The organism is Bordetella sp. H567 (genome assembly GCF_001704295.1).
Classification (GTDB): Bacteria; Pseudomonadota; Gammaproteobacteria; order Burkholderiales; family Burkholderiaceae_B; genus Bordetella_C.
Window position 1 is genome coordinate 2,844,313 of sequence record NZ_CP012334.1, and the last position, 57,671, is coordinate 2,901,983.

Genomic DNA, 57,671 nt, shown 5'->3' on the forward strand with positions numbered 1-57,671 from the left:
TTTGCAGCTATCATATGCCACCGGCGCAACGCCCTTGCCTTCTTCGTCCATGGCAGAGAAAAAAACCGCTCCGAAAAAACGCGGCCGGCCGGCCGTGCACCGTACACCGCGCAAGGAAGAAATCCTGGAAACGGCAGCGCGGCTTTTCGCAGACGAAGGCTACAACTCGGTTTCCTTGCAAGACATCGCGGACGCGGTCGGTTTGTCCAAGACGGCGCTGTATCACTACTTCGATCGCAAGGAAACGATACTCGGCACCATCGTCGTGTCGACGGTAAGGGAGCTGAGCGAGTCCGTCGAGCAGGCCGTGGCCGCGCACCAGTCGCCGCAAGACCGGCTGATGGCCTTCCTGGAGGCGCAGGCGCAGTTCTTCGAGCAGCACCAGGCCTCATTCCAGGTATTGCTGACCCGCTTCGCCAACCTGCGTGAGCCCAGCATGCGCGACATCGCCATCGAATGGCGGGTCAATTACGAGAACACCATCCGTAATATCGTGCACGAGGGCGTGGCTGCCGGTGTCTTTCATGCCGACAGCCCCAACGCGGTGGTCCGAGTGGTGATTTCCTCGGTGTACTGGCTGGCCCGCTGGTATCGTCCTTCGGGCAAACAGACCGCGAGCGAAATCGCGCGCGAATACGCGCACATCATCCTGCACGGTATCGTCAGGTAGCTCGTTGGCGTCGTGAGTCCTCCACGCGGCAATACAGCCAGGTGCATGGCACGCTTCATGTCAGCCCACTCGGGCGCGACCTCGTACAGTGGCACCCCACCGAAGAGACCGAACACGCAGCGTGACAGCCGCTAACGATCGCCACCAAGGAACAGCTTGTCGCAGTAGCCGCCTTGCAGGTAGGAAGACACGATGGTCTTTTGGGCGTCGGTGATGAAGGTCATGATGCACGTTTCGCCTTGTTGGGTGTAATAACCCGTTGGCGCGGTATTTTCCTGGTAGATCGGGGTCTGGCCTTGGCCGCCACCGGCAGGAAGCATCCCGACCAGCGTGCTGCCTGTCGACGCCGTTCCGGTCTGGACGAAGCGCTGGCGCTGGGTAGAGCCGTATCGGCTCCAGGCGTGCGCGTAGCGGGGGTTTTGTGGGGTGCCGATGTTGGGATAGGTGGCCGAACCGCCCTGGTGATCTTCGGGGCCGAACCGCGAGGTGACCTCGTTCAGGTTATGACCGACCATACTTTTCGCGTAGCGGTCCATCTGGTTGGCGGGCGGGTGGTAGACGCAACCGCCTAGCAGGACAAAACCCAGGGTGGCGGAACAGGCGAACGGGGTACGGCGGATCATGGAGTTGTTTCGCGAAGCTCGAAAGTGTGAATTCTATTTCCCGGGCTGCCGGACAGAAACCCTCATCAGCGAAGAAAATGTAACTACGGCTGCTCTCAAGTTAGGTGAGGTTTTAGCAGCAAGATCTCAACTTAGGTGACCAGTCGATCCCGATGCCAAAGAACGAACGCCCCTAACCCGTCGAACTCGCTGTCGTGCGAGTTTTCAGCTTCGGCGCAGTTCGACAGCCGCGATACGGGCGCGGTTTTCCCAGAAGTGGGTAGGTAGGGACAGGAACAAAATTACGCACAAAGCGGGAACAAATTTACGCAAACCGTCGGCAGCACGACGGGTTCAAAATCATTCACCGGGTCGTACGGCAGGGTTTTGTACAGCCATTTGTTGACGGCGTGGGTGCTGACGGACCCCATCAGCAGCATATAGCCGTCCGCCGGCGCCCTGGCGCACGGCCGCCACGATGCCGAGGGCACGCGACGTACGGCGTCTTGCTACGGGTAAGCCAGATATGAGCCCCATCACAGCCGATATATAGTCACATGTAGCGGCAGTACTCGGCTCTCCCTCCAATCTTGTCGGCGCATTGGGCCCCGGGGGCGCGACGGGCGCCTGCCGGCGCGGCGCGGGCCTGATACGTGAACGGCCTACGGCGCCGCGCGACACGGATCTTCTGGGGAGCCCATCATGAACGATCCAAAGAAGGCGTCTAAGGCAGACCGGGCGCCCGCGCCCAAAGGGCTGTCGGGCAAGCAATACGACCAGGAGTTGGCGCAGCTGCACGTGGAACTGGTCAAGCTTCAGGAATGGGTCGTACAGACAGGCGCCAAGATCTGCATCCTGTTTGAAGGGCGTGACGGCGCCGGCAAGGGCGGAACGATCAAGGCGATCACCGAGCGCGTCAGCCCCCGGGTATTCCGCGTCGTCGCCCTGCCCGCACCCAATGATCGCGAAAAAACGCAGATGTACGTGCAACGCTACCTGCCGCATCTACCCGCGGCCGGCGAAGTCGTGATTTTTGATCGCAGCTGGTACAACCGTGCGGGTGTCGAGCGCGTCATGGGGTTCTGTACGCCGGAACAGGTGGAGTCTTTCCTGAAGGTCGTGCCGCTGGTCGAGCGGGCGATCATCAGTTCCGGCGTCATCCTGCTCAAATACTGGCTGGAAGTCAGTGCCGACGAGCAGACGCGCAGGCTGGAGGCGCGTATCAATGACGAGCGGAAAGTCTGGAAGCTTACGAAGATGGACCTGAAGTCGTATAGCCGCTGGTATGACTACTCGCGGGCACGGGACGCCATGTTCCGGGCCGCCGACACCGAGTTGTCGCCATGGTTCGTGGCGCAATCCGACGACAAGAAGCGTGTGCGCCTGAACATCATCAGCCACCTTCTATCGAGCATCCCGTACAAGGCCATGCCCAGGCACAAGGTCAAGCTGCCCAAGCGACAAAAGCCCGGCGACTACCGTGAACCGGACTATGCGTTCAGGTTCATCCCCCAGAAGTTCTGAAAACAGACGTGCCGACGTGGGGTCGATTCCATGGTCCGCGATACATCAAGTCGCTCTGCCGATGGCCCGCGTATTCCGCTGCCGGAATGGATACGCCATTACCGGAAAGCCTGGGCCAAGCCCGACCTGGTCGCCGGGCTGACGGCGGCGACCGTCGTCATTCCCAAGGCGCTCGCCTACGCCACCGTGGCGGGATTGCCCGTGCAGGTGGGCCTGTACACGGCGTTCCTGCCGATGGCGATCTACGCGCTGTTCGGCACATCCAGGACGCTCAGTGTCAGCACGACCACGACGCTTGCCATCCTGACGGCGACCGCGATCGATCGCGCCGCGCCCGGCGGCGATGCCGCGGCCCTCGTGGCCGCCACGGCCACGCTGACGATGTTGGTCGGGATCGCGCTGGTACTGGCTTCGTTCCTGCGGCTGGGGTTCCTGGCCAACTTCATTTCCGAGCCCGTGCTGATCGGGTTCAAGGCTGGTATCGCGATCGTCATCGTCGTCGATCAGATACCAAAGCTGCTGGGTATCCACATTCCGAAAAGCGCATTTCTGTCCAATGTGATGGCGATCGGCCAGGGCATTCCGCAGGCCTCCGTGCCGACTTTCCTCGTGGGCGTGATCACGTTTGGCGCCCTCCTCGCTGTGACGCGATTCCTGCCGCGCGTCCCCGCCGCGCTCTTGATCGTGGCAGGCGCAATCGCCGGCTCCGCCCTGCTGCACCTTCCGGATCACGGCGTCGAAACCGTGGGCTACGTCCCGATCGGTTTGCCGTCCTTGACCTTGCCCGAGCTGGCGCTTGTCGGGCAGCTCTGGCCGATAGCCCTGGGCATCGCGCTGATGAGTTTCACCGAGACCATCGCGGCCGGCCGCGCGTTCCTGCGAGACCGCGCGCCATCGCCCGATGCCAATCGGGAATTGCTGGCCACGGGCTTCGCGAATGCGGGCGGCGCGCTGTTCGGCGCCATGCCCGCCGGCGGCGGAACCAGCCAGACCGCCGTGAACTTCCACGCCGGCGTATGCACCCAGGCGGCGGAATTGGTCACTGCCACGGTCTCGCTTGGCGTGATGATGCTCTTGGCGCCGCTGATTGGCCTGATGCCGCACGCGACATTGGCGGCGGTGGTCATCGTGTATTCGGTCGGCCTGTTCAGCCCGGCGGACTTCCGCGCCATCGTCAGCGTGCGACGGATGGAGTTGGTATGGGCACTGGTGGCGCTGGGCGGCGTTGTGCTGCTAGGCACGCTGCAAGGAATATTCGTCGCCATCATCGTTTCACTTGCATCCCTTGCCTATCAGGTCTCGAACCCTCCCGTACACGTGCTGCGGCGCAAGCCGAATACGCAGATATTCCGCCCCGAATCCGCGGCGCATGCCGGCGACGAGGCTTTCCCGGGCATGTTGTTGCTGCGGCCGGAAGGACGGATCTTCTTTGCCAATGCGGACAACATCGGGCAGAAAATGCGTCAGTTGATCGACGCGGCCAATCCCAGGGTTGTGGTGCTCGACCTTGGCGGCGTATTCGATATCGAGTACACGGCGCTGAGGATGATGAACGATGCGGAGAAAAAATTGCATGACGCCGGCGTAACGCTGTGGATGGTGGGCCTTAACCCCGGCGTGCTGGAAATGGTAAGGAGGTCGCCATTGGGTAGAACGCTGGGCCGCGAGCGCTTGCTTTACACCCTTGACGAGGCGGTAGCCAAGTACCAGGCATCGGTTCATGTGTAAGCGTTCAGGGTAGCGTGTTTCCACCGAACACCCGCGCGAGCGTTGCCGCGACGATACGGTCGCAGTTGTCGCCATCGAACTCGAACAAGTCCTGCGCGGTCAGGTCCATGTCGCGGGACAGCAGTTCACGCAACAAAGCGTTGGCGCGGAAATGCCGGCTGCGAACCGTCGCTTCCGGTATGCAGAGGCAGGCCGCCGTTTCCTCCACGGTCATTTCCTCCACGGAGCGCAACATGAATACCGTGCGATAGGCCTCCGGCAGCTGATCCAGCCGGGCCTCCAGCAAGGCGCGCAGCTCGGTGCGCGCGGCGGCGTGGTACGGTGGATTCGAATCGGCACTGGCCATCGCATCCGCCTCCCTTTCGATATCAGCGGCAATGGGAACCAGCCTGTCGCGGCGTTCGTACTTGCGCAGCCGGCCAAAGCACTCGTTTAACAGCAGCCGCGACAACCATGTGAAAAGCGACGATTCCCCACGGAACTTGTCCATGGATCGATAAGCCTGAAAATACGCTTCCTGCAGCGCGTCTTCGGCTTCCATATCACTGCGCAGTGTCCCGCGCGCGAGCCGGTAAAGCCGGCGGTTATGGCGGCGCATCATCAGCTCGAAGGCCGCGGCATCGCCGCCCGCGATGCGACGGGCCAGCGCCAGGTCGTCCCCCGCGGCAAGCGGATCGGCGCCTGCGGTTGCAATGGTCATGGCATGGCCCCCCTGCTCCGTTACCGTACGACCACTGTCCCCAGCATCCCAGGATGGAACTGGCATGTATAGGGATAGCTGCCGGGCTTGTCGGCAGTGTACGTCCACGATGCACCAGGCGCGATGCTGTGGGAATCGAAGGCGCCGAAGGTGGAGGTGACCGTGTGGGGAACCAGGTCCTTGTTCACCCATTCGATACGCTCGCCGGGCTTGGCCTCCAGCGTGGCGGGGACGAATTGCATGCCCTCCAGGGTGACGACATGCGTGGTCGCCGTCGCGTGGCCATCATCATGGGCAAGGGCGCTGCGCGGCAAGAGGGTCCACACAAGGGCCAGCAGGCTCGCAAGCAGCCACGCCCGGGCTGGCGTTCGCCTTGCGGGGATACGAGGTTCAGCCATTGCCCAGCTGCGCCTGGAGGTGTTTGGCATGCTCCAGATGGGCCATGAACGCGGGGCGCACCTTGATCAGCAGGGCCTTGAGCTCGGCGTTCTGCGCATTCGGGATCAAGGTCGTATCGAGCGCCTGGATGACGGCTTCGTGGTAGGCCACTTCATGCGTAACATAGGCCTTGTCGAAGGCCGACCCGCTCAGGGTTTTCAACTGCGCCATATTCTTGTCGCCACCCTGCTGCAGCCCCTGGCTGGTCGGGTTCGCTTCGGGCTTGACGCCCAATTTCTGGACGAGCTCTCCGGCCGCTTTGTTGACCGCGCCGTGGTCGGTCACCATCTGCTGTGCGAAGTCCTTCACGGCCTTGGATTTGGTCTTGGACTGCGCCAGCTTCCCGGCATCGATGTCCACCTGGTTGGCCGCCACGACGATCGCCGCTATCTGCGGGTCCGTCGGTGCCGCCGATTGCGCCAGCGCGGCGCCGGCCGCCAGGGCGAGGGACAGAGACAAACAGGCATGTATCGCTTTCATTCGAATCTCCGAGCATGAGGGGGGCGCGGCGTTGCCCGCGCGCAGGCGGAATTCCGCCTGGCACGTACTTAGATGTCACATGCGGAGTTCGCGTTTCAGGAAAATCCGCCTACGAAATTGGACGCTTGGTCGCGGACAACCTACAATGGCCGCCATGACTTCCAGGCATGCCGTGCACGTTCTCATCGCTGGCGCCGGCCCGCTACAGCGGACCAGGCTGGCGTGCGCCTGCCCGCCCCAACCCCATAAGACCGGACCGGCCGCGGCTTTTGCCGCACATGCTTGAGCCCGGCGACCCGCAGCACCCTTCCCCAAGCGCATTCCTCCAGGTCGTCGGGCCCCGCCCGCGCAAAGCCGTGCCGCACCGCCGTGCGGCGCACGACCTTACGGAGCGATCCATGCACGCCCCCCTCCATGAACGCATACTCACCGAACTCGACCATGCCCGTCTCGCGGGCCTGTTGACGCGGCTGACCGCTCGCGGCTACGTCGAAGCCAGCCATGACGCGCACGATTTGCTCGACACGACACCCATCCTGCCCGGCCGGGCAGTTCCGCCGGATATCGTCACGATGCGTACGCGCATCCGTTTGCGTGACGATGCGGGCCAGGAACGTGCGCTCAGGCTGGTCTATCCCGCCGAGGCCGATGCGGGTCACGGCGATATCTCCGTGCTGTCCCCACTGGGCCTGAGCCTGATCGGTTGCCGTATGGGCCAGACGATCCAATGGCAAGGGCCGGACCGCGTGGTGCACCGCGGCACCGTCGCGGAGATCCTGTACCAGCCCGAAGCCGCCGGCGACTACGGCACGTAAACCGTCGGCCCCGTGGCGAGAGCCACGGCCCCCTATCTTCCGCGCCCGCCTGTCTCGCGCGACTTCGCCAGGGTTTTCTGCGCATGGACGGTCAGCACGTCGAGCGCGCGATCCAATACCGCGCGCTCTTCCTCGCTGAGCACCGACAGCAGTTCCTCGTTGCGCTTGACCGCGCGGGGAAATACTTTGCGGTAGAGCGCCTTTCCCTGCGGCGTCAGGCTCAGCTGCACGCCGCGGCCGTCGCTCTCGTCCGAATCCCGCTGCAGCAGGCCGCGTTCGATCATGTCGGACACCGTGCGGCTGGCCTGGCTCTTGTCCAGATTGACTTCCCGTGCCAGGCCCTGCAAGGACATCGGCGCGTAGGCCCCCAACATGCCGACGATGCGCCATTCGCGCGGATCCAGGCCGAACTCGCGCTGGTTGGTTTCGGCGGCGAGACGGCTCCAGGTACTGGCAAGGATATTCAGGCGAAAGGAAACCAGTTCCTTGAAATTACGCGCGCGCGCGTTCGCCGCCTGGGACGACGGGGCTTCAGCTGACATTTTCGTTCGAGTAGCGGGTTCGATGCTCATGGTTGGCCGAGTCTAATATCTGTGGCGGTACGCAAGGGATTGAGGCCGCTGCGGGCCACCCTTCCCTGCAGCGTTCTGCCCAGGGCCTCTTCACAGGCCTGTACGGTGGACAGCAGCCTGTCCAGGTCGATGCCTGTGTTAACCCCCATGTTCTCGAAGAGATCCACCAGGTCCTCCGTGCAGACGTTGCCGGTATGGCCGCCGCCGTAGCGGACCTTGGCCGGATGGCCGCCCACGCCGCCGAAGGCGCAGTCGAAATGCCGCACGCCCGCCTCCAGGGCGGCGACGTAATTGGCCAGGCCGGTGCCGCGCGTATCGTGAAAATGCGCGACGGGCACGACGTCCGGGTACTCCGCCATCATGCGGCGAAACAGCGCGCGCGTGCTCACCGGCGTCGCGGTCCCCGTCGTGTCGCCTAACGTCACGTGGCGTACGCCGGCCTCGCGCATGCGGCCCACGTCCTCGATCACCGCCGCCGGGTCCACCTTGCCTTCGAAGGGGCACCCGAAGGCCATGGAGATCGTGCCGATCAGCCGGAAGCGGCCCGCGGCCGCCACGGCCATCTGCCCGATGTTGACCCACTGATCCGCCCGGCCGCGGGCCAGGTTCTTCATGGAGTGAGATTCCGTGGCGGAGACCAGCAGGCTGATTTCGTTGGCGCCGAAGCCGGCCTGGGCATCGGCCAGGGCGCGTTCGACCGCGCGCACGTTGGCGCAGGTGGCCTTGTAGAAGACGCCGGGACGGCGCGGCAGCGTGCGCAGCATGTCGGTCGCGTCAGCGAACTGCGGCACCACCTTGGGGTTGCTGTACGAGGTGGCTTCCACCCGGGCGAAGCCGATATCCGCGAAGCGCTGCACCAGCGCCACCTTGGTGGCGGTCGGCAGGAAATCCGGTTCATGCTGCAAGCCGTCGCGGGCGAAGCATTCGCACAGCACGACGGCGCGGCCGTCCTGTTCCAGCGCAGACGTCCGGGAGTCCCCTTCGCGGGCGGCATCCGCGTTGCCACTATTGCCTTCATTCATGAGGCCACCGTATCACGTTCGATTTTCCAGAGCTTGACCGCGTATTCCCGCAGTTTGTTCTTTTGCACCTTGCTGCTGCCCGTCATGCCGATGTTCTCGAAGGTGTCCACCAGGGCCATATAGCGCGGCACCTTGAAGTTGGCGCAGCGCGCCCGGCACCAGGCGATGAGTTCCTCGCAGTTGCTCTGCTGTCCCGGCTTCAGCAGGATGAAGGCGCCCGCCACCTCGCCCAGGCGCGCGTCCGGTACGCCGATCACCTGCGCCATCTGCACCGCAGGATGGCCATGCAGGACTTCCTCCACTTCGGCCGGGGCGACGTTCTCTCCCCCGACGCGGAACATGTCCTTGAGCCGTCCCACCATGCGCGTGCGGCCGTCCGCGCGCTGCTCGCCCATGTCGCCGGTACGCAGCCAGCCATCCGCGGTAAAGGCGCGAGCCGTCGCTTCCGGCAGGTTGTAGTAGCCACGCATGACGTTCCAGCCGCGCACCTGGATTTCACCCTGGCCCGTGCCCGGCGCGATGGCGGCGCCGGTATCCGGATCCGCCAGGCGCACCTGGACGCCCGGATGAGGCAGCATGAAGCCGTCGCGACGCAGTTCGAAGGGGTCGTCCCGGTCGCTGACCAGCACGTTGGGCGAAGCCTCGGATTGGCCATAGGCATTGCAGATATGCGGCACGCGCATGACATCGCGGATCTTCTGCATGACTTCCGGCCCGGCCGCCGCCCATCCGCCTTTCAGGTGGATGCGTTCGGGATCGAAGTCGGCGTGCCCCATCATCATCAGGAAAATCGTGTCGTTGCCCGAGGTCAGCGTGCAGCGCTCCGTTTCCAGGACGTCCAGCGTCTGCTTGACGTCGAACCTGGGCAGGCTCAGCAGGCAGCAACCCGTCACCAAGGTGACCAGCACGGACAAGGTGCTGCCCGCGACATGATAGAAAGGCCGGATGCTGAAGTAGCGGTCTTCGGGCGTCACGCCCAGGCGCCGCGCCACGGCGGCCGCGTCGCCGAGCATGTTGTGATGGCTGAGCATCACGCCCTTGGGGAAGGAGGTCGTGCCCGAGGTGTACTGGATCAACAGGACATCCCGCGGCGTAACAGCGTCGGCGAGGCTGTCCAGCTCCTGGTCCGAAACGCCCTTGCCGGCTGACAGGAATTCCTCCAAGGTCTGCAATCCCTGCGGGGCTCTGCCCTCGCCCACCATGACGGCGGCACGCAAGCGGGCAAGCGCATCGCCGGGCAAGCCGCGATCGATGGCGGGTTCCGCCTGTCGCAGCAGCCCGGTAAAGTCTATGCCCAGGAAATTATCGGCATACAGCAGCAGTTTGACATCGGCCTGCTTCAGGCAGAACTGCAATTCTTCGATCTTGAAGCGAGTGTTCACGGGAACGGTGACGGCGCCGATGGAGGCGCAGGCAAAGAAAGCCGCGATCCACAGGCCCGAATTACCCAGCATCAGCCCTACGTGGTCGCCCTTGCCGATGCCTGCCCTGTGCAGCGCGGCCGCCAGGCGCCGGCTCTCCTGGCGCAGGGCAGTCCAGCTGAGGCGTTCGCCTGGTCCGACATAGGCCTCCTGATTCGATCGCTCGCGTTCAGTCGCTTTCAGGACCTGCGCCAGCGTCGCCGGGACGGGTACGCCATCATCGTCAAGAAGCCGCATCGCCCTTCTCCTTCTTGCCGAAGGCCGAGATCGCCTTCTGCCAGTCGCTGTGCCGCAGGTTGCGCTGGATGGCCAGCAGCTCGATCGCCATGGCGCCTTCGCGCGTGGTATCCAGCCCGTCGTCGATGCTTTGCTTGGTCAACCGGACCGTAAGCGGATTGGCTGCCGCGATGCGCTGGGCCAGGTCCATGACGGCGGCCTCGAATTCAGGCGGCGCGTACACATGGTTCACCAGCCCTAGCTGGAGCGCCTCCTGCGCGTCCACCGTCCTGCCGGTAAAAAGCAATTCCTTGGCCATGCGGCGGCCGACGATGCGCGGCAAGCGCTGGGTCGCGCCGACCGTCCCCCACCCGACCTCCGGATACTTGAAGGCCGCCTGCGCGGTGGCCAGGACGAAGTCGCAGGCGGCCGCGATTTCGCAACCGGAGCCAAAAGCCGCGCCGTGCACGGCGGCAATCAGGGGCTTGGACAAGGCCTCGAGCGCGGCGTAGGCGGTAAAGCCGTCCACGCGCCGCGCCACCATGTCGGCCGCACTCATGCCCTGCCGCTCCTTCAAGTCCGCGCCGGCGCAAAACGCCACGCCGCGGGCGCGCAGGACGACCACCCGCACGGCTTCGTTTTCTTCCAGGGCCTCGCAGGCCGCGGTGATCTCGTGGCACATGCGCAGGTTCAGCGCATTGCGGCTGTCGGGACGATTCAGCCAGAGGGTGGCGATCCCGCCTTCCAGTTCCAGCTGCAGTGTGTCGAATACGGGTAGCGTGCTCATTCCTGTCCTTCAGTCTTGTAGTTTCATGCCGGTCGCCTTCACCAGCGCGGCAAGCTGCTCGCCGTCGGCGCGGATATAGTCGGTGGCCTGCTGCTTTTGCTGCGGCATCGCGATGGCGTTCTGGGCCGCCAGGATCTTCTTGAATTCCGGCCGTTCCTGCACCGTCTTCAAGGCCTGCGCCAGCTTGTCGACGACGGCGGCGGGCGTGCCCGCGGGCACGGCCAGGCTGTACCAGCTGCCCGACACCATGTCGGAAAGGCCGGCTTCCGCGAAGGTCGGCACGTCAGGCAAGTCCGGCGAGCGCTCCTTGTTGGCGTACGCCAGCGCGCGCAGCTTCCCGGCTTTGATAAACGGCAAAACAGCCGAGATGTTCAGCAGCCCGACGGCCACGGTACCCGCCACCATGTCGTTCACCGCGGGCGCCGCGCCTTTGTAGGGCACATGGACCAGGTCCACCTTGGCGTAGTACTTGAACATTTCCGCCGCGATATGCGGAGAGCTTCCCATGCCGGCCGACGCGTAGTTCAGTTTCCCGGGCTGCGACCTGGCCAGGGCGATGAATTCCTTCAGGTTGTGCGCCGGGACGGACGGGTGGACGGTGAGGATGTTCGGCACGTTCGCCACCATGCCGACGAACTCGAAGTCCTCGATGCCTTTATAGGGCACCTTGGTGGCCGCCGGCGTGACGGTGTGCGCGGCGGCCGTTCCCAGCAGCAAGGTGTAGCCGTCCGGCGCGGCCTTGGCCACATAGGCCGTGCCTATGCTGGCCCCGCCGCCGGGTTTGTTTTCGACGATGACGGATTGCCCCAGAACTTCGCCCAGCTCCTTGGCGAGCGCACGGCCCAGCAGATCGGCCGGGCCGCCAACCGCATAGGGATTGATCAACACCAGGGGATGCGAAGGATAGGCGTCGGCAGCCATGGCCCTGGGCAGCATCATGCAAAGCGCCAGGGCGAGCAGGATGCGGCGTAGCGTGTTCATGTCGTGTCTCCTCTATGGTTATCGGCTCGCGATGTAGCGCGCGACGCGAGCTAGACCGCGCCCGCGCCGCGCAGTCGCGCGATGGCGGCATCGTCCAGGCCCAGTTTTTCGCGCAGCACTTCATCGGTATGCTCGCCCAGCAGCGGTGGACGGCCCACTTGCGGATCGTCCATGCCGTCAAAGCGCAAAGGCACGCGCAGTCCCGGGAAACGCCCGATCAGCGGATGCTCGAAGTCCACCACCATGCCCCGCGCGGCGACGTGTTCGTTGGCGAGCACTTCGTCCACCTGCAGGATGGGGCCGGCCGGCACGCCCGCCGCATCGCAGCGGCGGCATAGTTCGTCGCGGTCCAGGCGGCGTATCGCCTGCTGCAGGCCGGCCATGATCTCTTCGCGCCGCGCCAGGCGGTCGGCATTGCGCGCCAGGGATGGATCCGCGCCCCAGGCTTCCAGGCCAAGCAGGTTGCACAAGGGCGCCCAGTGCTGGTCGCTGCCGGTGATCTGCACCCACTTGCCGTCCGCGCAGATGAACGCGGCCGACGGGATGCGGCCGGGATGCTCCGTACCCAGGCGTTCGGGCACTTCGCGCAAGGTAAACCACCGGGCGGCCGCGAGCGACAACAAGCCAACCTGCCCGTCGTACATCGAAAAGTCGACATGGCAGCCGTGGCCGGTCTTCTCGCGTCCCGCCAAGGCGGACAGGATGGCGATGCAAACCCAGAGACCGGAACTGAGATCCGCCACCGGCAGACCCGGCTTGACCGGGCCGCCGCCCCGTTCTCCCGTCAAGCTCATGATGCCGCCCATGGCCTGGAATACCGTGTCGTAGCCCTTGCGCCTGGCGTACGGGCCCGTCATGCCGAAGCCGGTACAGCTGACATGGACGATACGGCTGTTCAGGCCGGACATCGCCGCATAGTCCAGTCCGTACTTCTTCATCGTCCCGACCGGAAAGTTCTCCAGCAGGACGTCGGCCTTCGCGGCCAGCCGGCGAACGACATCCTGGCCTTCCGGCGAACGCAGGTTCACCGTAATGGACCGCTTGCTGCGGTTGAAGGCCATGTAGTAGGCCGATACCTTGCCGGCATCGCCCTGTACCACGGGTTCGAAATCCCGCGTTTCATCGCCGGTGCCCGGCTGCTCGACCTTGATGACCTCGGCCCCCAGCTCGGCCAGGATCATGGACGCGAAGGGGCAAGCGAGCACGCGCGACAAATCCAGGATGCTGATGCCTTCCAAGGGTCTCATGGCTGCGCCCCCTTATCGTCGCGCGCGGACTCGCCCAGGGATGGAATCATGCCCGCTCCTTGCGAAAGCCGCGCATCATGACGTTGGCGTCGCGGCCGACTTCGAGCGCCTGGCCCAAGCCCAGGTCCGCCGCGCGATGGAATGCGCGCTTGGTCGTGGCCATGGCGATGGGGCTCCAGCCCGCCACCTTGGCGGCCAGTTCCAAGGCCGTATCCAATACCTGGTCATCGGGCACGACACGGTTGCACAGCCCCCATGCCTTGGCGGCATGGCCATCCAGGGGCTCGGCCAGGGCGACCAGCTCGAAGGCTTGCTTGCGGCCCAGCTGGCGAACCAGGTTGGCCATGACCACCGCGGCCACGATCCCGTGCTTCAGCTCGGGATACCCGTAGCGCACGGTTTCCGACATCACGCACATATCGCAGGCGATGGCCAGGCCGGCGCCGCCGCCCAGCGCGTTGCCCCGCACGGCCGAAATCACCGGCTTGTTCATTTGCGAGAACACCAGGTGCAGGCTGGTGGTCAAGTCCGCCCGGGCGCTGACTGCTTGCGGGTCCTGCGGGGTCAGCGCGGAAAACTCGGTGGTATCGGCGCCCGCGCAAAAGGACTTGCCGGCGCCGGTCAGGACGACCGCGTTGATACCGGCCGCCCGGTCCGCATCGCGCAGGCCGTCCAGCAGCTCCTGGGTCAGGCGCGTATTCAGCGCATTGTGCTTTTCGGGCCGGTTCAGGGTCAGGATACGGACCGCGCCGCGGTCTTCAATGAGCAGGTGTTCCATATGGGTTCGTCGATTCGTCTCGGGTGTCTTGAAAATCAGCCAGCCATCGTGTGCAGCCGGCCGGTCGCCTCGGCCAGCTCGCGCACCAGCCGGTCCATGACGGCGGCGGCGGGCTCGATGCGCGAGATCAGCCCGGCCGACTGGCCCAGCTCCACCCTGCCCCACTCGACGTCGCCGTCCAGCGCCGCCTGCTTCAGCGTGCTTTTCTTGAACAGGGCCAGGTATTCCTCCTGCCCCAATTGATCGCGTTCGGCGTCGAAGATCGCGCGGGCGAAGGCGTTGCGCAAACCGCGTATGGGCAGGTCGCGGCGGCCGACCAGGGCGGTGTCGTGGACGTCCGCGGCCAGGACGGCGGCCTTGTAGTTGGCATGCACGGTGGCTTCCTCCGTCAGCAGGAAGCGGGTGCCCAGCTGCACGGCGTCGGCGCCCAACGCCAGCAAGGCGGCGATTCCCCAGCCGTCCGCCACGCCGCCGCTGGCGATGACGGGAATGGACACTTCCTGCAGGACACGCCGTACCGTGACCAAGGTGGTGACTTCGCTGGCCGGCGGGTGCCCGCCGGCCTCCGTGCCCACGACCACCAGTGCGTCGACACCCGCTGCGGCGGCTTTCCTGGCGTGTTCCAGCGTGGCCACGACCTGTATCCACGTCGCGCCGATATCGCGGAACCGCGCCAGATGCGCCTTGGGACTTCCCTGCGAGGCGATCACCACCGGCACGCGGCGGCTATGCATGGCGTCCAGGATCTCGGCCGCGCCCGGGCGGTATAGCGGAATATTCACGGCGTAGGGCTTGCGGGTGGCGTCGGCCAGTTCGCCCAGCACGCGTCCGAAATCCTCGGGCCGCAGCGGCCCCGCGGCCAGCACGCCCAGCCCGCCCGCGTTGGAGACCGCCGCCGGCAGCGCCGCGCAGGACGAAGCCCAGCTCATCCCCGCCTGCACGATGGGATGGTCGATGCCCAGCATAGTGGTGATTCGTGTGCGCATGGTTAAGGATATGGTTCAAAGTAGTTGATAAACTAAACTATCTAGTGGACGAAATCAACTATCCATGACTGACACGCAGACAGCGGCCACATCGGCCGACATGGCGATGCCCTTGGCCGGCATCCGGGTGGTGGACCTGACCTCGGCCGTGGTGGGCCCTTATTGCACCCAGGTGCTGGCGGACTACGGCGCCGAGGTCATCAAGGTGGAGGAGAAGTCGGGCGATGTCATCCGCTGGATCTCCGGGCGGTCCAGAACCCCCGGCATGTCCGGCAAGTTCATGCATATGAACCGCAACAAGCGCAGCATTTCCCTGGACCTGAAGCAGCCGGGCGGCCGCGAGGCGCTGCTGACACTGGTGGACACCGCGGACGTGTTCCTGCACAACATGCGCAACGCGGCGGTAAGCCGTCTGGGCGTGGACGCGGATACGCTCATGGCCCGCCGCCCCAACCTGCTTTACTGCGGCATTGCGGGCTTCGGCAGCGACGGCCGATATGCCGGCCGGCCCGCATACGATTCCATCCTCCAGGGCGGCACCGCCTTGGCCAGCCTGTTGTCGGGGGCGGACGGCGAGCCGCGCTACGTGCCCTATGTCGTCATCGACCGGACCGCGGCCCTGATGGTGGCGCACGCCATCCTTGCCGCGCTTTTCGCCCGCGAGCGTGACGGGCGCGGCCGCGTGATCGAAGTGCCGATGTTCGAGAGCTATGCCGGACTGCTGCTGAGCGAACACCTGTACGGCCACAGTTTCGAGCCGCCCACGGACCGCCTGGGCGATCGTCGCCTGCTGGACGCCAACGCCCGGCCCGTGCGCACCCGCGATGGCCATGTGTGCATCACGACCAACACCGATGCCCAGGTGAACAAATTCTTTACCGCGCTGGGGCGCCCCGATCTGGCGGCCGATGCGCGCTTCGCCACGTCGCTATCGCGGATCGACCATATCGCCGAATTCTTCGCCATCCGCGCCGAGCTGCTGGCGCAACGCGACACGGATGACGTGGTGGAGCTGCTCTTGGCGCACGACATCCCCTGCATGCCCTGCCACACGCTGGAGTCGCTATTGGCCGATCCGCATCTGGCCGACGTTGGCCTGGTGTACCGGGGACAGCATCCGACACAGGGCGAGATACGGGAGATCCGGCCGGCCATCCGCATGACGGGCTTCGAGCCGGCCGTGCGCCTGCCGGCCCCCCACATCGGCGAGCACACCCGTGCCGTCCTGGCCGAACTCGGCTACGCGCCCGAGCGGATAGTCGAATTGTTCGGCTGCGGAGCCGCCTACACCGCCCCCGACGCGCCATCGCACCCATAAATACACATACACCCATACGGAGACACCCCCATGATCGACCTTCAGCGCCGCCGGCTCCTGGCCACTGCCGCCCTGGCGACCGTCATCCCCGTTGCGCGCGCCCAGGCCGGCTTTCCGGATCATCCACCGCGCCTGATCGTCGGTTTCGCGCCTGGCGGCGGCAGCGATTTCATCGCCCGCGCCCTGGCCTCGGAAATCGCCGGCCCCTTGGGCCAGCCGCTGATCGTCGAGAACCGCCCTGGCGCGGGCGGCGCCATCGCGGCGCGCGCGGCGGCCTCCAGCCCGCCCAACGGCTACACGCTGTTCCTGGGCAGCGCGGCGACGTTCGTCATCAACCCCGTGCTGATGACCGGCCTGCCCTACGATGCCGAAAAGGACTTCGTGCCGGTGGGATCGGTGGCGCGCTTCGACTATGTACTGATGACGCGTCCCAACCTGCCTTACAAAACGGTGGCCGACCTGATCGCGCACGCGAAACAGAAGCCGGGCGAGCTGACCATAGGCTCGGCCGGCAATGGTTCCAACACCCACCTGGCCGTCGCGGCCTTCCAGCAGGCCGCGGGCATACAGCTTCGCCACATCCCCTACAAGGGCACCACGCCCGCCCTGACGGACCTGGCGGGCGGCAACATCGATTTGCTGTTCGACTCCGTGCCCACGGTGCTCAGCCTGGTCAAATCCGGCAAGGTCAGAGGACTGGCCACGACCGGCAACACCAGGGAAACCCTGCTGCCGGACCTGCCTACGGTGAGCGAAGCCGGCGTGCCGGACTTCACCGCGAGCAACTGGTTCGCCGTCTTCGCCCCGGCCCATACACCGCCTGACGTCGTCATGCGCATCAACGCCGCCATGCACAGGGCGCTGACCGGCGAGGCGCTGCGCGCGCAATTGACGTCCACGGGCAATGTCCCCCTACCCGGCAGCCCACAGGATCTGCAGACCCTGGTGAACGAGGAGCGTGCCTCCTATACAAAACTCATCAAATCGTCAGGCATCAAGATTGACTGAGCGCCTAGTCTTCCATGCGCCGCCGCAAGCCCTCATGGACCGGCACGGGCATTGCTGTAGCACAGGCGGGTGCCCTGGCGCCGCGCCATTCCCGCGCGGCCCGGGCTTTCTGCCGAATCGGCTGGACTAGGAGAACCGCGATGCTGGAAAAGACTGAAGGAACCGCACAGAAATGGGCTGGCAAGGCGCAAGACGCCATTGGCGAAATGGCCGGCGATGCCGGCACCCAGCTCAAGGGCAAGGCCCGCGAGTTGGCCGGCCGCACCCAGGAGTCCTATGGGGACGCATTGAATATGGTGCGTGAATGCGCCTCGAATAACCCGCTGGCTACCGTCGCAGTGGCCGTCGGCGCCGGGGTTCTGCTGGGCGCCCTGCTTTCGTCGCGGCGCTGACGCGTTGCAACTTGAATCAGTGCTTACCCGCGAGCGCATTGCTGATGCGTCTCGCGGATTGCAGCAGCAATGGCACAAGCTCCTTCTTCGCGCGCGCGACGCTCCAGCGCGGCGACGGAACGGCGATGTTGATGGCGGCGACGATCTCGCCGTCCCGATTGAACACCGGCGCGGCCAGCGAGATGTCGCCAATGAACGCTTCCTGGTCGTTCACGGTGTATCCGTCTCGTTTGACCCGCGCCAGGATGGCGCGCAACGCATCCGGGTCGGTGACGGTATGCGGCGTCATGGGTTTGCGCGGTCCGGCCAACAGGCGATCGGCATGCTCCGCAGGCAGCCATGTAAGAAAGGCGCGGCCTGCCGCCGTGCAAAACACGGGTAGTCTCGACCCCACATGCAAATCGACGCTTACCGCGTGGCTGCTGGGGAAGCGCAGCACATAAACTATCTCGCTTCCGTCCAGCTCCATCAGGTTGACGGTTTCCTGCGTGGCCTGGTTCAAGGCGCGAAGATGCGGTTCGGCGGCCTCTCGAACCAGATGCGTCGCCAGCGCGCTATGGCCAAACTCCAACAGGCGCGAGGACAGCACGTAGGCCCGTGTCCGCGGATCCTGACGCAGGTATCCCAGCACCCGCAGGGTGTGCGTGAGGCGTTGCGCCGCGCTTTTCTCCAGGCCGGATAGCCGGGTCAGCTCCTTCAGGCTCAACGGCCGCTGCGCCCCGTTGAAGGCTTCGAGGACAAGGAAGCATTTCGCGACCGAGTTGACGAACAGGTGATCCACGGGCTCGCCGTCGGTTTGCTCCGCGATTACTTTCCCGTAACTGCGCGCCATGGTTGGACTATCCCCCGCTCTGCCTGCACAGGCCGGTGCTGTCCATGTCTGCCTGAGTGGCGGGACCGAGGCCGGCATAGAGAGGTCGTCCACGCAGGCCTGGAAACCCCGTATTGGATTGCAATATGCGCTATTGTGATTCGATATTCTAAGGATATAGGCTTGCGGCAGGCAAGGTCGGGCACCGTGCCGCGCTCCAAAGCCTACAAGGGGAACATCGTGTTTGAAAACTTATTCAAGCTGGTGCTGATGGCGGGTCTGTCCGTGGTCACGAGCGCGGCGACGGCCGCGGAAACGTATCCGGCGCGGCCCGTACGCATGGTGGTGGCCTATCCCGCGGGCGGCACTACCGATATCGCCGCCCGCATACTGGCCAAGGCGCTGAGCGAGCGCATGAAGGGCAGTTTTGTCGTGGAAAACCGCGCCGGCGGCGGCGGCGTGATCGGCGCGGGGATGGTGGTTAACTCGCCGCCCGATGGCTACACCCTGCTTTTCGCTGCTTCGCCCGAGCTGTCGATCGCCAAGGCGACAAAGAAGGACGTGCCGTACGACGCCGAGAAGGATTTCGCACCGGTCGCCATGATCGGGCAAGTGCCGTTCGTGCTGGTCGTGAGCAAGGATTTCCCGCCCAACACTGTGCGGGAATTGATCGCCTACGCCAAGGCGCATCCCGGGGCGGTCAATTTCTCGTCTTACGGCAGCGGCACATCCAACCATCTTGCGGCGGAGCGGCTGAATCTGCAGGCGGGCATCAAGATGACACATGTGCCTTATCGCGGCAGCGCACCTTCGCTGACGGACCTGATGGGGGGCCAGATCCAGGTTACGCTGGACGCCGTTCCGGCGGTTCTCCCGCTGATCCAGTCGGGCAAGGTCAAGGCGCTGGCGATAGCGACACCCCAACGTTCGGCGCTGCTGCCCGATGTCCCGACCATGACGGAAAGCGGTCTGCCCGGATTCGTCGGCGGCACCTGGTTCGCCCTGGTGGCGCCCAAGGGCACGCCCGCCGCGGTGGTACAGGTCTTGTCGCAAGCGACCATTGCGTCATTGAACGATCCGGCCCTGAAGAAGGACCTCGAAATGCGCGGCCTGGTCCTTGACCCTCAGCCGCCGGAATACCTGGCCAGATTCCTGGCCGCCGAATCGGCGAAGTCGCAGCAGGTCGTCACCAGGATCGGCTTGCAGCCGCAATAAGCGCTCATGCATCGGTGACCTGGTCGCCGGTGCGCTTGTCGCTGATGATCTTGCCATTTTTTATGACGAGCTCCAGCGTGCGCACATTGTTGATATCTTTCAGCGGATCGTCTTTCACCACGATCATGTCGGCCGTCTTGCCGACCTCGATAGTGCCCAGTTCGTCACCGACGCCGCAGATGGCGGCGCCATGCCTGGTTGCCGCCTGCAGCGTTTGCCACGGCGACGCGCCGTTTCTGGTCCACAAGCCCATTTCCAGAAGCGCCGCATCCTTCAATGGCCGGATATCGGAGCCCAAGGCCATTTTCACCCCCGCCTTGAGCGCCTTCTGGAACCACTCGGCGTGCACGGGCGCGGCCGCCTCCGCGCGGCAGCATAGCGCATGGGACCAGCCACGGCCGGTGGCGAACATCGACTCCCATCTATTCGTGGCCTGACTCGGTGTCAATTGGCTGATGGCCAGCGTCGGCACCAGCCAGACATCGTGCTTGAGCAGCAGTTCGATACATTCGTCGTCCATGATGTATCCATGCTCGATACTGTGCGCGCCCAGTCGTATCGCCTCCTTGACGACGCCCGGATGCGTTGCGTGCGCCATGATCTTGAAGCCGCGGGTTTTGCAGATATCAAAGGCCGCCCGAAGCTCTTCGTCCAGGTAGAAGGACTGCGTGTGCAGATCCCATTTGGGGCCAATGATCCCCCCGGACAAGTTCAACTTGATATGGTCGACGCCGTTTTTTATCCCCTCTCGTATTGCCTTGACGAAACCATAGGGCCCATCGCATTCAAGCGCGTGGCCGGAAGTGAGAAAGTGTCCGCCCGTCGTGGTCAGGAAATAGCCGGCGGCGAACAAGCGCGGACCGACGAACTGGCCCGAATCGAAGGCATTGCGCCATGCCACGTCCATGTAGTTGTGCGAGCCGGCGCATCGAAACCCCATGATGCCGGAGTCGAACATTGCCGATCGCAGCCTATGCCCGAACAATGCCGTTTGATCCGGCAAGGGCATCGTGGAAAGGGGATGGTAGTCTGGGTGTATGTGTACATCCCATAGCCCGGGCAGCAGGAAGGAACCTTCCAGGTCGGTCACGACATCCTGGTCCGCGGGTGTGAACGAATCGGTCTGCGATACCTGTGCGATCTTGCCCTCCTCTACCACCACCACGCCATGCGGCCTGGGTTCGGGATTGACGCAATCGATGATCGTGGCGTTCTTGAATACGGTTCGCATGGCGGGATTCTTCCAGCTTGGAGGTAATGACCTTGGGATGGATCTGCGCATTGTGTCGCGGCATTGATTATTGACCCGCAACCCGCGGCTCGCCAATAGCCATGCCGGCAAATCCGGCGCGACGTTGCAGATAAACATGTGCCCTGGATCAATTGACGTATTTCCGGGGGGTGCCGTATTGCATTGTGATAAGCGCCATTGCCCGGCCCGCTACGCTGCAAGTAAATTGTCCTGCTTCATTCGACAAACAAAGCATCAAGGGGATCAAATGAGATGTCGTTGGATGTGCGCCCTCATCACGGCGTGTTTGTCTTTGTGCGTCTCCGCCAGCCACGCTGCGGGTTATCCCGAACGTCCCATCACCATCGTCGTGCCATGGCCTCCCGGCGGGTTGACGGACAACCTTGGCCGAATGTTGGCGCAGAAGCTCACCTTGCGATTGGGCGTATCCGTCATCGTCGAGAATCGGCCCGGTGCCTCGGGTTTGATCGGCGCGGAATATGTCATGCGCGCGGCACCGGACGGCTACACGCTGGTGGTCACGTCGTCGGACAGCACCGTGAAGATGCTGCAAGCGCCCAACGCCGACCCCGTTGGCCAATTCACGTCCGTTGCGATGCTGGCGTCGGTGCCTGTCGCGCTGGCCGTGGGCCCCAAGTTCAAGGGAACCACGCTCAAGGACTACGTCGATGCCGCGAAGAAAAATCCTGGGGCGATCTCCTATGCATCGCTCGGGGAAGGAGGCGCCACCAACTACGGCATGGAAGCCTTCGCCAGGCAGGCGGGCATGCGCCTGATGCATATCCCTTACAAAGGAACGGCACCCGCCTTGACCGATCTGCTGAGCGGGCAGGTCGACTCCACCTTGCTTAGCGTGCAGACCCTGCGTCCTTACTTCCAGAACGGCCGGCTGCGCGGTCTGGCGGCCACGGGCCGCGAGAGGTCGGCAGCCGTTCCGGACCTGCCCACGTTCGCCGAACAGGGCTATCCGAATTTCGAGATGTCCCTCTGGTATGGGATCAATGGTCCCAAGGGCATGCGGGAAGACGTCGTGCACAAGCTGAACGAGGCGATCCGTGCATCGCTCGCCGAGCCGGATTTCCGGAAGATGCTCCAGGAAGCCGCCGCCGAAACGCTGGCTGGATCACCACAGGACATGGACGAATTCATCAAGACGCAGGTGGTGCGGTGGAAGGAGATGATGAAGTGACGGACCAGGCCGCCATCCAGGACCTCATCCTGCAGAATGCGCTCAAGGAGCTCGTCGTTGACTATTGGCGCGACGTCGATGCCAACGACGCAACCCGGGCGCTGGAGTATTACACCGAAGATTGCGTCTATCTGATGTGCGGCCACCGCATGGAAGGCCGCGCCGCAATCGGCGCGTACTACGAATATCGACGCCGGCGAGGCACGCCGCGCCTGGTGCGGCATCTCGTTGCCAATCTGCGCGCTCGCGCGGCTGGCGCGGATCGAGGCGTCGTCGAAGGATCCATGGTCGTCTACGCCGACGATGGACGGCCCGTATTGCCGTCGGCGCCTCCGATCCTGGTGGCGGATATTTCGGCGGACTGCGTACGCGGCATCGACACGAAGTGGCGATTCCAGCTGTTCAAGATCGTGCCGCTGTTTCAGGGAGGCGCGGATATGCTGGTCCCCCCTGCCGCCTGACCCCGCACTAGCCGCAACACTTTTTGCGCGCGTCGTGCCGTGGACATGCCGCCGGATGTAGTCCGAAGGTGGAAGCTACGCCCTCCGGAGGTGTCCGATCGGCCTAGAAACGGATCTAGGCCAGTAACGCCGCCATATCATTGACACCAGTCAGACCAAATAGAACACGTTTTGGAAGAGTTGGAGGAAATATGGCGATCCAATCTCTCATGCCGCCCCAGGACATCACGTGGACGCGCATGGCGTTTTCCCCGGACATGGTGGACACCAACTTCGGCGACATGGCGTTCAGCCCGAAGTGGCGCTCCTCGCTGGCGGTCTACTACTACGTCGTGCCGGAAGAAGAGACGGCCGACACCTATCCCAACTCCCGGCTGGTCTATCTGCGCCTGACCTGCAGCCTGACCGGCTGGAATCCATCGGAGGCGCTGCGCAACGCCCAGACGCAGGCGCAGCAAGCCGGCAACTGGGATGACCTGCAACGCACCCTGTGGGAAACGATCATCGCCAGCGGCTGGGCCGAGCAGTATTGGCCCTGCCTGGGCGCGATCATGCAGATCGCCGTCTACCCGCATAACGCCGACGGCGTGGCACCGGACGACTATCCCTACTTCCTGGACTTCGAGCCCAAGAAGCGCGAACTCTACGAGACCGTGACCGAGGGATCGGAGATGCTGTCCGCGTCCGCAAACACGACCAGCATCACCAAGGGCAATAGCTCCACCAACAGCCTGGAGATCGGCGCGAGCGCCGGCTTCAGCGTGGGCCCGTTCGGGGCGTCCGGAAGCGTCACGTCGACCTGGGCCGACACCACGGTGAACCAGAACACCACCGATACCTCGCGCGAAGCCCGCGAGACGCTCAGCCGTACCACCTCCACCAGCCAGATGTACCAGCTTTTCAACGGCTATCACCTGGGCACCAACCGTGCACTGTTCGTCGTCGCGCCGCGGCCGCACACCGTATCGAACTCGGCCCAGACGGAATTCAATCTTATCGACGGCGAGCGCAACCTGGAGGGCATCCAGGATGTCTTCCTGGTGGTTCACATGCCGCGCGCGCTGGACGGGTTGTGCATCCAGGCGGGCCTCGATACCGGCCATCAGGCGCCCGCGGTCGTGCCGTACTTCCTGGTCTCCTCCATGCAGAGACCCAACACCGGCAATGGGAACTGGCCGCCGCCGGATCCCCTGCCGCCCACGCCGCCCGTACCCCCGACGCCAACGACGCCGTGGAAACAGCTGGTGGTCACGCGGCGCATCATCCAGAGCTGCGGGACTTTCGACGCCAACGGGAACCTGGCGCTGGAGCAGCTGCGCGAGCCGCTTCGTCCCCCCGTGGTGACCGGGGAGTTCTCGCTGCCCGACCGCGCCACGGTCGCATTGGCGCGCACGCAAAGCGGCTCGACCTCGCAGGAGGTACGCGCGCAAAGCCAGCGCGACCTGAATGTCGCCCAGAGCCAGGTCAGGCGCCAGATGCTGAACAACATCTCGTCGGGAAACTATCAACCCAGGCCCTTCGAGCAGACCGGCGTCTTCCGCTCGCTGGTGGCCGGCATCGCCATGCAGGCCAACATTTCGCTGGCCGATGTCGCCAGCAAGGGCTTCCTGGACGCGGCCCACCTGCCCGACCTGCAACGCGCGAAAATCACGACGCTCTCGCAACTCTTCGCCACGACAGCCACGGACGCCACGGCGGGGGTGGCCCGCCAGGATGTCCTCGACCGCTTCCTGAAGACCACCAAGAACTGAGCAGCGGCCATGCCGGACCCGGACACCACGACGCCCGACACCACACCGGACTCCGGCGGTGCGGCGTCCGTGGCCACGGTCCGGCCCGATATGAATGACGACCAGGTCAAGGATGCGATCCGCAAGCGCTACATGGACCTTGCGGAGGACGCCGCGACGGTGCTGGCGGAAAATCCGCCGGACAAGCAGACCCTGAGCGACTTCAAGAAGCTGTTGAAATCGGCGCCGCTGCAGATCGACGTGCCCCAGGAGATGGCGGGCAGGTTCGCCAGCCTGCGGGACCAGGTCGTCGACGAAGTCGCGCCGGCGATCATGCCATCCGGCGACAGCAACCGGCTGTATGTGGTCAAGAGCCTGGACGCCACGCCACCGAAGGAAAACGTGGCGAAGGCCGCCGATCCGGTGAAGCTGTTCAACGGCGAGTTCGCCTACGCCATCGCCGATTTCGAGTTGAATGGCGCCGGGCAGAACTTCGTCTTCCAGCGCAGCTATTCGCAGCTGGTGGTCTACGAAGGACCATTGGGTTGCAACTGGGACCACAACTACAACCTCTGGCTGACCGTGCCGCCCGACCAGCTTTCCATCGTGCGCTCGAACGGCGCGCTGGGCATCGAGCTGTACACCTTGCACGAAGCCCATGGGTACTGGCTGCCGCCGGACGGCGTGGACGCCATCCTGCAGGCCGAGGGGGACTCCTTCACGCTGCGCCAGCCCGACGGCACGCGCATCCGTTATCGCCCCCATCCGACGCTGGGCCCCGCCATCCATGTGGTGGCACGCATCGAGGACCGCCACGGCAACTATCTGGGGTTCACCTATGAAGATGGACTGCTGGCGCATGCCGAGATCAACAGCGGCAGCCGCCAGGTCGATTTCACCTACGACAGCGGGAATCGCATCGTGGCGATCGCCGACTTCACCGGCCGGACCTGGCGCTATGGCTACGACGACATCGGCAACCTGGTTACCGTCACCCTGCCGGCCACCGCGCCGCATCGCAGCGGGCCGACATCGGTGTACGACTACATCGGAACGGCCTGGGCCGACACCAGCCTGCAGCATGCCTTGACGGCGATTTTCGATGGCAACGGCCGTCCATTCCTGGAGAACGAGTACGGCACCCAGTTGGGTCGGGTCGATTACCGCCGGGTGATCCGCCAACGGCAAGGCGGCGGCGACATCCTGTTCGACTATGCCGACGTGATCGAGGATTTCAACCAGCCCTACGACGATCACGAGCGGCCGGCGCGCCAAACCATCGTGACGGAGCGCGACGGCCGCCAGCTGCGCTATCTGTTCAACCGCTTCGGCAATGCGCTCTACAAAGAGGAATACGCCGTCATCGGCGGCCTGCCCACGCTGATCGGCGCGCACTACCGCTACAACCGCGACGGCAACCAGATCGCCGCCGTCACGCCGATGGGCGTGACCACCCAGAGCCTGTTCGGCCGGGACTGGTACGAGCGCCTGCATCCGCGCGGCCAGGATTACCGGCCCGAGGCCGATGCGGATCTCACCGCCGAGGCGCGCCTGCAATTCGGCAATGTGCTTTCGGTGGTCAGACGCGGACGTTACCTGGGCTTCGCGCCCACGGGGCTCGCGCCGAGCCTGTGGTCCGCGGCGGCGCTACCCGACGTCTTCGCGACCGATGACGCCGACGCCATCCAGAAGTTCTCGTACGAGCCTGAATTCAACCGGCCGCTGACCGTCTCGGATGCACGCTACACCAGGAGCGCCAACCCGGCCTTCACCGAGGACGCGGACTACGACCGCACCCTGACCCGCTACGCCTACGCGCCCGGCAATGGCTTCCAGCACTTCCTGCTGCAGGCCGTGCATCGGCCCACGCCCACCCTGCCCGATGGATCGGCGGGCGCGGCGATCGTGGCCACGTTCGACCAGTACGATGCCAACGGGCGCTTGCTGGAGGCCGCCAATGCGGCCGGACTGCGCACCCGCCATACTTACTTCAGTGCGGCCGATGGCCCGCTCGAAGGCCTGCTGAAAGCCACCACCGTCGATCCGCCGGGGGCCGCCCTGACAACGTCGGTGGACCGCGACCCGCTGGGCCGGGTGACGCGGGTCTACCGGCCGAAATTCACGCCAGGCGACGACCGCTTTGTCTCGGAGGCGGAATACAACGCGCTGGACCAGGTGACGCGCCGCACCAGCTCGCTCCCGGTGGGCGCCACCACGGCCTTCGCCTACGACCGCGCGGGCAACCTCGTGCGCTCCGAGTTGGGCCTGAAGGATGAGAACCAGGCGCCATCGGGCGCCCTGGTCACGCTGAGCCGCTACGACGAGGAACAGCATCTGGTCCGCCAGACCGTCGGCGACGATACCTTGTCCAAGCTGACCCGCGTGGTACACGACCGCGCGGGCAGGCCGTACCTGACCATCGCGCCCTCCGGCCGCCTGCGCAAGCTGGTTTACAACGAGCGGGCCATGGTCGCCCGCAGCATCGACGATTATGCGCACATCCATGCCGTAACGCGCAACGACTACGACGCCGACGGGCGGGCGATACGCATCGTCAATCCGCGCGGGTTTGCCACGCGTTTCACCTTCGATGCCTTCGGGCGAGCCGTCCAGACCGAGGACGCCATGGGCAACGTCACGGTCCGCCGCTTCGACAAGCTGGGCGATCTTCTAGTCGAATGCACGCACGAAAAACAGCCCGACGGCAGCTTCCTGCTGCTCGCCCGCCGCCAGTTCAGCTATGACGAACTCGGACGGCGCATCACCGCCTCGGCCAGTCGCTACGACGATCCGCCTGCGGTCGCCGCGGCGGACGTGCGTACCGCCTTCCTGGATACCGCGCCCGGCACCCTGCTGACGATCCAGTACTACTACGACGGTGTCAACAACCTGGTGCGCGAGGTCGACCAGGACGGGCGCGTGTTCGTATCGTCGTTCGACATCCTTGGCCGTCCCGTGCATCGCGTCGATCCGTACGGCAACGAATGGCGGCTGGCGTGGGACCAGGAAGCCAATCTGGTGCGCCTGGATCGCCAGGAGCAGGTGAAAGACGCGAACGGCGTCGTCCTGGGCAGCCGCCACTACGCGGAAACCTGGGCCTACGACGAACTCAACCGTAGGGTCGCGCACGCGACACCGACCGGTGTCGTGCGCCATGCCTACGATAGCCGTGGCGACAGCGTCGCGATCACCGATCCGCTGGGCAACGTCATTCGGAACGAGTACGACGTCTTCGGGCGCTTGACCCGCAACCGGCAAATGGTCGCGTCCGTCCTGTCCCCGGACGCGCCACAGCCGGCGGACATGCGCTTTGCCTGGGACGCCGACGACCACAAGGTCTCGCAAACGGACGCGCTGGGCCGCATCACGCGCTTCGTCCAGGACACCGCGGGACGCCTGGCCTCGACGGTCCTTCCCGATGGCAGCGCGGACCTGGCCCAGTACGACGCCGCCGGCAACATGATCGCCTATCGGGACCGCAACGGCGTCGTCCGATACTTTGCCTGGGATGCCCTGAACCGCAATACGTCCCTGCAGGTAGACCGTTCGGGGATGGCCCCCGGGCTGGAACTGGGCGGCGCCAGCGATCAACGCGCCGAGTTCGACGGCCTGGGCCGGATGCGACGCGCGACCAACGACTTCATCGACATCCGGCTGCGCCACGACTCCCTCGATCGTGTCCTGGAGGAGACCGTCACCTTTACCGGCGTGCCCGGCGCCGATCCGGCGCGCGCCTTCGTCATCCAGCGGGAGGTCTCCCATACCGGCGCGGTCCTGCGCCTGCGCTACCCCGCCGGCCGGGAACTCAGCTACGACCGCGATGTCCTGGACCGCGTCGTCGCCATCGCGCAGCAGCAACAGGGCACGGCCTGGCCGGGAGATCCCGCGACGGGCGCCGCGCCGCTGGCCAGCTTCGCCTATGCCGGGCTGCAACCCTCGCGTCTGGCTCGCGCCGAGGGGCCGACCACGGACTTCCGCGTCGATGCCGGCGGCCGCATCGACGAGGTCCGGCATACCGTCAACGGCGCGCCGCTGCTGACGGTGCAATACCTGCATGACGCCCTGGGCAATGTGCGCAACACGGTCGAGACGGGCCAGGACTTCGCCGCGCGGCTGGCGTACACCTATGACACGCTCTCGCGCCTGGTCGACTGGCGTACCGCCCTGCCCGCCGCGCCGCTGGATATGCAGCCGCTGGAGCCGCCCGGCCAGCCGCTCGCGGATCCGCTGCCCGACCTGCAAGCCCCCATCGATGCACGCATCTTCGACCTGCCTGCCACGCCCGAGGGCGGCAGCTGGGACTATGACCTGGCGGGCAACCGGACGCGCAGCACCGCCGGCTCCGTCACCACGCCCTACGTCGTCAACGCGCTGGACCAGTACACGCAGTGGGGCAGCGCCGCGCGCCGCTACGACGGCAACGGAAACCTGGTCGAGGACGAGTCGTGGTCGTATGTGTACGATTTCCGCAATCAGCTGGTCTCCGCCACGCGCAAGGCCGATCAGCGCAAGATCGAACGCTATTACGACTGGCTGGGCCGTCTGCACGCGGAACGCCAGGCCGGGACATTGCGCCTGTTCCTGCGCGATGGCCAGGAACCGATCGAGGAATACGAGGGCGGCCAGCTGGCCCGCAGCACGGTGTGGGATCCCCTGCGCTCGGATGCGCTGATCGTGTCCGGCGGCGGCCGCGACAATTTCCTGATGTGCGATGCGCGGCACTCGGTACGCTATCTGTTCGACAAGGCGGGCAAGCGAAACTTCTACATCTACGATCCTTTCGGGGTGCTGCTGCGCGCCATGGCGCCCGTCGACGACAACCCGTTCCGCTACGCCGGCAAGCGCGCGATCGACGAGACCGGCAAGCTGGATTTCGTTTTCCGCGCCTACGATCCCGCCACCGGGCGCTTCCTGCAGCGTGATCCCAAAGGACAGACCGACGGGCCCAATTTCTATGCTTTCGTGCGCAACAATCCGCTGGCCTTCTCCGACCCCCTGGGCCTGGAGAGCCGGCACGAATTCGCCGGTCCCACCGCCACGCTGGGTGCGGAATGGATGTTCCGCAACCCATCGGGCTTCACGCTCGCGGTGCCCAACAACTTCGACCGCGCCAAGATCCAGGCCTACAAGCAACGCATCCGCGATCCGCTGGATCGCGGCGTGGGCATGCGCTCGCCGCTGGCCGGCCTGAAAAGCAAGACGGACGATATCCGGGCCGCGAACGAGACCTTGGCGGACCTGGCCGAAGTGCGGCTGCGCGACGAACAAGGCTTGCGGCCACCGAATGTCAACCTGGACCATACCGTCGAACTGCAGCACGTGATCCGCACAGGCGCCCCGGGCGCCGAAACAGTGCGTCCCCAGGACCACCGCTGGCAGGATGCCAGCCTGAACAAGTCGCAGGGCGCGAGCGCCCGCCAGACCGACATCCGCTCGCGTGCGCGTGGCGAGCCGTGGGACGTATCCGCCGGCGGCGTCGCCCGCGAGCGCGACCTGAACAAATTCTGGAACCGCGCCGGCTGGCGCGGCCTGAACCGTGCCTGGGGTGCCTATAACCTGGCCGGCGGCACCTACGCCTCGATTTCGAATCTGGGCGATGACATCCGCGAAGGCAACTGGTTCGCGGCCGGCCTGGACGGCAGCGGCTTTGTCTCCGGCAGCCTGGAAATCGGCGGCATGCTGGCCGGCTCCAACACCCTGCTGGCTGCGGGACGCTGGATAGGCGTGCCCGGTGCCGTCATCAGCTCCGGCGTGATCGGCGTGCGCATCGGCACCAATCTCTACAACAACTACGTCGACAAGGACAACGCCATGGACGCCGGCTCGTGGGTGGAAGAGCGCACCGGCTCGCGCGTGCTGGGCGCCTCCGCCGCCGCCGGCTGGGCGATCGGCAGCGCCGCCTATCATGCCCCCGAGGCCGCCTACGACTATGCCAAGGAAACCTGGACCGTCGATCCCGACGAGGTGGATTGGGACAGGACGCTCAAGCCTTGGAAGTGGCTATGAAGGGCTGGAGTGCGGCGGCGATCGCGGCGGAATCATAAGGTTTGCGCAGTACGCCATCCGACGGGACATCCGCGGGCACCTCCTGCCCGGTTGCGTAGATGATGCGCGCATCGGCACGCCGCGCCTTGATCCTGGCAGCGAGCTCCACGCCTGACGTGCCTTGCAACCCCACATCGATCAACACCACTTCCGGCGCGTTCTTTTCCAGGACGGACAGCGCTTCCCCGGCGTTGCCCGCCGTCAGTACGACGTGGCCCAGCCCCCGGATCATCTCTCCGCCGATCTCCCGGATCTGTTCATCGTCGTCCACCAGGAGCACCGCGAGCGGCCGTCGCGACAATGGCGGCGCCGGCGCGCCTTCGGCGCGGTCCGGTTGCGCCGGCCTGGGATTGCGGCGTTGCCGATGGTTCGCCAGGACATGCCTGATCTTGCGCGCCAGGTCCTCGCGGGTATAGGGCTTGGTGATCAATTCGACGCCCTTGTCCAGGCGTCCGCCATGGACGATGGCGTTCTGCGTGTAGCCGGAGGTGAACAGGACCGCCATGTCCGGCAAGCGCTCCTGCGCCTTGCGCGCCAGGTCGGGGCTGCGTAGCTGGCCCGGCATGACGACATCGGTAAAGAGCAGGTCGATCTTGATACCGCTTTGCACGATCGCAAAAGCGCTTTCCCCGTCTGTCGCCTTCAAGACCTGGTAGCCGAGTCCGCGCAATAAATCGACCACCGTGGTGCAGACCTGTTCATCGTCCTCGGCCACCAATATCGTTTCCGATCCGCCGATCACGGTCGTGGGCAAGATTTCGGGCGGCACATCCTCTTTCTCGAAAGAACGCGGAAGGTACAGCCTTACCGTCGTCCCGTGGCCGACTTCGCTGTATAGCGTGACATGGCCGCCGGACTGCTTGACGAACCCATAGACCATGGAAAGGCCCAAGCCCGTCCCATGCCCTTCCGGCTTGGTCGAAAAGAAAGGCTCGACGGCTTGCGCCATGACCTCCGGCGTCATGCCGCAGCCGGTATCCGTCACCGCGATCATGACGTACTGGCCCGCGCTGACTTCCGGGTGGCTGCGCGCGTAAGCGTCGTCCAGGTAGGCGTTGCCGATCTCGATCGTCAGCCTGCCCACGCCGCTCATCGCGTCACGGGCATTGATCGCCAGATTCAGCATGGCGTTCTCGAGCTGTGCGCTATCGGCCATCGTGTGCCACACGCCGCCCGCGACGATGGTCTCGATCTCGATGGCTTCGCCCAGGCTGCGGCGCAGCATATCGTCGAAGCCGCGCAGGAAGCGGCGGATGTTGATGACGCTGGGCACCAGGGGCTGCCGGCGGCCGAATGCCAGAAGGTGGCTCGCCAGCTTGGCGCCGCGATGCACGCCGGCCAGGGCATTGGCCAGGCGCTGCCGCGCCCGTTCGTTATTCGACATATCCGCCGCGAGCAGTTGCAGATTGCCCCCGATGACCTGCAGCAGGTTGTTGAAATCGTGCGCCACGCCACCGGTGAGCTTGCCGATGGTTTCCAGCTTTTGCGCTTGCTGCAGGGCCCGTTGCGTGCGCTCGAGCGCTTCTTTCGCGGCCTGCTTTTCCGTGATGTCGCGGGTGATTTTCGCGAAGCCTACGTGGTTGTTGCTGGGATCGAAGATGGGGTCGATGACGACATGCGCGAAGAACCGCGTGCCGTCCTTGCGCACCCGCCAGGCTTCGCTTTCGTAGCGGCCTTCCTTGAGGGCGGTCCGCAGCGCATGTGCCGGAATACCTGCTTCCCTGTCTTCCGGGGTGTAGAAACGTGAAAAGTGGCTGCCCAGGATTTCCTCGCGCGCATACCCCTTGATCCGCTCCGCGCCGGCATTCCAGGTACTGACATGGCCGTCCTGGTCCAACATGTAGATCGCGTAGTCCACGACGCCGCGCATCAACAGCTGAAACTGCTCTTCGCTTTGGCGCAGCGCTTCATCGGCCGCCGTCACATCGGCAAGATCGCGCGAGACGAAGGCAAAACCGATTATTTCGCCCTGCTCGTTGCGGACGGGATCGATCGTGGTGTCGACCCGCAGGTGGGAGCCATCCCTGTGTCGAACCCAGCCATCGCGCCGCACGGACCCAGGGGGCGTTTCAGCGGCCAGTACCGTCCTGAGATCTTCCCCTGGCGCAGCGGCGCTGGGGTAGAACACCGAGTAATGCTTGCCGATGACGTCCGAATCGGCCCATCCCGTCAGGTTCCGGGCGCCCAGATTCCAGCTGATCACGGTTCCCTCCGGGGAGACCATGTAAACGGCATAGCTGAGTATCGAATCTACAAGGCGCTGGGGGCAGGACGCGGGCCACGGCCGTTCTTCCGCGGCCTGTTGTTCGGACATTGCGGGTCTCCATGCAGGGTTCAGCGGCCCATGGTAGCAGGATGCGCTCCCGGGCCACCGGCCGACACGGCCTGGGCCACCTGCTCGAAGTACTCGCGCGGGAAAAGCCCCGGAATCAGGCGACCCGCCACCCACCACGCCGGGGTGCCCCTGACGCCCAGCTTCCTGCCGAGCGCTTCCGCTTCGTCGACCAGTGCGAAACCCGCGCCGTTGTCCAGTGCAGCGCGCATTGCGGCAATATCGACACCCGCTTCAGCGGCGTGTTTCTCGACCACGCGCCTGTCGCCGAGGTCCTCTCCCAGTGCGAAATGCGCGCCGAAGAGCGCCTTTTCGAGCGCGGGAAAAGACCGCGGCGCGTGGCGGCGCGTCCATTCGGCGGCGGCCAGCGCCATGCGGGTATTGGGTAAGCGATCCGGCCATGTCAGAGGCAAGCCAGCCGCGCGGTCCTCCTCTTCTATACGCTCGTACATCGGTCCGCTGCGTTCGCCCACCGCGCGGCCACCCGCCGGGATATCCGGATGCGCCAGGAACGGCAGGCTCACCACGTCGAAGCCGTGTTTTTCAAAGATGGTGTCGCGCTGCTGGCCGACATAGCAGAACGGGCACAACAAGTCGTACCAGTGATACACGCGCCGCGCCGCACTCGACGCATCGTCCACGGTCAATTTCTCGTTTGACTGCACTGCGTCACGGATATCGGCCATCGTCCACTGTCCCTTGGAAAGGTAAACCGTCAGCCGCCCTCGCCGCTTATGGGCGGCGGCTGATAATGGGACTGCAACAGGCCCCATATTTCGTCCACGACGCCCTGCCCCGCACCCCGGGACAGCCGATACAAGGATACCGGAACATCCACGGTCGGCAGTTCCGGACCTAGCGTGACCAGTGCCCCAGTCGCCAGCTCACGCGCGATCAACCGTTCCGGCAGCCACGCCATGCCCATGCCGGCCAGGGCCATCTCCTTGATGCCGGCAACGAAGCCGGATTCCTGCACCATGCGAACCTGGTACCGCGCCATCAGGGGGGGCAGGCAATGCCGGTAAAGGATGGTGCCCATGAAGCTCTGGGCCGGATAGCCCAGCAGCCGGACGGCGCGGCGCGCATGCGGCCGGTGCACGGCCGCGCCGGCGGGCGTGGCGGCACTGACGGCGATCAGCCGTTCGTGGCCGAGGTGCAGGCACTCGCTGTGCGGCATCGATTCCAGCAGCGGCGTATCGGCTTCCAGGCATAGCAGCAGCTGGGCCTGCCCGGACGCGAAACGGGCGATGCTCTCGCCGCGGTCCTGGGAATCGACGCCCAGCTCCAAGCCCGGCACGTGGCGCTGCACCACGCGCAGCAGGCCCGGAAGCCAGGTAATCGTCAGGGTGTGTTGCGCTGCAACCAGGACGCGACGCTGCCCGTGGTACTCCGCCTGGATGCGGTTGCGCAGCTCGGTGGCCTGCATCAAGAGCGCGCGGAATTCGTGCGTGTATCGCTCGCCCAGCGGGGTCAGCCGCAATCCCGCGCTGCTCCTGTCGATGAGCTGGACGCCCAGCCAGTCTTCCAGCATCTGGATACGCCGGGAAAAGGCCGGCTGCGTGATATTGCGCATCGCGGCGGCGCGAGAGAACGTCCCTGCCTGCAGCAGGGCGAGGAAATCTTCCAGCCAGATGAGCTTCATGTGGGGGCGCGCGTTGGGGGGCGGGCATCTTATGCAAAAAAAGCATAAGAGTCGGAAAATATAGCATTAGGCGGGCCGGCGGGCCCTCCGGTAATCTCGATCTTCCCTTTTCCCTTTTCGCACACGAGCCATGATGCATCTTGCCGCCTACCCGCGCGTTCGCCTGGGACACTTCCCGACCCCGCTGGAACCCTTGCCCAATCTGTCACGCCATCTGGGCGGACCGAACCTCTACATCAAGCGCGACGACTGCACCGGGCTGGCCACGGGCGGCAACAAAACGCGCAAGCTGGAGTTCCTGGTGGCCGAGGCCCTGGCCCAGGGCGCCGACACGCTGATCACGCAGGGCGCGGTGCAATCCAATCATGCTCGCCAGACCGTCGCCGCGGCGGCCCGCTTCGGCCTGCAATGCAAGATCCTGCTGGAATCGCGCGTGACCGACGGCGGCGAGGACTACGAGGAATCCGGCAACGTGATGCTGGACCGCCTGATGGGCGGCGAAATCGTCGCGCGCCTGCCGGCCGGCACCAATATGCAGAAGGCCATGGAAGACCTGGCCGCGCAGCTGCGCGAGCGCGGCAGCAAGCCCTATGTCATCCCCGGCGGCGGATCCAATCCCGTCGGCGCCCTCGGTTACGTGGCCTGCGCCCAGGAGCTGCTGACCCAGTCCTTCGAAATGGGCCTGCGTCTGGATTGCGTCGTGCACGCCACGGGTAGCGCCGGCACCCAGGCCGGCCTGGTGACGGGGCTGGCGGCCAGCAACAGCGGCATTCCCGTCATGGGCATCAGCGTGCGGGCGGCGCAGCAACAGCAGGAAGAAAACGTGTGGAAGCTGGTCCAGGCCACGCGCGACTATATGGGTCTGCCGACGGACTCGGTACGCCGTGAGGCGGTGGCAGTGGACGCCGGCCACGTGGGCGGCGGCTACGGCGTGCCGACCCCCGGCATGATAGAGGCGGTGCGCCTGGCCGCGGAACTGGAAGGCATCCTGCTGGACCCGGTGTATTCCGGCAAGGGCATGGCTGGCTTGATCGCGCAGATCCGCGCCGGCAAGTTCAGCGACGACCAGAACGTCGTCTTCGTGCACACGGGTGGATCGGCCGCGCTGTTCGCGTACCGCTCCACGTTCGACGCGGCCGGCAGCGCACGCGCGAACGCCTGAACGGACGTCTTCCCCCGCCTGGATTGCCGGCGGGGGCTCGTCTAGTCAGGGCCATAAACGACAAGGGGAAGTACCATGACTGAAAAAGCGAATGCCGTGCAACCGCCTTCGCGCGCACGTCGGACATTGCTGAAGGCCGGTGCGGCCACGGTCGGCGTGGCCTTGGGCGCGCCGCTGGCGCGCGCGCAGGATCGCGGCAAGGTGATCGTGCGCAGCCTGGGCGGCGCCTACGATGCGGCCATGAAGAAGGCCTTGCATATGCCTTTCACCGAGGCCACGGGTATCGCCGTCGTGCTCCAGACGGCCAGCGCCGGCCAGGTGCGCGCCATGGTGCAATCCGGCCGTGGCGGCCTGGACGTGGTGGACATCGGCCTGCCGAGCATGGTGGCCTTCGATGCCGACGGCATCCTGCAGCCGCTGGCTTATGACCGCATGACCTACACCCGGCCACAGGACATCTACGACGCGGTACGCAAGCCCAACTACGTCGGCACCCTGTATTTCGCCACGGTGCTGGTCTACAACACGCAGGTCTATACGAAGGAGCACCATCCCACCACCTGGGCGCAGTTCTGGGATCTGAAGGGGTGGCCGGGCCCGCGCACCATGGCCAGCCAATCGGCGGGCTCGGTGCCGCTGGAGTTCGCGATGCTGGCAGCCGGCAAACCCATGGACAAGATCTATCCGATCGACCTCAACGAAGCGTACGCCTCGTTGTCCAAGGTCAAGCCCGGCGTGGTCAAGTGGTGGGAGACGGGCGCGATTTCCGCTCAATTGCTGGAACGCAAGGAAGCCGTGCTCGGCGCGGTATGGAACGGGCGCGCCCAGGACCTGATCGACAAGGGCGCGCCATTGGCCATCGAATGGAACCAGGCACGCCGCGAAGTACAGGGCCTGGGGGTGGTCAAGGGTGCGCCCAACGCGGCGAACGCGCAGAAATACATCGACTTCGCGCTGCAGCCCAAGGTGCAGGCGGAGCTGACCCGTTACATCGCCTACGGCCCGACGAACCGCGCCGCGCTGCCGCTGGTCAAGCCCGAGGACGCGCAGAAGCTGCCTAGCGTGCCGGAACACTACGACCATTCCTTCGACATGGATTACGCGTGGTGGCAGGCCAACCTTCCCGAAGTCGGGAAGCGTTGGCAGGCCTGGGTCTTGCAGGGCTGAGCGCGCGCCAGGACACGATGATGCAGAACACTCAATTGCCGCCCTCGACCACGAGCGCGGCGCAAACGGACGCGCGGACGCGCATCGGCGCGGGCCTGTCGCTGCGCGCCGTCCACAAGCAATACGGTGCATCCACGGTCGTGCACGGCGTGGACATGGAAATCCAGCCAGGCGAGTTCGTGACGCTGCTGGGCGCCAGCGGTTCCGGCAAGACCACCACGCTGATGATGATCGCCGGATTCACCGACCCCACGTCGGGCGAAATCCTGATCGACGGCAAATCGGTGAACGGCATCGCCCCGGCGCGCCGCAACCTGGGCGTAGTCTTCCAGAACTACTCGCTGTTTCCGCACCTGACCGTGCGTCAGAACATTGCCTTTCCGCTGGAAATGCGCGGATTGGCGCGCGCCGAGCGCGAGCGCCTGGTGCGCCAGGCGCTGGACATGGTGCATTTGCCGGACAAGGCCGGCAGCTATCCGCGCCAATTGTCCGGCGGACAGCAACAGCGCGTGGCGCTGGCGCGCGCGCTGGTTTTCGGACCGCCGGTCCTGCTGATGGACGAACCGCTGGGCGCCCTGGATAAGAAGCTGCGCGAGCACATGCAGCTGGAGATCAAGCGCATCCAGAACGAATTGGGCGCGACGGTGGTCTACGTGACGCACGACCAGGAAGAAGCGCTGACCATGTCGGACCGCATCGCCGTGATGCAGGACGGACGTATCGTGCAGATCGGCCGCCCCGCGGATTTGTACGACCGTCCCGCGACGCGGTGGGTGGCGAACTTCGTCGGCCAGTCCAATTTCATTGAAACGCGCGTGCTGGGGGCAAGCCCGGACGGTGTCGTCAGCATTCGCCTGCCCGACGGCGGCACGGCGTCTGTGCGCGGCGCGTCATCCCTGCAAACCGGCGCCGCCGCCACCCTGGTGCTGCGGCCGGAGAAACTGCGCGTGGGACCGGCCGGCCAGGCCGATGGCCTGGAGAACCGCCTGTCCGGCACCGTGGCCGAGGTCATATACCTGGGCCACGCCACCCGCCGTACCGTGCGCATGGCGGACGGCGCGACATTGCAGGTCCAGGAGGCCAATCGCAGCGGCTCCACGCCGTTCGAGCCCGGACAGCAAGTCCAGGTGCAATGGGCGCGCGAGGACGGCTGGCTGCTGGCCGGCAAGGCGAGGCCGGCATGAGCGCAGCCGCACGGCCGCCCGAAGGCGGCGCTCCCTCCCGTGGGGAGGCAGTCGCGCAGCGACAGGAGGAAGGCGGCATGGCGCCCGCGGCACCGCCGGAGACGGATGCGCGCCGAGGTCGCCCCTGGCTGCTGCTTGCCCCGGCCCTGCTGTTCCTGGCGGTTTTCTTCGTTTATCCCATACTCGGCATGCTGGGGCGCAGCCTGAGCAGCACGCATCACGATATCGGCCTGGCCAACTACGGCCGCCTGATGGCGGAACCGGTCTGGCTGCAGATTATCTGGATCACCTTCCAGATCGCGTTGCTGACCACGATCAGTACGCTGCTGCTGGGGTATCCGCTAGCCTATTTGCTGTCGGCGCTGCGGCCGCGCACCGCCGGCCTGCTGATGATCCTGGTGATCGTGCCGTATTTCACCAGCATCCTGGTGCGCACCTATGCGTGGATGGTGCTGCTGGGTACCGACGGCATCGTCAACCGGCTGCTGGTCAGCCTGGGCGTCATCGATGCGCCGCTGTCGCTGATGTACAACCGCTTCGCGGTACTGGTGGGCATGACCTATGTGCTGCTGCCCTACATGGTGCTGGCACTCTATAGCGTGATGCGCGGCATCGATAGTTCGCTGCTGCGGGCCGCCCATAGCCTGGGCGCGAGCCGGCGCTCTGCCTTCGTGCGGATATTCCTGCCGCTGAGCCTGCCGGGCGTGGCCGCCGGCGGACTGATCGTGTTCATCCTGAGCCTGGGTTTCTTCATTACGCCGGCGCTGATGGGCAGCGACCGCGACGCGATGATCTCCATGATCATCCAGCAGCAGGTGGAAACCTATTTCGACTGGCCATTCGCCTCGACGCTGGCCACGGTGCTGCTGGCGCTGACGCTGGTGGCGTTTTTCGTGTACGAGCGCGTGGTCGGCATGGAACATCTTTTCAGGGCGAAACAGCGATGAGGGAACGCATGCCCGGCTGGTTCATCAGGATACTCGGCGCGCTGGTGCTGGTTTTCCTGGTGCTGCCTATCCTGATTATCTTTCCCCTGGCGGCCAGCCCGTCGGACTACCTGTCCTTTCCGCCGACGGGCGTGTCGTGGCGTTGGTTCCACGCCGTGTTGTCCGATCCGGGATGGACGGCATCCCTGCGGCTGAGCCTGGGTGTGGCGCTCGTCTCCACGCTGTGCGCCGTGCTGCTGGCGCTGGCCGTGGCGCTGGCACTGGTACGCACGGACTTCCGTGGCAAGCGGCTGGTCTATGCGCTGGTGCTGCTGCCCATGATCGTGCCGCATATCATCACGTCCATCGCGGTGTATTTCTTTTTCTCGTCCGTCGGCATACCGGCGCTGGCGGGCATGATCATCGGGCACGTCGCGTTGGCCATTCCGGTGGCCACGATCATTTTGTCGGCCACGCTGCAAGCCTTCGACATGCGGCTGGAGCAGGCCGCGCAAAGCCTGGGCGCGAGCCGGCTGGTGGCGCTGCGGCGCATTACCTTGCCTTTGATCGCACCTGGCATCGCGGCCGCGGCCATCTTCGCTTTCCTGAGCTCGTTCGACGAACTGCTGGTGGCCCTGTTCCTGTCCTCGCCGGAGCAGCAGACCCTGCCGGTACGGATCTGGAATGCCGTGCAGTTCCAGCTGGACCCGACCATCGCGGCCGTCAGCGCCCTGCTGATCCTCTTTTCCGCCGTCGCGCTGGCCGCCGGCAATTTCCTGCAACGCAAGGAGCAAGCATGACCGCCGCCATCCCGCTTTTCGATCGCGCCGAGTTTCTCGCTCGCCTGGAAAAGTTGCGGCGGGTGATGCGCGAGCGATCCGTCGACGTCATGCTGCTCGACGATATCGAGATCCTGGCCTATTTCACCGGCTACGAACGGTCCATCAGCTATTACCGCGCCTGCCTGGTGCCGTTGGAAGGCGAACCGCTGATGGTGCTGCGCAGCCTGGATGCGGCCCCATTCCTGGAAACCGCCTGGTTCGAGCAGCACGTGGGCTACGCCGACGCGGAAGATCCGGTCACGCTGCTGGTCGCGGAAATCGCCCGCCGCTGGGGCGCCGGCGCGCGCATGGGGGTGGACTTCGGCAGCCATGGCATGACCGTGGACGTCTATCGCCGGTTGCAGGCGGCCCTGCCCCGCGCCACGTTCGTGGACATGACCAACGTGCCGTGGGAACTGCGCCTGATCAAGTCGCCGCTGGAGATCCGCCACATCGAACAAGCCAGCGCCATCGCCGACCAGACGATGCGCGAAATGGCCGAGCGCGCCCGCCCCGGCATGAGCGGCCGCGACCTGGCGGCCTACGCCGCAGGCCGCTATATCGAACTGGGCGCCCTGCCCGGCCACGTCGGCCCGATCACCTATGGCAAGGGCTGGGGGTTCCTGCACGGGCACCTGCACGATACGCCGATGCAGGAGGGCGACGTTCTGCACATTGAACTGGTGCCGCGGTTCCGCGGCTACAGCGCGCGGCTGATGCGCAGCGTGGTCATGGGCACGCCCACCGCCGAACAGCGCGAAACCGCACAGCGGCTGGCGGCGCTGCAGGACACCCAGATCGCCGCCATGGTCCCGGGTGCCTCGGCGCGCGAGGTCGATGCCATGCTGCGCGACGGCGTGGTGCGCGCCGGCTTGCGCGATACCTATGACAACATCACCGGCTATACGCTGGGCTACTACTCGCAGCAGCCGGTGCGCTCCAGCGACTTCACGCGCGTCTTCGGGCCGCACGCCGACTGGACGCTGGAGGCCGGGATGGTGTTCCACATGTACACCTCGGCCAAGGGGTTGGCGTTCAGCGAGACCGTGCTGGTGGATGCCGGCGGCCCGCGCCGACTGACACGGCTGGAACGCAAGCTGTACGCAACGGAATAATCGCCATGGACCATGCCGCACTGATTGCCGCGCTGGACGAAAAAGCCAGCCTCGATTTCCTGGCCAGGATGATCCGCTTCAAGAGCTACAGCGCCACGCCCGGCGAGCGCGAGCTGGCGGAATTCATGGTCAACAGCATGCGCGGCCTCGGCCTGGAAGCGGAACTGACGCCGGTGCCGGGCGGCCGCGTCAACGCCATCGGCCGCTGGCGCGGCACCGGCCAGGGCCCTGGCGCCAGCCTGCTCTTCAATGGCCATCTGGATACCAATCCCGCCACGGAAGGCTGGACTGTCGATCCCTGGGGCGGGCTCTACGACGACGCCTTCATCTACGGCATCGGCGTATCCAATATGAAGGCGGGCGATGCCGCCTACTATTGCGCCGTCAAGACGCTGCTCGACCAGGGCGTGCGCCTGTCCGGCGATGTGGTGCTGACCTATGTGGTGGGGGAACTGCAAGGCGGTATCGGCACCGTGGCGGCCATCGAACAGGGCGTGGCCGCGGACTACTTCATCAATGCCGAACCCACCGACGTGCAGGCACTGACCATGCACGCCGGGTCCTTTGTTTTCGTGATCGAAATCACGGGCATCACCCGGCACCTGTCCAAGCGCGAGGAAGCGGCCGACGCCATCGCCGCGGGCTGCTGGCTGGTGCCGCGCATCAATGCGATGACTTTTTCCGGCGCGGCCGGACCCGAGCACCGTTCCATCAACCGCGCCAATGTCGGCGTCATGCGGGGCGGCCTGGGACGCGAGATGCTGGAGTGGCGAGCCCCGCAGGTGGCGGACTTCGTGCGTATCCAGGGATCGGCGCGCTATGCGCCGGGCCAGACGGAGGACGGCGTCATGGCCGATCTGCGCGCCCTGCTGGATGAAATGGAAAACGCCTTTCCCGGTATACGCGCCGGCGTATCGATCAACCGCAGCGATAACCGGCCGACCATGCTGCCCTTCGAAGTCGACCCGGCGTCGCGCATCGTGCGGGCGGTGAACGACGCCTACCGCACCGTGCGCCACGCGGAACAGCCGACCGGCGCGCTGCGTCCGCCCGCCTTCTACGGTACCGACGCGGCGCACTTCCACCAGCGCCTGGGCATGCAGGGCATCGTCTGCGGCCCCGGCGGCAAGTACAACACCATGCCCGACGAACGGGTGGATATCCCGGACTACCTGGATGCCATCCGGGTCTACATGCTGGCCATCCTGGATATCTGCGGCCGGTGACACAGGGGCACGGCGGCCGGTGCCGCATGGCGGTAGCCGGTAAAAGCCGGGCCGCCGGCGGGCAGGACCCGCGCCGGGCGCCGAATATACTTCCCGATATCCCAATCCCCGGAGCAGACGCGTGGACCGGCTACACGCCATGAAGACCTTCGTCACCGTGGTCGAAAGCGGTGGCTTCACTGCAGCCGCGCGCAAGCTCGATGTGTCGCTGTCGGTCGTCAGCCGCGTGGTCACCGAGCTGGAAGCGCATCTGGGCGTGCGCCTGCTGACGCGCACCACGCGCGTGGTGCGTCCCACCGAAACCGGTGCCGCGTACTTCGAGGACTGCAAGCGCATCCTGGGCGAAATCGAGGAAGCCGAGCTGACGGCCACGGGCACGCATTCCTCGCCGCGCGGCCATCTCGTGGTGACGGCACCCGTATTGTTCGGCGCGCGCCACGTCACGCCCATCGTCGTCGAATACCTGCGGCGCTACCCCGAAGTCGACGTCCAGTGCGTGCTCGTGGACCGCAATGTCAACTTCATCGACGAAGGCGTGGATGTCGGCGTGCGCATCGGCGAACTGCCCAGCTCGTCGCTGCAGGCGATATCGGTGGGCCATGTACGGCGCATCGTGTGCGCCGCGCCCTCGTACCTGCAACAGCAGGGCATGCCGCAGGCACCGGAAGACCTGTCCGCGCACACGCTGATCCAGACCACCGGCGTCAGTACGCTGCCCGAATGGCGCTTCATGCGGCAAGGCGAGCTGAAGCCGCTGCGCTTCACGCCCCGGCTGGCCACCTCGACCAACGATTCCGCCATTTCCGCCGCGGTGGCGGGACTGGGCCTGGCGCGCGTCCTGTCGTACCAGGTGGCGGCCGAGCTTCGGGATGGCACGCTGCGCGTGGTGCTGGCCGACCACGAGCCGCCGCCGGTACCTGTCCATGTGATCCACCGCGAAGGCCGTCACGCGATGCTGAAGGTGCGCGCCTTCCTGGACTTGGCCATCGACCGGCTGCGTGGCGATGCCTCGCTGAACTATTGCTGAATCCAGAATAATCCTTTCGAGCTGGCGCCGTTTTTTCGGCGGTACGGCCGCCCTATGCTGCGATGAAGGCACGGCATTACGTGCAGAACCCGCAACCGAGGACGACGCCATGAAGCTCTACCACCATCCGCTTTCCGGCCATGCGCACCGCGCCCGCCTGTTCATTTCGCTGCTGGGCCAAGCCGCCGAGTTGATTGACGTCGACCTGGCCAGCCGCGCGCACAAGCAGCCGGATTTCCTGAAACTCAATCCGTTCGGACAATTGCCGGTGCTGGTGGACGGCGACGTGGTGGTGCCGGATTCCAACGCGATCCTGGTCTATCTGAGCAAGAAACTGGGGCGGACCGATTGGCTGCCCGAAACACCGGCCGAGGCCGCCGCCGTGCAGCGATGGCTGTCGGTCGCCGCCGGCGATATCGCCTTCGGCCCCGCCGCGGCGCGCCTGGTCACGGTATTCGGCGCCAAGCTGGACGCCGAAGCCGCCATCGCCCGCGCCCACGTGGTGCTGCGACGCATGGAAGACGCGCTGGCGGGCCAGCCATGGATCGCGGCCCCCCAGCCGACCATCGCCGACGTGGCGCTATACAGCTACACGGCGCGCGCGCCGGAAGGCTATGTCGACCTGAAGGAGTATGCCAACGTGCGGCAATGGCTGGCGCGCGTGGAAGCGCTGCCCGGCTTCGTGGCCTTCCAGCGCACGCCGGTGGGGCTGGCTGACTGAGCCTGCCGCTACGCGCCAGCTCCCTACCCCGCCACGACACGCAAGGCGACGCCTGTCCCCGCCTGTCCCGGCGCGGCAATCGCCCGATCAAAAGGAACCATCATGCCCACCCTTCCCTGGCACGCCGGCGAACTGGCCCTGCAATCGCGCACCGGCGCCTTGGCCAAGATGGACGATGTCGGCCGCCGTGTCATCCGGGACTACATGCCGGACCAGCATCGCGAGTTCTTCGCGCAGCTGCCGTTCGTCGTGCTGGGCGCCGTGTCGCCCGACGGCCGTGCCTGGGCCACGCTGCGCGCCGGCCTGCCGGGCTTTCTGGATTCCCCGCAGCCGCGTCGCCTGGACCTGGCCATCGCCCGCGAAGCCGCCGACCCGGCCGATGCGGGGCTGGCCGACGGCAGCGCGATCGGTTTGCTGGGTATCGACCTGGCCACGCGCCGGCGCAACCGGATGAACGGCGTACTGCGCCATGACGCGGGACACATTTCGCATATCGACGTGACGCAGAGCTTCGGCAACTGCCCACGCTACATCCAGCAGCGTACCGTCGCCTTCACACGCGATCCCGGCGAACAGCCGGCCATCGCGCCGCGGACGCTCCATGCACTGGACGAGCGCGCCCGCGCGCTGGTGGCCAATGCCGATGCGTTTTTCGTGGCGTCGTATGTGGATCTTCCCGGGCAAGGCCGCCAGGTGGATGTATCGCACCGCGGCGGCAAGCCGGGGTTCGTGCGCATCGACGCCGATGGCGGGATGACCATCCCCGACTTCCCCGGCAACCTGTTCTTCAATACGCTGGGCAACATCATGATCAACCCCGTGGCCGGCATCACGTTCGTGGATTTCGACACCGGCGAGCTGCTGCAGATGAGCGGCCGCGCCGACCTCACCCTGGATGCGCCGGAGGTCGCCGCATTCCAGGGCGCGGAACGGCTGTGGCGCTTTATCCCCGAGGTCATCGTGCGACGCGAGCAGGCACTGCCCCTGCGTTGGACACCCAAGGAAAACGGCGCGGCGCCCAGCGCGCTACTGACGGGCGACTGGAAGCAAGCCGCCGACCGCATGCACGCCGAAGCATCCGGCACGTATCAGGCCGGTTCGGCGGCGCCCGCCCAGGCACGCGCCTTCCGCACCAGGTAGTCGGCCAGCGTGCGCGACGCCAGGGTTTGATAGCGGTCCGGCATGCGCAGCAGGAACATGCGCGTGCCGAAGACGCTCAGGCGCCAGTCCGGCAGCGCGGTGACGACACGTCCTTCCACCACGTCCTGTTCGACGACGTAATCCGGCACCAGCCCCACGCCCAGCCCGGCCAGGATGGCTTCCCGCAGGAACTGGAAGTTCTCGGAGGCCAACGTGGGATGCAGCGTCAGCTCGCGCCGTTCTTCCCCCTGGTAGGCCGACACGCGCAGGTCGCGGCCCGCGACCGCCGAGGTGATCAGCGGGATGTCGCCCAGCTGTTCCAGGCGCGAGGGCATGGCGTGGGCTCCCGCGTACGCCATGGATGCGCAGAGTACGTAGCGTACTCGCGCGAGTTCCACCGCGACCATCTGCTGCGGCGGCTCGGACATGACGCGCACGGCCATGTCCACCTCCTCGCGCAGCAGATCGTCCACGCGGTTGTCGAACAGCAGGTCCAGCGCGATATCGGGATAGCCGCGCTTGAACTCGATCAGCCAATCCGACATGACCATGTGGCCAAAACCCGTCGGCAAGCTCAGCCGCAGCGAACCGTGCAGGCCCTTGCCCAACATGGCGATCGATTCCCGGGCGGCCAGCAGTTCGTTGCGGATCACGCGTCCGTGCTGGTAAAGACGCTCGCCCGCCTCGGTCAGCTCGACCCGGCGGGTGGTGCGCCGCATCAGCTGCATGCCGACGGCCTTCTCCAGCTGCGTCAGGTGGTAGCTGACGTTGGCACGGCTCATTTTGAGATGGCGCGCGGCCAGGCTGAGATTCCCCGCTTCGACGATGTCGACAAAGAGCGTGAGCGACTGGGCGTCCATGTACCGGCGTATCCGTCAAAAATATTTGACAGACTGTTCATATCCTTGGGGATTGTCAAGCCGTATGGATAAGAAAATAATAGGCGCGACTATCCGGAGGGAAACGCCATGCCGCTCGATCAAGAGACTTTTCAATTGCTCAAGGACAGCGTGCAGCGCTTCGTCCTGGAACGGCTGATGCCGGCCGAGGACGCCGTCGAGGAACAGGACGAGGTGCCGGCCGACATCGTGAGCGACATGAAGGAACTGGGCCTGTTCGGCCTATCCATTCCGGAGGAATACGGCGGCATCGGGCTCACCATGGCCCAGGAGTGCGAGGTTGCCTATGAACTGGGGCACACTGCCCTCGCCTTTCGGTCGGTTGTCGGCACCAATATCGGCATCGGGTCGCAGGGCATCCTGATGGACGGCACGGCGCAACAGAAAGCCGAATACCTGCCACGCATCGCCAGTGGCGAACTGATCGTCTCGTTCGCGTTGACCGAACCGGACGCCGGCTCGGACGCGGCATCGATCAAGACCCGCGGCGCCAGGGACGGCGACGACTATCTGCTCAATGGCACCAAGCGCTTCATCACCAACGCGCCGCGCGCCGGCGCGTTCACCTTGATGGCGCGCACGGAAGGCCCCGGCGCCGCCGGCATTACCGCCTTCATCGTGCCGGCCGGGCTGCCGGGCCTGACCCTGGGCAAGCCCGACCGCAAGATGGGCCAGCGCGGCACCAAGACCTGCGACGTCAACCTGGACAATGTGCGCGTGCCGGCCGCCAACATCATCGGCGGCGAACCGGGCAAGGGCTTCAAGACGGCGATGAAGGTGCTGGACCGCGGGCGCCTGCACATTTCCGCGGTGGCGTGCGGCATGGCCGCGCGCATCCTCCGCGAAAGCGTCGCCTACGCCCAGCAGCGCAAGCAGTTCGGGCAGCGCATCGGCGATTTCCAGCTTGTCCAGGCCATGCTGGCCGACAGCCAGGCCGAGATGCTGGCCGCCTGGTCACTGGTGCAGTCGGTGGCGCGGCGCTACGACGCCAAGCCCTTCGGCGCCACGGACCCGGAAGTCAGCATGCAGGCCGCGTGCGCCAAGCTGTTCAGCACGGAAATGGTGGGCCGGGTCGCCGACCGCGGCGTGCAGATCCACGGCGGCGCCGGCTACATCAATGAATACAAGGTCGAACGCTTCTACCGCGACGTGCGCCTGCTGCGCCTGTACGAGGGCACCACGCAGATTCAGCAGCTGGTCATCGGCAAGCAGCTGATGAAGCAGGCCTGACCGCGCCTTGCGGCGCGGCCGGCATGGTGCGGCGGCTCAAGTCCTTACCGGCTTGCCGGCCTACTGGTCAATGACGAATCCATCGAAGTGCGGGCGCATGCTGATGGGTTTGGACAGCGGCGGCCGGATGCGCTGGGCGTCGGGCAGCAGGCACATCCCCAGGCCGGGCCGCGTGGGGATATCGACGAAGCCGTTGTCGGGCCGCGGTACCTCGTCCACCACGTTGCTGCCCAGGTGTTCCGGCCGGCTCTCGAAGATCCCGGCTTCGAAGCCCGTGGCGTATTCCTGGATGGCGAAGTTGGGGATCGCCGCGGCCAGTTGCAGGCATGCCGCCAGCCCGATAGGCGACAAGGGATTGTGCGGCACCACCTGAACATGATGGGCCTCGGCCATGGCGGCAACCTTGCGTCCGCCGGTGATGCCGCCGCACAGGCACAAGTCCACGCGCGCGAATTCGACGGCATTGCGCGCCAGCAAGGACTGGAATTCATAGATGGTGGCGAAGCGCTCGCCCGTCGCGATGGGCACGCGCACCTTCTCCGCGACGCGGGCCATGGCTTCGGGGCCCTCCGGCCGGATGGGGTCCTCCACGAACATGGGGTGCGTGTGCTCGATCGCGTCGATGAAGGTGATTGCTTCGGCAGGCGTCAGGCGGCGGTGCAGCTCGATCAGCAGGTCCACTCGGTCGCCCACCACTTCGCGCATGCGTTCGACATTGTCGACGGCGTCGCGCATCTTCTTGATGTGGGTCTTGAACCACACCTGGTCATTGCCTTCGTCCAGGAAGGGATTCAAGTGGCCGAAGGCATTGAAGCCCGCCTCCATCTTGGCCTGGCATTCCACCAGGATCTTCTCGATCGAGCTCTCGTAGACGTGGCCGTAGATGCGCGCTTTCTTGCGCACCGCGCCGCCCAGCAGTTCGTAGATCGGGACCCCAAGCGCCTGGCCCTTGATGTCCCAGAGGGCGATATCGATCGCGGAAATAGCGGCATTGATCGCCAGCCCCTGGAAATAGCTGAAACGGTGCATCACGTTCCAGTGATGCTCGATGTCGAAGGCCGGCTTGCCTTCCAGGTATTCGGCGAAACGCTTGATCGCCGCGCCGGCGGCCTCGATATGGCCCCAGGTGCCCGCTTCGCCGATGCCGACCAGGCCGGAATCCGTCTCCACGCGCGCGAACATGAATTGGCCCACATGCAGGGGCTGAACGTGCTTGATCTTCATAACCATCCTCTCCAGAAAGCGATCACCATCACGGTTGTTTTGCCTGCGGCGCGTTGGCGTGCAGCATGGCGCTCCAGCGTTGCGTTTCGGCCAGCACCCTTTCCTTGGCCACCGCGGAGGTTCCGCCCAACGGCACCCCGCCCGCGCCGTCCAGGCGGGCCAGGAAGTCCGGGTCGTGCAGGGCCTGATTGACGCCCTTGGCGATGCCGTCCAGGATCGCCTTCGGCGTTCCCGCCGGCGCGGCCAACCCGAACCAGTTGCTGATCTCGAAGCCGGGCAAACCGGCCTCGGTGGCGGTGGGTACGTCGGGCAAGGCGGAAATCCGCTGGGACCGCGCCACGGCCAGGGCGCGCAGCCGTCCATCCTTGATCATTGGCGCCACCGTGGGCGCCGCGGTGATCAGCATCTGAATCTGTCCGCCCAGCAGGTCCTGCAGCGCGGGCCCGGATCCCCGGTAAGGCACGTGCAGGATCTCCGCGCCGGTCAGCTGGCGAAACAGTTCGCCGGCCAGATGCGGCCCGCTGCCGACACCACCGGAACCATAGGTGATCTTCCCGGGATGGGACTTGGCATACGCGATGAACTGCTTCAGGTCGCGGGCCGGTACATTGCTGTTGATCACCAGCACGAAGGGTGTTTCGGCGACGAGGACCGCGGGCTCCAGGGATTGCACCGGGTCGAAGGTCAGGCCTGGTACGAGTTCCTTCACCACCGTTGAGGTGATCTCGTTCATGAACAGCATGTGTCCGTCGGGCCGGGCGCGCGCGACAGAGGACATCGCGATGGTGCCGCTGGCCCCGGGCCGATTTTCCACGACGAAGGTACCGCCCATGGTCTGGGCCAGTTTCACGCTGAGCAGGCGCGCGACCGCATCGGTGGCGCCGCCAGGCGAATAAGGCACCACGATCGATACGGGCCGATCGCCCGGGTAGGCCGATTCGGCGTGTGCGCCGAGCGGCGCGAGCGCCAGGGCGGCTATGGCCAGGACGCCCGACACGGTTGTTCCGCGGGCGCGGACGAGTCGCTTGAATGACATTGGTCTCCTCCTTATTGCCGTCGTCGCGGGCCGCGCGGTGGCGGGCCCGGCGATGGCGTGTTCGAGGAATCGACTTTAGAGCGACTAGAATCGGAACGATCGACCGGAAAGTTATTCCATTATTTCGTTTGGATTAATGATGAGTTCGCCCGCCGTCCTCTCCGAAATGAGTTTTTTCTGCCAGATCGCGCGCAGTCCCAGCCTGGCCGCCGCGGCGCGCGAAATGGGCTTGAGCGCGCCCGCGGTCACCAAACGGTTGGCCCAGATGGAAGCCCGCCTGGAGGTGCAGCTGCTGACGCGCACGACGCGAAGGATGCAGCTGACCGAAGAAGGCGAAATCTATCTGATGCACGCGCGCCGCATCCTGGCCGACATCGACGACATGGAGCGCCACGTGTCGAATGCGCGCCGCATTCCCAAGGGACTGCTGCGGGTCAACGCCACGCTGGGCTTCGGGCGCAATCACGTTGCGCCCTTGTTGTCGCGGTTCCGCAAGCGCTATCCGGGCGTGGAGGTGCAGCTGCAGCTGACCGTCGCGCCCCCTCCCCTGACCGACGGCTCTTATGACGTATGCGTGCACTTCGGCGAGCCGCCGGATGCGCGCGTCATCGCCCGGCCCATCGCCGCCAACCGCCGCATCCTGTGCGCGGCGCCTTCCTATCTGGAGGAATACGGGGAACCCAAGACCCTGGCGGATCTGCCCAAGCACACGTGCATCGACATCCGGCATGGCGAGGAAACGCATGGCGTCTGGCGCTTCCTGCTAGGCCGCAAGACCAGCACGGTCAAGGTGAACGTGCCCATGAGCACCAACGACGGCGAAATCGCGGTGCGCTGGGCGATCGAGGGCCACGGCATCATCCTGCGGGCGGAATGGGACGTCGCCCGGCATGTCGCGGCGAGCCGCCTGCGGCAGGTGCTGTCGCGGTATCGCACCTATCCGGCCGATATCTATGCCGTGTATCCCTCGCGGCACCAGTACGCCGGCCGGGTAATCGCCTTTGTGGACTTCCTTCAGGAGGCCTTCGCGGGCAGGGTCCCGGGCGCGTCGTGGCCGCACGGCGGCCCGGGATTGCAAGAACGCGCCCAGGCCTGACGGACCGGGCGCACGGCGGCTCAGCGCCGGAACCTGCCGCCGCCGAAGCGTTCACCGCCCCCGCCGAAACGATCGCCGCCGCCCCAGCCCGAGCCATTGAAGCCCCGGTTGCCCCAGCCGCGGTCCTGCATCGCGGCATCGTCGTAGCGCCCACTGGTGTAGTTGTCCGCCGTGGAGCGCGCCTGCTGCTGCTGGTTCAGGTAGGTTCGGTTGGCGGCATCGGTATTGCCGGCCGTCATCGGCTGCCAGCCCGAGGACGAGTGCTGCTGCCAGCCGTCGTCCGTATGGCGATACACGTTGCCGTTGTGGTCGCCATAGACATTGCCATCGTCCCAGCCCACCGTATTGCCGGTACGGCTGCTGTGCGTCACGCCCTCATTGTTGTAGCTGGTGACGCCCTTGCCCGCTTCGCCGCTGGCCGTCCGGGAGCTGGCCGTCGTCCGGCCGGTATTATCGTTCGTGTGGATGTTCTGCTGCCCCGCCGCCCAGGTGCCGTTATCGGCATTGCCCACCACGCCGCCGCGCGATGCGCCCGCCGTGCCGTTGACCGGATTGTTGTAGGCGCCGCGGTAGCCCGACGCATAATTGCCGGTCTGCCAGTTGTAGGCGGCGCCGTGCGTGCCTTCGAAGCTACGGCCCGTCGCGGGGTTGTAGCCTTCCGCGTGGGTGCCTTGCCACTGCGTGCCGGTCCAGCCGTTCCAGCCCGTTGCATGCGTGACCACGCCGGTCCCGCCCCAATGGCCGTACACGTCCACGCTGTTGACGTTCACGCCCCGCCAGTACGGCGCGCCCCAATAGGGCCCCCAGTACGGCGCGGGAGCGCCCCAGACGGAGCCCGCCGCGAAGCCGAAGGCAAAACCGACGGCGGTATCGAAGGCCGCGTTATAGCCGTAGGTGGGCGGATAGCCGACGTAGACAGGCCCCGCCACGTAGGCGGGATACACATATCCCGTGCCATAGACCACCGTTCCGTCGGGGGCGACCATCACGCCCATGTAGCCAGGGGTATAGCCGTAGACCACCGACGTCGGCGTGGCGCCGTACACCCGGACGTAGGTGACGTAGTGCAGCGCAGACGACACCGGGATGGTGTAGATCGCCGGCGCCACATGGTCGGCCACGCGCCACGGGCCGGCCGACGAGGAGGCCGTGAACCAGATGCCGTTGTACAGCGCGTAGTAGCCCGCGCCGTCGACGCGAAAGACCGGCGTCTGGCTATTCGCGGCGTATTGGACCTGCGTGCCGGGGATGTCGACGAAGTCAGGCGGGCCATTCAGGTACGCCACGGTCAACGCCGCCTTGTCGCGCGCGGCGGTGGCGGTTTGCGGAATGGTGGCCGCGATCACGGACTCCCTGGCCTGCGGCGTACCGGGCACCGAGGCCAGCACGCCCGCCGACGGGTCATGCGGGTCGATGCGCCCGAAATCGCGCGGCAGCTGCTTGCCCGGCACATACGCCCACGGCCCGTCTAGCTGCGAGGCGCTGAACCAGCGGCCCGAGACCAGGATGTAATAGCGGTTGTTAGACGGGTTCATGAACACCGCATGGTCGGCGTTGGTCATCGACAGCAGGCCGGTGCCTTGCACCGGCGCGAACTCCGGCGCGCCGCTGGTAATGACCAGTTCCGCGGGGCCCGTCTGCACCAGCACCCGGGGCACGACGGTGGACGGCTGGCCGTCGCGCGGCAGCATGGGGTCTGGCTTGTCCGCGTGCGAGCTGGCCTGGGCGGCCGACAACAGCGGCTGCGAAGGACTGTCCAGACGCTGCCAGGGGCCGGTGGCGGCGGACGCCTGGAACCAATGTCCCGTCACGTTCAAATAGAAGTAGCCGGCTGAATCGGCCAGCATGAGCGCCCGCGTATTGGCCACGCGTTGCCAGCCTTCGGCGCCCTGGACCCTGTACAGCGAAGGGGGGCCGTCGACCAGCACCAGGATGGTAGGCACCGAACGGAAAATGATGGCAGGCGGCGTGTTCTTGACGGGTACCGACGGCAGCGAGGCCAGCTTCTGCGACACCGCGTAGCTGGTCTGCAACGCCTCCAGGCGCGTCGTCATGCTGGGCGGAATGTGGGATTCCAGCACGCCCCGCAGTTGCGTGGCGTTCTGCGGCGCCGGGGGCAGGTCTATCTTCTCGATGCGGATGCGGTCTACATACACCAGACCGGCCGGCTTGTTCACGTCGGCACGCGCGGAAAACTGCACCACGCCATACGTGGGACTGCCATTGGCCTGACCGACGGCCACGGCCATGCGGCCGCCGATCTGGTCGCCGTTCCAGCTATCGATCTGCGGCTGATACAGCTGGACGTGCATGCCGTTGGCAGCGTCCAAGGTACGGGGCCACTGCAAGGCACGGTTCGCGGCCTGCAAGGATGCCTGTTGGGCCTGCACGTTGTCCGATGGGGCGGCGCCGGCTTGCACGCCGGCCGCCTGGGCAGCCGGCGCACCGGCGGGCTGGGCGCCGCACACGGCCGGCAGGGTTGCACAAATCAAGCTCGCCATGGCGAGGGCGCGGCGATGGATGCCGGAATTCATGGATATGCTCCTTCGAGGGAATTCGGATACAAGCCGCGCGGGGTGGCCGCCACGTGATGGCCGCCTCGTTCGGGGGCGCTGGGCGGTTATACCCAAGTCGGCGCCCGCGCACAACGTCGGCGTCATCGTGCGGTGCTGTTCCATGGATACCGCGGGACGGTAAATCATTGGCGGCCGGCCAGTTGCCGCCGACGCGGCCGGATGGCGCCGGATTCATTACTCCCGGCCGCCGGTTGCGGCCCTGCTTGCCGCGATCGGACGGGCTTGACCCATGTCAAGGTCCGCGTCTGCATATCGCACGAAGATCAAGGGACGACTCCCGTGACGGGGCGAACCCTATAAGCCCCGGGTGAACCCATATCCAAGTGAGAACGGACATGCTCAAACGCATCGCATTGCACGTCGAGAAAGACCAGGCCTGTCCCGCTCGCACCGCGACCGCCGTGGCCTTGGCACAGCGGTTCCAGGCGGAGCTGTTGGGCATCTACATCAACTTTCCATGGCCGCGGGAGTTCTTCGATGAGAGCATCGTCCCCAACGGCATCTACGAAGTCGTGCTGCAACAGCGCGCGCAGGAGCGCGCCCAATGCCACGCCGAATTCGATCGCTGCGTTGCCGACGCAGGGATCGCGACGCAATGGCGCACGCCGGAAGGCCGCCCGGAAGAAATCCTGGCGTCGCACGCCAGATGCGCCGACTTGCTGGTGCTGAGCCAGGCGAAGAACACGGAAACGGATTCGATCGTCGACCCCTACGTGATCGAGACCATCGTCCTGACCGCAGGCCGCCCGGTGCTGGCCGTGCCCTATGCCGGCGAGTACACCGGCATCGGCAACCGCATCCTGGTCTGCTGGGACGGCGGCCGCGAAGCGGCACGCGCCCTTGCCGACGCCGCGCCTTTCCTGGCTCAGACCCAGGACATCTTCGTCCTGACGCTCAATCCCGAATCCGAGGCCATACGAATGCGCGAAACCGCCCCCGACGACCTGCAGGCCTGGTTCCGCGCCCAAGGCTATGCGCAGCCGACCCTGGTGCGGCGCGAGACCGGAAGGCTGGGGATGGGAGCGGCGATCCTGAATGCCGCGTCCGATCACGGCTGCGACCTGGTCGTGATGGGCCTGTACGGTCACAGCCGCGCGCGGGAATGGGTGCTGGGCGGCGCGTCACGCGACATCCTGCAGGCGATGACCGTGCCGGTCCTGTTCTCGCATTGATGTCGGCCGGCTTCATCGCGAACGCGGCGGCGGCCGCCGCGCCGCCCCTGCCTTTCCCGCAGGGCGGTAGCGGCCGGTGCTTGACCCAGGTCAAGACGCGCTCGCGGCGGCCGCCGTACGCTGCACGCCATGCGCCCCTACTCCATCTTCTCCGTGCCCGCCGGGCTGAACGCCGCCGACCGCCAGGCGCGCCGCCACGCGCTCTTGCGGCTGGGCCTGGCCTGGCTGGTCATGATGCAGGTCATGATGCTGGCCTGGCCGGCCTACGTCCGCCACGACGGCCTGCCGGCCCGCAACCTGGCGACCCTGGACTGGGCCATCGGCCTGATGAACTGGACCAGCCTGGTGCTGACCGTGCCGGTGCTGGCCTATTCCGCCTGGCCCTTGTGGCGCGGGGCCGCCCTGCGTCTATGGCAGGGGCGGGTCGGCATGGACCTGCCCGTGGCCATCGGCATGGCCGCTGCCTTCGTGCCCAGCGTCCATGCGACCATCGCCGGTGCCGGCGACGTGTATTTCGATTCCGTCACGATGTTCGTCGCATTCCTGCTTACCGCCCGCTACCTGGCGCTCTGTGCGCGGCAATCCTGCGCCGGCGGCCGCCGTGACCGCCTGCGCCGCGCGCGCGCCCTGCTGACGCTGTATGCGGACCGCCGCGCGGCGGTTTTCAGCGCGGTGCAGCTGGCGGCCACCTTCGCGACAGGCCTGATGTGGATCTGGATCGACCCGGGCCGCTTCCTGTCCGTGACCGTCGCGATGCTGGTGATCAGCTGCCCCTGCGCGATGTCGATGTCCGTGCCGGCGGTGATGGCCAGCGCGGATGCGGCATTGGGTGCCCTGCCCCGCGCCGGCGAAGCCGACACGCGCGCCATCCTGGCGATCGCCGCGCGCAAGGCCACGCAGAACCTGTACGGCAGCGCCGCCTTCCACCTGCTGATGATGCCGCTGGCGGCCTTCGGCTGGGTCACGCCCTGGCTGGCGGCGATCACGATGCTGGTGTCCTCGGTAGCGGTGGCCATGAATGCCTGGAGCCTGCGGCGGGGTTATCTCGATACCCACGAACGCGCACCGCATGGCGCTGCGGGTTGCCACGCGCCCACGGCGGCGAACGCCGAAACGCCATGACCATCCTGCTGTTGCTGCTGCCCCTGTCGCTGGTGTTCGTGGCGGCCATCGGCGGGTTTCTCGCCTGGGCCGTGCTGACGGGGCAATACGACGACACCGACGGACCGGCCGGCCGACTGCCGGACGACGACTGAGGCCGGGCGCGCCGGCTGCCGGACGGCGGCCCGCTCGGACGGCCCCCCGCCGCGGGAGAACTGACGTCGCCGCACAACACCTTGGATCGTCCGCGCCGGCGCCGCGCTTATTCCTGCATCCCTTTGATCCGCGTCAAGGGCTCCGGTGGCCGTCCACACCATGATGGCCCCACATGCATATGGGGAGCACATCGATGCAGCACAGTACAAGCGCCGCACTGAATCAAGGGATCGGGCTTGGCGCCAGGTCGGACCCGGGCGCCGCCGGCAGCGCCACCTTCAACTACGGGGTCGTCCGGCGCTTCGCCTTGATGACGGTCGTCTGGGGCGTCGTCGGGATGGCCGTGGGCGTGCTGATCGCCGCACAGCTGATCTGGCCGTCGCTGAATTTCGACACCGCGTGGCTCAGTTATGGACGCCTGCGGCCGCTGCACACCAATGCCGTGATCTTCGCCTTCGGCGGCTGCGGCCTGTTCGCGACCTCCTACTACGTGGTCCAGCGCACCTGCCAGGCGCGGCTGTTCTGCGGCTGGCTGGCCGAGTTCACGTTCTGGGGCTGGCAGGCGGTGATCGTCGCCGCCGCCATCACGCTGCCCATGGGCATGACCAGCAGCAAGGAATACGCCGAGCTGGAATGGCCGATCGACATCCTGATCACGCTAGTGTGGGTGGCCTACGCCGTGGTCTTCTTCGGCACCATCGTCAAGCGCAAGGTCAAGCACATCTACGTGGCGAACTGGTTCTTCGGCGCCTACATCCTGACCATCGCCATCCTGCACATCGTCAACAACGTCGAACTGCCGGTCACGATGTGGAAGTCGTATTCCGCCTACGCGGGCGTGCAGGACGCCATGGTGCAGTGGTGGTATGGGCACAACGCGGTGGGCTTCTTCCTGACCACCAGCTTCCTGGGCATGATGTATTACTTCGTCCCCAAGCAGGCCGGCCGCCCGATCTATTCCTACCGCCTGTCCATCGTCCACTTCTGGGCCCTGGCCTTTACCTATATGTGGGCCGGCCCGCACCACCTGCTGTATACCTCGCTGCCGGATTGGACTCAGTCGCTGGGCATGACGTTTTCGCTGATCCTGCTGGCGCCCTCGTGGGGCGGCATGATCAACGGCATCATGACCCTGCAGGGCGCCTGGCATCGCTTGCGCACCGACCCCATCCTGAAGTTCCTGGTGACCGCGCTGTCGTTCTACGGCATGGCGACCTTCGAGGGGTCGATGATGTCGATACGCAGCGTCAACGCCCTGTCCCACTACACCGACTGGACGATCGGCCACGTGCATTCCGGCGCGCTGGGCTGGGTCGCCATGATTACCTTCGGTTCGCTTTACTACCTGATTCCGCGGCTGTACGGCAGGGACAGCATGTACAGCGTGCGCGCCATCGAACTGCATTTCTGGATCGCCACCCTGGGCGTGGTGCTGTACATCGCCGGCATGTGGACCGCCGGCGTGCAGCAGGGCCTGATGTGGCGCGCGACCGCCCCCGATGGCACGCTGGTCTACAGCTTCGTCGAGGAATTGAAGACCCGGGTCCCCTACTACCTGATCCGCCTGCTGGGGGGGACGCTGTTCCTGGGCGGCATGCTGGTGATGGCCTGGAACACCTGGATGACCGTGCGCTCGGCCATCGCCGTCGACCCGGTGATTCCCGAAGCCGTGCCCGTACCGGCCGCCGTGCCCTTGGGCGAACCGGCCGTCGCCCCGACCGTCGCTTAAAGAGCCCACCATGACGACTCGTAAACACGCTTTCTTCTCGCACCAGACCCTGGAAAAGAACATCGGGCTGATGATCATCGCCACCATCGTCGTCGTATCGATGGCCGGTCTGGTGCAGATCATCCCACTGTTCTACCAGCATTCCACGACGCAGGCCGAGCCCGGCATCGAGCCCTACAGCCCGCTGCGGCTGATGGGACGCGACATCTATATCCGCGAAGGCTGCGTCGGCTGCCACTCGCAGCAGGTGCGCATGCTGCAGTCCGAGGTCCAGCGCTATGGCCCGTACTCCACGGCGGGCGAGTCGGTCTTCGACCATCCTTTCCTGTGGGGTTCCAAGCGTACGGGACCGGACCTGGCGCGCATCGGCGAACGCTATTCGGACGCCTGGCACCGCGAACATCTGCGCGACCCGCGCGCCGTCGTGCCGGAATCCAACATGCCCGCCTATCCCTGGTTGCGGACCACGTCGCTGGCCGGACAGAACGTGGCCGACCGCATGCGCGCACTGCGCCAGCTGGGGGTGCCGTATACCGACCAGAACATCGCCGACGGGCCCAAGGCCCTGGAGGGCAAGAACGAGGAAGACGCGCTCGTGGCC

Annotated in this window: 50 protein-coding genes (1 of these 50 running past the window's edge); 29 read left to right on the plus strand and 21 right to left on the minus strand. The window is 65.8% G+C overall.

Features of this window, described 5'->3' with window-relative positions:
• Nucleotides 1-94 precede the first annotated feature (94 nt).
• Nucleotides 95-670, plus strand: a complete 576-nt coding sequence (locus AKI39_RS12805) for a TetR/AcrR family transcriptional regulator (RefSeq protein ID WP_158515173.1) — start codon at nt 95-97, stop codon at nt 668-670.
• 131 nt (nt 671-801) lie between these two features.
• On the opposite strand, the gene AKI39_RS12810 is transcribed toward AKI39_RS12805, so the two are convergent.
• Nucleotides 802-1,293: a hypothetical protein gene (locus tag AKI39_RS12810; RefSeq protein ID WP_066636421.1), complete on the minus strand. Its 492-nt coding sequence runs from the start codon at nt 1,291-1,293 to the stop codon at nt 802-804.
• A 681-nt stretch (nt 1,294-1,974) separates the two neighbouring features.
• Here AKI39_RS12810 and ppk2 point away from each other — a divergent pair.
• Nucleotides 1,975-2,796: a polyphosphate kinase 2 gene (ppk2, locus tag AKI39_RS12815; protein ID WP_066636423.1), complete on the plus strand. Its 822-nt coding sequence runs from the start codon at nt 1,975-1,977 to the stop codon at nt 2,794-2,796.
• Between the two features lie 30 nt (nt 2,797-2,826).
• Nucleotides 2,827-4,524: a SulP family inorganic anion transporter gene (locus tag AKI39_RS12820; protein WP_066636426.1), complete on the plus strand. Its 1,698-nt coding sequence runs from the start codon at nt 2,827-2,829 to the stop codon at nt 4,522-4,524.
• 4 nt (nt 4,525-4,528) lie between these two features.
• On the opposite strand, the gene AKI39_RS12825 is transcribed toward AKI39_RS12820, so the two are convergent.
• The 3 genes from AKI39_RS12825 to AKI39_RS12835 are packed head-to-tail and all read right to left on the minus strand — an operon-like array spanning nt 4,529 to nt 6,142.
• A complete protein-coding gene (locus AKI39_RS12825) occupies nt 4,529-5,224 on the minus strand; it encodes an RNA polymerase sigma factor (protein ID WP_066636429.1) in 696 nt (231 codons plus the stop codon).
• 20 nt (nt 5,225-5,244) lie between these two features.
• Complete coding sequence (locus AKI39_RS12830) at nt 5,245-5,622, minus strand: cupredoxin domain-containing protein (protein ID WP_066636430.1); 378 nt, start codon at nt 5,620-5,622, stop codon at nt 5,245-5,247.
• Complete coding sequence (locus AKI39_RS12835; RefSeq protein ID WP_066636433.1) at nt 5,615-6,142, minus strand: DUF4142 domain-containing protein; 528 nt, start codon at nt 6,140-6,142, stop codon at nt 5,615-5,617. Before AKI39_RS12835 ends, AKI39_RS12830 begins: the two co-directional genes overlap by 8 nt.
• A gap of 398 nt (nt 6,143-6,540) precedes the next feature.
• Here AKI39_RS12835 and AKI39_RS12840 point away from each other — a divergent pair, with 398 nt between their 5' ends.
• Entirely contained in the window at nt 6,541-6,957 is a 417-nt protein-coding gene (locus AKI39_RS12840; RefSeq protein ID WP_066636435.1) for a GreA/GreB family elongation factor, read from the plus strand.
• A gap of 32 nt (nt 6,958-6,989) precedes the next feature.
• Here AKI39_RS12840 and AKI39_RS12845 read toward each other — a convergent pair whose 3' ends face one another.
• Genes AKI39_RS12845 through AKI39_RS12880 form a run of 8 tightly spaced genes read right to left on the minus strand, consistent with a single transcriptional unit; the run spans nt 6,990 to nt 14,967 of the window.
• Entirely contained in the window at nt 6,990-7,499 is a 510-nt protein-coding gene (locus tag AKI39_RS12845; RefSeq protein ID WP_066636443.1) for a MarR family winged helix-turn-helix transcriptional regulator, read from the minus strand.
• 26 nt (nt 7,500-7,525) lie between these two features.
• Nucleotides 7,526-8,551: a hydroxymethylglutaryl-CoA lyase gene (locus tag AKI39_RS12850; RefSeq protein WP_083228817.1), complete on the minus strand. Its 1,026-nt coding sequence runs from the start codon at nt 8,549-8,551 to the stop codon at nt 7,526-7,528.
• Nucleotides 8,548-10,209, minus strand: coding sequence for an AMP-binding protein (locus AKI39_RS12855; RefSeq protein WP_066636445.1), 1,662 nt, complete (start codon nt 10,207-10,209; stop codon nt 8,548-8,550). The genes AKI39_RS12850 and AKI39_RS12855 overlap by 4 nt, the downstream gene beginning before the upstream one ends.
• Entirely contained in the window at nt 10,196-10,975 is a 780-nt protein-coding gene (locus AKI39_RS12860) for an enoyl-CoA hydratase/isomerase family protein (protein ID WP_066636447.1), read from the minus strand. The genes AKI39_RS12855 and AKI39_RS12860 overlap by 14 nt, the downstream gene beginning before the upstream one ends.
• 9 nt (nt 10,976-10,984) lie before the next feature.
• The gene (locus AKI39_RS12865) at nt 10,985-11,956 is read right to left on the minus strand and encodes a Bug family tripartite tricarboxylate transporter substrate binding protein (RefSeq protein WP_066636450.1); all 972 of its coding nucleotides are present in this window, start codon (nt 11,954-11,956) and stop codon (nt 10,985-10,987) included.
• 50 nt (nt 11,957-12,006) lie between these two features.
• Nucleotides 12,007-13,203 (minus strand): CaiB/BaiF CoA transferase family protein, encoded by a 1,197-nt coding sequence (locus AKI39_RS12870; RefSeq protein WP_066636451.1) that lies wholly within the window; start codon nt 13,201-13,203, stop codon nt 12,007-12,009.
• A 46-nt stretch (nt 13,204-13,249) separates the two neighbouring features.
• A complete protein-coding gene (locus AKI39_RS12875) occupies nt 13,250-13,981 on the minus strand; it encodes an enoyl-CoA hydratase/isomerase family protein (RefSeq protein ID WP_066636459.1) in 732 nt (243 codons plus the stop codon).
• Between the two features lie 35 nt (nt 13,982-14,016).
• Nucleotides 14,017-14,967, minus strand: coding sequence for an NAD(P)H-dependent flavin oxidoreductase (locus AKI39_RS12880; protein WP_066636462.1), 951 nt, complete (start codon nt 14,965-14,967; stop codon nt 14,017-14,019).
• Nucleotides 14,968-15,031: 64 nt separating this feature from the next.
• On the opposite strand from AKI39_RS12880, the gene AKI39_RS12885 reads away from it, so the two are divergent.
• From AKI39_RS12885 to AKI39_RS12895, 3 genes are all read left to right on the plus strand, one after another.
• On the plus strand, nt 15,032-16,285 hold the full coding sequence (locus AKI39_RS12885; protein ID WP_083228818.1) for a CaiB/BaiF CoA transferase family protein: 1,254 nt from the start codon (nt 15,032-15,034) through the stop codon (nt 16,283-16,285).
• 30 nt (nt 16,286-16,315) lie between these two features.
• Nucleotides 16,316-17,293 carry a Bug family tripartite tricarboxylate transporter substrate binding protein gene (locus tag AKI39_RS12890; RefSeq protein WP_066636464.1) on the plus strand — a complete coding sequence of 326 codons (978 nt, stop codon included), beginning with the start codon at nt 16,316-16,318 and terminating at the stop codon, nt 17,291-17,293.
• A gap of 140 nt (nt 17,294-17,433) precedes the next feature.
• Nucleotides 17,434-17,685: a CsbD family protein gene (locus AKI39_RS12895; protein WP_066636466.1), complete on the plus strand. Its 252-nt coding sequence runs from the start codon at nt 17,434-17,436 to the stop codon at nt 17,683-17,685.
• Between the two features lie 16 nt (nt 17,686-17,701).
• Here AKI39_RS12895 and AKI39_RS12900 read toward each other — a convergent pair whose 3' ends face one another.
• On the minus strand, nt 17,702-18,610 hold the full coding sequence (locus AKI39_RS12900; protein WP_145925265.1) for an IclR family transcriptional regulator: 909 nt from the start codon (nt 18,608-18,610) through the stop codon (nt 17,702-17,704).
• A 126-nt stretch (nt 18,611-18,736) separates the two neighbouring features.
• On the opposite strand from AKI39_RS12900, the gene AKI39_RS12905 reads away from it, so the two are divergent.
• On the plus strand, nt 18,737-19,711 hold the full coding sequence (locus AKI39_RS12905; RefSeq protein ID WP_145925266.1) for a Bug family tripartite tricarboxylate transporter substrate binding protein: 975 nt from the start codon (nt 18,737-18,739) through the stop codon (nt 19,709-19,711).
• A 4-nt stretch (nt 19,712-19,715) separates the two neighbouring features.
• Here AKI39_RS12905 and AKI39_RS12910 read toward each other — a convergent pair whose 3' ends face one another.
• On the minus strand, nt 19,716-20,801 hold the full coding sequence (locus tag AKI39_RS12910; protein ID WP_158515174.1) for an amidohydrolase family protein: 1,086 nt from the start codon (nt 20,799-20,801) through the stop codon (nt 19,716-19,718).
• 553 nt (nt 20,802-21,354) lie between these two features.
• On the opposite strand from AKI39_RS12910, the gene AKI39_RS12915 reads away from it, so the two are divergent.
• From AKI39_RS12915 to AKI39_RS12930, 4 genes are all read left to right on the plus strand, one after another.
• Nucleotides 21,355-22,152, plus strand: a complete 798-nt coding sequence (locus AKI39_RS12915) for a tripartite tricarboxylate transporter substrate binding protein (protein ID WP_158515175.1) — start codon at nt 21,355-21,357, stop codon at nt 22,150-22,152.
• Nucleotides 22,149-22,613, plus strand: a complete 465-nt coding sequence (locus AKI39_RS12920; protein WP_066636477.1) for a nuclear transport factor 2 family protein — start codon at nt 22,149-22,151, stop codon at nt 22,611-22,613. The genes AKI39_RS12915 and AKI39_RS12920 overlap by 4 nt, the downstream gene beginning before the upstream one ends.
• A gap of 191 nt (nt 22,614-22,804) precedes the next feature.
• Entirely contained in the window at nt 22,805-24,364 is a 1,560-nt protein-coding gene (locus tag AKI39_RS12925) for a hypothetical protein (protein WP_145925267.1), read from the plus strand.
• 9 nt (nt 24,365-24,373) lie between these two features.
• A complete protein-coding gene (locus tag AKI39_RS12930) occupies nt 24,374-30,349 on the plus strand; it encodes an RHS repeat-associated core domain-containing protein (RefSeq protein ID WP_066636492.1) in 5,976 nt (1,991 codons plus the stop codon).
• On the opposite strand, the gene AKI39_RS12935 is transcribed toward AKI39_RS12930, so the two are convergent.
• The 3 genes from AKI39_RS12935 to AKI39_RS12945 are packed head-to-tail and all read right to left on the minus strand — an operon-like array spanning nt 30,327 to nt 34,362.
• Nucleotides 30,327-32,702, minus strand: a complete 2,376-nt coding sequence (locus AKI39_RS12935; RefSeq protein ID WP_066636499.1) for a hybrid sensor histidine kinase/response regulator — start codon at nt 32,700-32,702, stop codon at nt 30,327-30,329. The genes AKI39_RS12930 and AKI39_RS12935 overlap by 23 nt on opposite strands.
• 20 nt (nt 32,703-32,722) lie before the next feature.
• On the minus strand, nt 32,723-33,406 hold the full coding sequence (locus AKI39_RS12940) for a DsbA family oxidoreductase (RefSeq protein ID WP_066636502.1): 684 nt from the start codon (nt 33,404-33,406) through the stop codon (nt 32,723-32,725).
• A 29-nt stretch (nt 33,407-33,435) separates the two neighbouring features.
• Entirely contained in the window at nt 33,436-34,362 is a 927-nt protein-coding gene (locus tag AKI39_RS12945) for a LysR family transcriptional regulator (RefSeq protein WP_066636504.1), read from the minus strand.
• Between the two features lie 130 nt (nt 34,363-34,492).
• On the opposite strand from AKI39_RS12945, the gene AKI39_RS12950 reads away from it, so the two are divergent.
• The 10 genes from AKI39_RS12950 (at nt 34,493) to AKI39_RS12995 (ending at nt 44,851) form a co-directional block, all read left to right on the plus strand.
• Nucleotides 34,493-35,524 (plus strand): D-cysteine desulfhydrase, encoded by a 1,032-nt coding sequence (locus tag AKI39_RS12950; RefSeq protein WP_145925268.1) that lies wholly within the window; start codon nt 34,493-34,495, stop codon nt 35,522-35,524.
• Nucleotides 35,525-35,599: 75 nt separating this feature from the next.
• Nucleotides 35,600-36,691 (plus strand): ABC transporter substrate-binding protein, encoded by a 1,092-nt coding sequence (locus AKI39_RS12955; protein ID WP_066636507.1) that lies wholly within the window; start codon nt 35,600-35,602, stop codon nt 36,689-36,691.
• 17 nt (nt 36,692-36,708) lie between these two features.
• The gene (locus tag AKI39_RS12960; protein WP_083228824.1) at nt 36,709-37,875 is read left to right on the plus strand and encodes an ABC transporter ATP-binding protein; all 1,167 of its coding nucleotides are present in this window, start codon (nt 36,709-36,711) and stop codon (nt 37,873-37,875) included.
• Complete coding sequence (locus AKI39_RS12965) at nt 37,872-38,822, plus strand: ABC transporter permease (RefSeq protein WP_235610633.1); 951 nt, start codon at nt 37,872-37,874, stop codon at nt 38,820-38,822. Before AKI39_RS12960 ends, AKI39_RS12965 begins: the two co-directional genes overlap by 4 nt.
• Nucleotides 38,819-39,601, plus strand: coding sequence for an ABC transporter permease (locus AKI39_RS12970; protein WP_066636512.1), 783 nt, complete (start codon nt 38,819-38,821; stop codon nt 39,599-39,601). The genes AKI39_RS12965 and AKI39_RS12970 overlap by 4 nt, the downstream gene beginning before the upstream one ends.
• On the plus strand, nt 39,598-40,737 hold the full coding sequence (locus tag AKI39_RS12975) for a M24 family metallopeptidase (RefSeq protein WP_066636514.1): 1,140 nt from the start codon (nt 39,598-39,600) through the stop codon (nt 40,735-40,737). Before AKI39_RS12970 ends, AKI39_RS12975 begins: the two co-directional genes overlap by 4 nt.
• 5 nt (nt 40,738-40,742) lie before the next feature.
• The gene (locus AKI39_RS12980; RefSeq protein WP_066636517.1) at nt 40,743-41,963 is read left to right on the plus strand and encodes a M20 family metallopeptidase; all 1,221 of its coding nucleotides are present in this window, start codon (nt 40,743-40,745) and stop codon (nt 41,961-41,963) included.
• Nucleotides 41,964-42,084: 121 nt separating this feature from the next.
• Entirely contained in the window at nt 42,085-42,990 is a 906-nt protein-coding gene (locus tag AKI39_RS12985) for a LysR family transcriptional regulator (RefSeq protein WP_066636520.1), read from the plus strand.
• 109 nt (nt 42,991-43,099) lie between these two features.
• Complete coding sequence (locus AKI39_RS12990) at nt 43,100-43,711, plus strand: glutathione S-transferase family protein (RefSeq protein WP_066636521.1); 612 nt, start codon at nt 43,100-43,102, stop codon at nt 43,709-43,711.
• Nucleotides 43,712-43,813: 102 nt separating this feature from the next.
• Nucleotides 43,814-44,851, plus strand: a complete 1,038-nt coding sequence (locus AKI39_RS12995; protein ID WP_083228825.1) for a pyridoxamine 5'-phosphate oxidase family protein — start codon at nt 43,814-43,816, stop codon at nt 44,849-44,851.
• Here AKI39_RS12995 and AKI39_RS13000 read toward each other — a convergent pair.
• Nucleotides 44,800-45,711: a LysR family transcriptional regulator gene (locus tag AKI39_RS13000; RefSeq protein ID WP_066636523.1), complete on the minus strand. Its 912-nt coding sequence runs from the start codon at nt 45,709-45,711 to the stop codon at nt 44,800-44,802. The two genes, AKI39_RS12995 and AKI39_RS13000, sit on opposite strands and share 52 nt — an antisense overlap.
• A gap of 108 nt (nt 45,712-45,819) precedes the next feature.
• Between AKI39_RS13000 and AKI39_RS13005 the strand changes: the two genes are divergently transcribed.
• A complete protein-coding gene (locus AKI39_RS13005) occupies nt 45,820-46,980 on the plus strand; it encodes an acyl-CoA dehydrogenase family protein (RefSeq protein ID WP_066636525.1) in 1,161 nt (386 codons plus the stop codon).
• A 60-nt stretch (nt 46,981-47,040) separates the two neighbouring features.
• Here AKI39_RS13005 and AKI39_RS13010 read toward each other — a convergent pair whose 3' ends face one another.
• Together AKI39_RS13010 and AKI39_RS13015 are read right to left on the minus strand one after the other, a co-directional pair.
• The gene (locus AKI39_RS13010; protein WP_066636526.1) at nt 47,041-48,204 is read right to left on the minus strand and encodes a mandelate racemase/muconate lactonizing enzyme family protein; all 1,164 of its coding nucleotides are present in this window, start codon (nt 48,202-48,204) and stop codon (nt 47,041-47,043) included.
• 28 nt (nt 48,205-48,232) lie between these two features.
• Entirely contained in the window at nt 48,233-49,240 is a 1,008-nt protein-coding gene (locus tag AKI39_RS13015; RefSeq protein WP_066636527.1) for a Bug family tripartite tricarboxylate transporter substrate binding protein, read from the minus strand.
• A gap of 139 nt (nt 49,241-49,379) precedes the next feature.
• Between AKI39_RS13015 and AKI39_RS13020 the strand changes: the two genes are divergently transcribed.
• On the plus strand, nt 49,380-50,336 hold the full coding sequence (locus AKI39_RS13020) for a LysR substrate-binding domain-containing protein (RefSeq protein WP_066636529.1): 957 nt from the start codon (nt 49,380-49,382) through the stop codon (nt 50,334-50,336).
• Between the two features lie 20 nt (nt 50,337-50,356).
• Here the strand turns inward: AKI39_RS13020 and AKI39_RS13025 are convergent, their stop codons facing one another.
• Complete coding sequence (locus tag AKI39_RS13025) at nt 50,357-52,870, minus strand: carbohydrate-binding family V/XII (RefSeq protein ID WP_066636533.1); 2,514 nt, start codon at nt 52,868-52,870, stop codon at nt 50,357-50,359.
• A 377-nt stretch (nt 52,871-53,247) separates the two neighbouring features.
• Between AKI39_RS13025 and AKI39_RS13030 the strand changes: the two genes are divergently transcribed.
• The 5 genes from AKI39_RS13030 to ccoO all read left to right on the plus strand — a co-directional run.
• Nucleotides 53,248-54,084 carry a universal stress protein gene (locus tag AKI39_RS13030; RefSeq protein ID WP_066636536.1) on the plus strand — a complete coding sequence of 279 codons (837 nt, stop codon included), beginning with the start codon at nt 53,248-53,250 and terminating at the stop codon, nt 54,082-54,084.
• Nucleotides 54,085-54,213: 129 nt separating this feature from the next.
• Nucleotides 54,214-55,206, plus strand: a complete 993-nt coding sequence (locus tag AKI39_RS13035; RefSeq protein WP_066636538.1) for a P-type ATPase — start codon at nt 54,214-54,216, stop codon at nt 55,204-55,206.
• On the plus strand, nt 55,203-55,340 hold the full coding sequence (ccoS, locus tag AKI39_RS13040; protein ID WP_066636540.1) for a cbb3-type cytochrome oxidase assembly protein CcoS: 138 nt from the start codon (nt 55,203-55,205) through the stop codon (nt 55,338-55,340). Before AKI39_RS13035 ends, ccoS begins: the two co-directional genes overlap by 4 nt.
• A 194-nt stretch (nt 55,341-55,534) precedes the next feature.
• The gene (gene ccoN / locus AKI39_RS13045) at nt 55,535-57,070 is read left to right on the plus strand and encodes a cytochrome-c oxidase, cbb3-type subunit I (protein WP_235610635.1); all 1,536 of its coding nucleotides are present in this window, start codon (nt 55,535-55,537) and stop codon (nt 57,068-57,070) included.
• A gap of 10 nt (nt 57,071-57,080) precedes the next feature.
• Nucleotides 57,081-57,671, plus strand: the 5' portion of a protein-coding gene (gene ccoO, locus AKI39_RS13050) for a cytochrome-c oxidase, cbb3-type subunit II (protein WP_066636542.1). 69 nt of this gene lie beyond the right edge of the window; only the first 591 of its 660 coding nucleotides appear in the window; it begins with the start codon at nt 57,081-57,083; the stop codon falls past the right edge of the window.

Bases quoted from the DNA above. Each gene is read 5' to 3' on its own strand.
- AKI39_RS12810 (WP_066636421.1), bottom strand. From the start codon at position 1,293: ATGATCCGCCGTACCCCGTTCGCCTGTTCCGCCACCCTGGGTTTTGTC.
- ppk2 (WP_066636423.1), top strand. From the start codon at position 1,975: ATGAACGATCCAAAGAAGGCGTCTAAGGCAGACCGGGCGCCCGCGCCC.
- AKI39_RS12820 (WP_066636426.1), top strand. From the start codon at position 2,827: ATGGTCCGCGATACATCAAGTCGCTCTGCCGATGGCCCGCGTATTCCG.
- AKI39_RS12825 (WP_066636429.1), bottom strand. From the start codon at position 5,224: ATGACCATTGCAACCGCAGGCGCCGATCCGCTTGCCGCGGGGGACGAC.
- AKI39_RS12830 (WP_066636430.1), bottom strand. From the start codon at position 5,622: ATGGCTGAACCTCGTATCCCCGCAAGGCGAACGCCAGCCCGGGCGTGG.
- AKI39_RS12835 (WP_066636433.1), bottom strand. From the start codon at position 6,142: ATGAAAGCGATACATGCCTGTTTGTCTCTGTCCCTCGCCCTGGCGGCC.
- AKI39_RS12840 (WP_066636435.1), top strand. From the start codon at position 6,541: ATGCACGCCCCCCTCCATGAACGCATACTCACCGAACTCGACCATGCC.
- AKI39_RS12845 (WP_066636443.1), bottom strand. From the start codon at position 7,499: ATGTCAGCTGAAGCCCCGTCGTCCCAGGCGGCGAACGCGCGCGCGCGT.
- AKI39_RS12850 (WP_083228817.1), bottom strand. From the start codon at position 8,551: ATGAATGAAGGCAATAGTGGCAACGCGGATGCCGCCCGCGAAGGGGAC.
- AKI39_RS12855 (WP_066636445.1), bottom strand. From the start codon at position 10,209: ATGCGGCTTCTTGACGATGATGGCGTACCCGTCCCGGCGACGCTGGCG.
- AKI39_RS12860 (WP_066636447.1), bottom strand. From the start codon at position 10,975: ATGAGCACGCTACCCGTATTCGACACACTGCAGCTGGAACTGGAAGGC.
- AKI39_RS12865 (WP_066636450.1), bottom strand. From the start codon at position 11,956: ATGAACACGCTACGCCGCATCCTGCTCGCCCTGGCGCTTTGCATGATG.
- AKI39_RS12870 (WP_066636451.1), bottom strand. From the start codon at position 13,203: ATGAGACCCTTGGAAGGCATCAGCATCCTGGATTTGTCGCGCGTGCTC.
- AKI39_RS12875 (WP_066636459.1), bottom strand. From the start codon at position 13,981: ATGGAACACCTGCTCATTGAAGACCGCGGCGCGGTCCGTATCCTGACC.
- AKI39_RS12880 (WP_066636462.1), bottom strand. From the start codon at position 14,967: ATGCGCACACGAATCACCACTATGCTGGGCATCGACCATCCCATCGTG.
- AKI39_RS12885 (WP_083228818.1), top strand. From the start codon at position 15,032: ATGACTGACACGCAGACAGCGGCCACATCGGCCGACATGGCGATGCCC.
- AKI39_RS12890 (WP_066636464.1), top strand. From the start codon at position 16,316: ATGATCGACCTTCAGCGCCGCCGGCTCCTGGCCACTGCCGCCCTGGCG.
- AKI39_RS12895 (WP_066636466.1), top strand. From the start codon at position 17,434: ATGCTGGAAAAGACTGAAGGAACCGCACAGAAATGGGCTGGCAAGGCG.
- AKI39_RS12915 (WP_158515175.1), top strand. From the start codon at position 21,355: ATGTTGGCGCAGAAGCTCACCTTGCGATTGGGCGTATCCGTCATCGTC.
- AKI39_RS12925 (WP_145925267.1), top strand. From the start codon at position 22,805: ATGGCGATCCAATCTCTCATGCCGCCCCAGGACATCACGTGGACGCGC.
- AKI39_RS12930 (WP_066636492.1), top strand. From the start codon at position 24,374: ATGCCGGACCCGGACACCACGACGCCCGACACCACACCGGACTCCGGC.
- AKI39_RS12935 (WP_066636499.1), bottom strand. From the start codon at position 32,702: ATGTCCGAACAACAGGCCGCGGAAGAACGGCCGTGGCCCGCGTCCTGC.
- AKI39_RS12940 (WP_066636502.1), bottom strand. From the start codon at position 33,406: ATGGCCGATATCCGTGACGCAGTGCAGTCAAACGAGAAATTGACCGTG.
- AKI39_RS12945 (WP_066636504.1), bottom strand. From the start codon at position 34,362: ATGAAGCTCATCTGGCTGGAAGATTTCCTCGCCCTGCTGCAGGCAGGG.
- AKI39_RS12950 (WP_145925268.1), top strand. From the start codon at position 34,493: ATGATGCATCTTGCCGCCTACCCGCGCGTTCGCCTGGGACACTTCCCG.
- AKI39_RS12955 (WP_066636507.1), top strand. From the start codon at position 35,600: ATGACTGAAAAAGCGAATGCCGTGCAACCGCCTTCGCGCGCACGTCGG.
- AKI39_RS12960 (WP_083228824.1), top strand. From the start codon at position 36,709: ATGATGCAGAACACTCAATTGCCGCCCTCGACCACGAGCGCGGCGCAA.
- AKI39_RS12965 (WP_235610633.1), top strand. From the start codon at position 37,872: ATGAGCGCAGCCGCACGGCCGCCCGAAGGCGGCGCTCCCTCCCGTGGG.
- AKI39_RS12970 (WP_066636512.1), top strand. From the start codon at position 38,819: ATGAGGGAACGCATGCCCGGCTGGTTCATCAGGATACTCGGCGCGCTG.
- AKI39_RS12975 (WP_066636514.1), top strand. From the start codon at position 39,598: ATGACCGCCGCCATCCCGCTTTTCGATCGCGCCGAGTTTCTCGCTCGC.
- AKI39_RS12980 (WP_066636517.1), top strand. From the start codon at position 40,743: ATGGACCATGCCGCACTGATTGCCGCGCTGGACGAAAAAGCCAGCCTC.
- AKI39_RS12990 (WP_066636521.1), top strand. From the start codon at position 43,100: ATGAAGCTCTACCACCATCCGCTTTCCGGCCATGCGCACCGCGCCCGC.
- AKI39_RS12995 (WP_083228825.1), top strand. From the start codon at position 43,814: ATGCCCACCCTTCCCTGGCACGCCGGCGAACTGGCCCTGCAATCGCGC.
- AKI39_RS13000 (WP_066636523.1), bottom strand. From the start codon at position 45,711: ATGGACGCCCAGTCGCTCACGCTCTTTGTCGACATCGTCGAAGCGGGG.
- AKI39_RS13005 (WP_066636525.1), top strand. From the start codon at position 45,820: ATGCCGCTCGATCAAGAGACTTTTCAATTGCTCAAGGACAGCGTGCAG.
- AKI39_RS13010 (WP_066636526.1), bottom strand. From the start codon at position 48,204: ATGAAGATCAAGCACGTTCAGCCCCTGCATGTGGGCCAATTCATGTTC.
- AKI39_RS13015 (WP_066636527.1), bottom strand. From the start codon at position 49,240: ATGTCATTCAAGCGACTCGTCCGCGCCCGCGGAACAACCGTGTCGGGC.
- AKI39_RS13020 (WP_066636529.1), top strand. From the start codon at position 49,380: ATGAGTTCGCCCGCCGTCCTCTCCGAAATGAGTTTTTTCTGCCAGATC.
- AKI39_RS13025 (WP_066636533.1), bottom strand. From the start codon at position 52,870: ATGAATTCCGGCATCCATCGCCGCGCCCTCGCCATGGCGAGCTTGATT.
- AKI39_RS13030 (WP_066636536.1), top strand. From the start codon at position 53,248: ATGCTCAAACGCATCGCATTGCACGTCGAGAAAGACCAGGCCTGTCCC.
- AKI39_RS13035 (WP_066636538.1), top strand. From the start codon at position 54,214: ATGCGCCCCTACTCCATCTTCTCCGTGCCCGCCGGGCTGAACGCCGCC.
- ccoS (WP_066636540.1), top strand. From the start codon at position 55,203: ATGACCATCCTGCTGTTGCTGCTGCCCCTGTCGCTGGTGTTCGTGGCG.
- ccoN (WP_235610635.1), top strand. From the start codon at position 55,535: ATGCAGCACAGTACAAGCGCCGCACTGAATCAAGGGATCGGGCTTGGC.